General features: G+C 68.8%; 56 protein-coding genes (2 of these 56 running past the window's edge). 36 read left to right on the top strand and 20 right to left on the bottom strand.

What is annotated here, in order from left to right; translation table 11 throughout:
• The 4 genes from ppsA to HUG10_RS01990 form a co-directional block, all read left to right on the top strand.
• Positions 1 to 988: the 3' portion of a phosphoenolpyruvate synthase gene (gene ppsA, locus HUG10_RS02005; RefSeq protein WP_179167963.1), read on the top strand. The gene continues 1,343 nt to the left of window position 1, outside the view; 988 of the gene's 2,331 nt are visible here — the last part of the coding sequence; the start codon falls outside the window, past its left edge; the stop codon is at positions 986 to 988.
• Between the two features lie 84 nt (positions 989 to 1,072).
• Positions 1,073 to 1,825 carry a CPBP family intramembrane glutamic endopeptidase gene (locus HUG10_RS02000; RefSeq protein ID WP_179167962.1) on the top strand — a complete coding sequence of 251 codons (753 nt, stop codon included), beginning with the start codon at positions 1,073 to 1,075 and terminating at the stop codon, positions 1,823 to 1,825.
• Positions 1,826 to 1,884: 59 nt separating this feature from the next.
• Positions 1,885 to 2,967 (top strand): tyrosine decarboxylase MfnA, encoded by a 1,083-nt coding sequence (gene mfnA, locus HUG10_RS01995; RefSeq protein WP_179167961.1) that lies wholly within the window; start codon positions 1,885 to 1,887, stop codon positions 2,965 to 2,967.
• 75 nt (positions 2,968 to 3,042) lie between these two features.
• Positions 3,043 to 3,612, top strand: a complete 570-nt coding sequence (locus tag HUG10_RS01990; RefSeq protein ID WP_246310272.1) for a YqaA family protein — start codon at positions 3,043 to 3,045, stop codon at positions 3,610 to 3,612.
• A gap of 423 nt (positions 3,613 to 4,035) precedes the next feature.
• On the opposite strand, the gene HUG10_RS01985 is transcribed toward HUG10_RS01990, so the two are convergent.
• The 4 genes from HUG10_RS01985 to HUG10_RS01970 form a co-directional block, all read right to left on the bottom strand.
• Positions 4,036 to 5,094, bottom strand: coding sequence for a DNA-methyltransferase (locus HUG10_RS01985; protein ID WP_179167960.1), 1,059 nt, complete (start codon positions 5,092 to 5,094; stop codon positions 4,036 to 4,038).
• 64 nt (positions 5,095 to 5,158) lie between these two features.
• Entirely contained in the window at positions 5,159 to 5,503 is a 345-nt protein-coding gene (locus HUG10_RS01980; protein ID WP_179167959.1) for a winged helix-turn-helix transcriptional regulator, read from the bottom strand.
• 81 nt (positions 5,504 to 5,584) lie between these two features.
• Positions 5,585 to 5,863, bottom strand: coding sequence for a hypothetical protein (locus tag HUG10_RS01975; RefSeq protein WP_179167958.1), 279 nt, complete (start codon positions 5,861 to 5,863; stop codon positions 5,585 to 5,587).
• On the bottom strand, positions 5,864 to 6,340 hold the full coding sequence (locus HUG10_RS01970) for a YbaK/EbsC family protein (RefSeq protein ID WP_179167957.1): 477 nt from the start codon (positions 6,338 to 6,340) through the stop codon (positions 5,864 to 5,866).
• A gap of 300 nt (positions 6,341 to 6,640) precedes the next feature.
• On the opposite strand from HUG10_RS01970, the gene metG reads away from it, so the two are divergent.
• Positions 6,641 to 8,809, top strand: coding sequence for a methionine--tRNA ligase (metG, locus tag HUG10_RS01965; protein ID WP_179167956.1), 2,169 nt, complete (start codon positions 6,641 to 6,643; stop codon positions 8,807 to 8,809).
• Between the two features lie 25 nt (positions 8,810 to 8,834).
• Here metG and HUG10_RS01960 read toward each other — a convergent pair whose 3' ends face one another.
• On the bottom strand, positions 8,835 to 10,016 hold the full coding sequence (locus HUG10_RS01960) for an MFS transporter (protein ID WP_179167955.1): 1,182 nt from the start codon (positions 10,014 to 10,016) through the stop codon (positions 8,835 to 8,837).
• Positions 10,017 to 10,115: 99 nt separating this feature from the next.
• Here HUG10_RS01960 and HUG10_RS01955 point away from each other — a divergent pair, with 99 nt between their 5' ends.
• Positions 10,116 to 10,286, top strand: coding sequence for an HVO_0758 family zinc finger protein (locus HUG10_RS01955; protein WP_179167954.1), 171 nt, complete (start codon positions 10,116 to 10,118; stop codon positions 10,284 to 10,286).
• A gap of 7 nt (positions 10,287 to 10,293) precedes the next feature.
• On the opposite strand, the gene HUG10_RS01950 is transcribed toward HUG10_RS01955, so the two are convergent.
• From HUG10_RS01950 to HUG10_RS01930, 5 genes are all read right to left on the bottom strand, one after another.
• The gene (locus HUG10_RS01950) at positions 10,294 to 11,382 is read right to left on the bottom strand and encodes an aldo/keto reductase (RefSeq protein ID WP_179167953.1); all 1,089 of its coding nucleotides are present in this window, start codon (positions 11,380 to 11,382) and stop codon (positions 10,294 to 10,296) included.
• A gap of 35 nt (positions 11,383 to 11,417) precedes the next feature.
• Positions 11,418 to 12,587, bottom strand: coding sequence for a DHH family phosphoesterase (locus HUG10_RS01945; RefSeq protein ID WP_179167952.1), 1,170 nt, complete (start codon positions 12,585 to 12,587; stop codon positions 11,418 to 11,420).
• Positions 12,588 to 12,653: 66 nt separating this feature from the next.
• Positions 12,654 to 13,550 (bottom strand): SDR family oxidoreductase, encoded by an 897-nt coding sequence (locus HUG10_RS01940; RefSeq protein WP_179170966.1) that lies wholly within the window; start codon positions 13,548 to 13,550, stop codon positions 12,654 to 12,656.
• A gap of 2 nt (positions 13,551 to 13,552) precedes the next feature.
• Positions 13,553 to 13,978: a DUF5791 family protein gene (locus tag HUG10_RS01935; RefSeq protein ID WP_179167951.1), complete on the bottom strand. Its 426-nt coding sequence runs from the start codon at positions 13,976 to 13,978 to the stop codon at positions 13,553 to 13,555.
• Positions 13,979 to 14,049: 71 nt separating this feature from the next.
• The gene (locus tag HUG10_RS01930) at positions 14,050 to 16,662 is read right to left on the bottom strand and encodes a DUF7286 family protein (protein WP_449272354.1); all 2,613 of its coding nucleotides are present in this window, start codon (positions 16,660 to 16,662) and stop codon (positions 14,050 to 14,052) included.
• On the opposite strand from HUG10_RS01930, the gene HUG10_RS01925 reads away from it, so the two are divergent.
• The 9 genes from HUG10_RS01925 (at position 16,661) to HUG10_RS01890 (ending at position 24,236) form a co-directional block, all read left to right on the top strand.
• On the top strand, positions 16,661 to 17,749 hold the full coding sequence (locus tag HUG10_RS01925; RefSeq protein WP_179167949.1) for a tubulin/FtsZ family protein: 1,089 nt from the start codon (positions 16,661 to 16,663) through the stop codon (positions 17,747 to 17,749). The two genes, HUG10_RS01930 and HUG10_RS01925, sit on opposite strands and share 2 nt — an antisense overlap.
• A gap of 259 nt (positions 17,750 to 18,008) precedes the next feature.
• Positions 18,009 to 18,326 (top strand): hypothetical protein, encoded by a 318-nt coding sequence (locus HUG10_RS21610; RefSeq protein ID WP_218780634.1) that lies wholly within the window; start codon positions 18,009 to 18,011, stop codon positions 18,324 to 18,326.
• 78 nt (positions 18,327 to 18,404) lie between these two features.
• Positions 18,405 to 18,530 carry a hypothetical protein gene (locus HUG10_RS21955; RefSeq protein ID WP_281375680.1) on the top strand — a complete coding sequence of 42 codons (126 nt, stop codon included), beginning with the start codon at positions 18,405 to 18,407 and terminating at the stop codon, positions 18,528 to 18,530.
• Positions 18,531 to 18,582: 52 nt separating this feature from the next.
• Positions 18,583 to 19,446, top strand: coding sequence for a COX15/CtaA family protein (locus HUG10_RS01915; RefSeq protein WP_179167948.1), 864 nt, complete (start codon positions 18,583 to 18,585; stop codon positions 19,444 to 19,446).
• Positions 19,447 to 19,497: 51 nt separating this feature from the next.
• Positions 19,498 to 21,120: a Na+/H+ antiporter NhaC family protein gene (locus tag HUG10_RS01910; RefSeq protein WP_179167947.1), complete on the top strand. Its 1,623-nt coding sequence runs from the start codon at positions 19,498 to 19,500 to the stop codon at positions 21,118 to 21,120.
• Positions 21,121 to 21,240: 120 nt separating this feature from the next.
• Positions 21,241 to 22,059: a basic amino acid ABC transporter substrate-binding protein gene (locus HUG10_RS01905; protein WP_179167946.1), complete on the top strand. Its 819-nt coding sequence runs from the start codon at positions 21,241 to 21,243 to the stop codon at positions 22,057 to 22,059.
• A 6-nt stretch (positions 22,060 to 22,065) separates the two neighbouring features.
• Complete coding sequence (locus tag HUG10_RS01900; RefSeq protein ID WP_179167945.1) at positions 22,066 to 22,899, top strand: amino acid ABC transporter permease; 834 nt, start codon at positions 22,066 to 22,068, stop codon at positions 22,897 to 22,899.
• Positions 22,899 to 23,627, top strand: a complete 729-nt coding sequence (locus HUG10_RS01895; protein WP_179167944.1) for an amino acid ABC transporter ATP-binding protein — start codon at positions 22,899 to 22,901, stop codon at positions 23,625 to 23,627. The genes HUG10_RS01900 and HUG10_RS01895 overlap by 1 nt, the downstream gene beginning before the upstream one ends.
• A 165-nt stretch (positions 23,628 to 23,792) precedes the next feature.
• Entirely contained in the window at positions 23,793 to 24,236 is a 444-nt protein-coding gene (locus HUG10_RS01890; protein ID WP_179167943.1) for a hypothetical protein, read from the top strand.
• Positions 24,237 to 24,300: 64 nt separating this feature from the next.
• On the opposite strand, the gene HUG10_RS01885 is transcribed toward HUG10_RS01890, so the two are convergent.
• Positions 24,301 to 25,356 (bottom strand): zinc-dependent alcohol dehydrogenase family protein, encoded by a 1,056-nt coding sequence (locus HUG10_RS01885; RefSeq protein ID WP_179167942.1) that lies wholly within the window; start codon positions 25,354 to 25,356, stop codon positions 24,301 to 24,303.
• 62 nt (positions 25,357 to 25,418) lie between these two features.
• A complete protein-coding gene (locus tag HUG10_RS01880) occupies positions 25,419 to 26,939 on the bottom strand; it encodes a replication factor C large subunit (RefSeq protein ID WP_179167941.1) in 1,521 nt (506 codons plus the stop codon).
• 154 nt (positions 26,940 to 27,093) lie between these two features.
• On the opposite strand from HUG10_RS01880, the gene HUG10_RS01875 reads away from it, so the two are divergent.
• From HUG10_RS01875 to HUG10_RS01820, 12 genes are all read left to right on the top strand, one after another.
• Positions 27,094 to 28,212: a metal ABC transporter substrate-binding protein gene (locus HUG10_RS01875; RefSeq protein WP_179167940.1), complete on the top strand. Its 1,119-nt coding sequence runs from the start codon at positions 27,094 to 27,096 to the stop codon at positions 28,210 to 28,212.
• The gene (locus HUG10_RS01870; protein WP_179167939.1) at positions 28,209 to 28,949 is read left to right on the top strand and encodes a metal ABC transporter ATP-binding protein; all 741 of its coding nucleotides are present in this window, start codon (positions 28,209 to 28,211) and stop codon (positions 28,947 to 28,949) included. Before HUG10_RS01875 ends, HUG10_RS01870 begins: the two co-directional genes overlap by 4 nt.
• Positions 28,949 to 29,818: a metal ABC transporter permease gene (locus tag HUG10_RS01865; RefSeq protein WP_179167938.1), complete on the top strand. Its 870-nt coding sequence runs from the start codon at positions 28,949 to 28,951 to the stop codon at positions 29,816 to 29,818. Before HUG10_RS01870 ends, HUG10_RS01865 begins: the two co-directional genes overlap by 1 nt.
• A gap of 71 nt (positions 29,819 to 29,889) precedes the next feature.
• Positions 29,890 to 31,407: a hypothetical protein gene (locus tag HUG10_RS01860; RefSeq protein ID WP_179167937.1), complete on the top strand. Its 1,518-nt coding sequence runs from the start codon at positions 29,890 to 29,892 to the stop codon at positions 31,405 to 31,407.
• Positions 31,408 to 31,513: 106 nt separating this feature from the next.
• The gene (locus tag HUG10_RS01855) at positions 31,514 to 32,179 is read left to right on the top strand and encodes an NADPH-dependent F420 reductase (RefSeq protein ID WP_179167936.1); all 666 of its coding nucleotides are present in this window, start codon (positions 31,514 to 31,516) and stop codon (positions 32,177 to 32,179) included.
• A gap of 157 nt (positions 32,180 to 32,336) precedes the next feature.
• A complete protein-coding gene (locus HUG10_RS01850) occupies positions 32,337 to 33,341 on the top strand; it encodes a sensor histidine kinase (protein WP_179167935.1) in 1,005 nt (334 codons plus the stop codon).
• A 107-nt stretch (positions 33,342 to 33,448) separates the two neighbouring features.
• Entirely contained in the window at positions 33,449 to 34,297 is an 849-nt protein-coding gene (locus HUG10_RS01845) for a TatD family hydrolase (protein WP_179167934.1), read from the top strand.
• A 111-nt stretch (positions 34,298 to 34,408) separates the two neighbouring features.
• Positions 34,409 to 34,987, top strand: a complete 579-nt coding sequence (locus tag HUG10_RS01840; RefSeq protein ID WP_179167933.1) for a DUF2150 family protein — start codon at positions 34,409 to 34,411, stop codon at positions 34,985 to 34,987.
• A gap of 108 nt (positions 34,988 to 35,095) precedes the next feature.
• Complete coding sequence (locus HUG10_RS01835) at positions 35,096 to 37,615, top strand: Ig-like domain-containing protein (protein ID WP_179167932.1); 2,520 nt, start codon at positions 35,096 to 35,098, stop codon at positions 37,613 to 37,615.
• A 63-nt stretch (positions 37,616 to 37,678) separates the two neighbouring features.
• Positions 37,679 to 39,016 (top strand): hydroxymethylglutaryl-CoA synthase, encoded by a 1,338-nt coding sequence (gene hmgB / locus HUG10_RS01830; RefSeq protein ID WP_179167931.1) that lies wholly within the window; start codon positions 37,679 to 37,681, stop codon positions 39,014 to 39,016.
• A 240-nt stretch (positions 39,017 to 39,256) separates the two neighbouring features.
• Entirely contained in the window at positions 39,257 to 39,832 is a 576-nt protein-coding gene (locus tag HUG10_RS01825) for a hypothetical protein (protein WP_179167930.1), read from the top strand.
• Positions 39,833 to 40,293: 461 nt separating this feature from the next.
• Entirely contained in the window at positions 40,294 to 40,638 is a 345-nt protein-coding gene (locus HUG10_RS01820) for a thioredoxin family protein (protein WP_394354998.1), read from the top strand.
• Positions 40,639 to 40,681: 43 nt separating this feature from the next.
• On the opposite strand, the gene HUG10_RS01815 is transcribed toward HUG10_RS01820, so the two are convergent.
• Positions 40,682 to 41,404, bottom strand: coding sequence for a helix-turn-helix domain-containing protein (locus tag HUG10_RS01815; RefSeq protein ID WP_179167928.1), 723 nt, complete (start codon positions 41,402 to 41,404; stop codon positions 40,682 to 40,684).
• Positions 41,405 to 41,484: 80 nt separating this feature from the next.
• Here HUG10_RS01815 and HUG10_RS01810 point away from each other — a divergent pair, with 80 nt between their 5' ends.
• Positions 41,485 to 42,132 (top strand): metal-dependent hydrolase, encoded by a 648-nt coding sequence (locus HUG10_RS01810; protein ID WP_179167927.1) that lies wholly within the window; start codon positions 41,485 to 41,487, stop codon positions 42,130 to 42,132.
• Between the two features lie 100 nt (positions 42,133 to 42,232).
• Positions 42,233 to 42,730, top strand: coding sequence for a GNAT family N-acetyltransferase (locus HUG10_RS01805; protein WP_179167926.1), 498 nt, complete (start codon positions 42,233 to 42,235; stop codon positions 42,728 to 42,730).
• 2 nt (positions 42,731 to 42,732) lie between these two features.
• On the opposite strand, the gene HUG10_RS01800 is transcribed toward HUG10_RS01805, so the two are convergent.
• Positions 42,733 to 43,308 carry a transporter gene (locus HUG10_RS01800; protein WP_246310200.1) on the bottom strand — a complete coding sequence of 192 codons (576 nt, stop codon included), beginning with the start codon at positions 43,306 to 43,308 and terminating at the stop codon, positions 42,733 to 42,735.
• 99 nt (positions 43,309 to 43,407) lie between these two features.
• Here HUG10_RS01800 and HUG10_RS01795 point away from each other — a divergent pair, with 99 nt between their 5' ends.
• Positions 43,408 to 44,640 carry a metal-dependent hydrolase family protein gene (locus HUG10_RS01795; protein ID WP_179167925.1) on the top strand — a complete coding sequence of 411 codons (1,233 nt, stop codon included), beginning with the start codon at positions 43,408 to 43,410 and terminating at the stop codon, positions 44,638 to 44,640.
• A 56-nt stretch (positions 44,641 to 44,696) separates the two neighbouring features.
• Here HUG10_RS01795 and HUG10_RS01790 read toward each other — a convergent pair whose 3' ends face one another.
• On the bottom strand, positions 44,697 to 45,332 hold the full coding sequence (locus HUG10_RS01790; RefSeq protein WP_179167924.1) for a GNAT family N-acetyltransferase: 636 nt from the start codon (positions 45,330 to 45,332) through the stop codon (positions 44,697 to 44,699).
• Between the two features lie 173 nt (positions 45,333 to 45,505).
• Here HUG10_RS01790 and HUG10_RS01785 point away from each other — a divergent pair, with 173 nt between their 5' ends.
• A complete protein-coding gene (locus HUG10_RS01785) occupies positions 45,506 to 45,766 on the top strand; it encodes a glutathione S-transferase N-terminal domain-containing protein (RefSeq protein WP_179167923.1) in 261 nt (86 codons plus the stop codon).
• Positions 45,767 to 45,817: 51 nt separating this feature from the next.
• Here the strand turns inward: HUG10_RS01785 and HUG10_RS01780 are convergent, their stop codons facing one another.
• Both HUG10_RS01780 and HUG10_RS01775 read right to left on the bottom strand, forming a co-directional pair.
• Positions 45,818 to 46,378, bottom strand: a complete 561-nt coding sequence (locus HUG10_RS01780; protein ID WP_179167922.1) for a GrpB family protein — start codon at positions 46,376 to 46,378, stop codon at positions 45,818 to 45,820.
• 111 nt (positions 46,379 to 46,489) lie between these two features.
• On the bottom strand, positions 46,490 to 47,467 hold the full coding sequence (locus HUG10_RS01775) for a transcriptional regulator (RefSeq protein ID WP_179167921.1): 978 nt from the start codon (positions 47,465 to 47,467) through the stop codon (positions 46,490 to 46,492).
• A gap of 153 nt (positions 47,468 to 47,620) precedes the next feature.
• Between HUG10_RS01775 and HUG10_RS01770 the strand changes: the two genes are divergently transcribed.
• Positions 47,621 to 48,922, top strand: coding sequence for a tRNA(Ile)(2)-agmatinylcytidine synthase (locus HUG10_RS01770; protein ID WP_179167920.1), 1,302 nt, complete (start codon positions 47,621 to 47,623; stop codon positions 48,920 to 48,922).
• On the opposite strand, the gene HUG10_RS01765 is transcribed toward HUG10_RS01770, so the two are convergent.
• Positions 48,919 to 49,440 carry an NUDIX domain-containing protein gene (locus tag HUG10_RS01765; protein WP_179167919.1) on the bottom strand — a complete coding sequence of 174 codons (522 nt, stop codon included), beginning with the start codon at positions 49,438 to 49,440 and terminating at the stop codon, positions 48,919 to 48,921. The genes HUG10_RS01770 and HUG10_RS01765 overlap by 4 nt on opposite strands.
• A 3-nt stretch (positions 49,441 to 49,443) precedes the next feature.
• The gene (locus HUG10_RS01760; RefSeq protein ID WP_179167918.1) at positions 49,444 to 50,529 is read right to left on the bottom strand and encodes a pyridoxal-phosphate dependent enzyme; all 1,086 of its coding nucleotides are present in this window, start codon (positions 50,527 to 50,529) and stop codon (positions 49,444 to 49,446) included.
• A gap of 178 nt (positions 50,530 to 50,707) precedes the next feature.
• On the opposite strand from HUG10_RS01760, the gene HUG10_RS01755 reads away from it, so the two are divergent.
• On the top strand, positions 50,708 to 52,282 hold the full coding sequence (locus HUG10_RS01755; RefSeq protein WP_179170964.1) for a Na+/H+ antiporter NhaC family protein: 1,575 nt from the start codon (positions 50,708 to 50,710) through the stop codon (positions 52,280 to 52,282).
• Positions 52,279 to 52,545, top strand: coding sequence for a DUF7513 family protein (locus HUG10_RS01750; protein WP_179167917.1), 267 nt, complete (start codon positions 52,279 to 52,281; stop codon positions 52,543 to 52,545). The genes HUG10_RS01755 and HUG10_RS01750 overlap by 4 nt, the downstream gene beginning before the upstream one ends.
• A 67-nt stretch (positions 52,546 to 52,612) precedes the next feature.
• On the opposite strand, the gene HUG10_RS01745 is transcribed toward HUG10_RS01750, so the two are convergent.
• Positions 52,613 to 53,572: a succinylglutamate desuccinylase/aspartoacylase family protein gene (locus tag HUG10_RS01745; RefSeq protein WP_179167916.1), complete on the bottom strand. Its 960-nt coding sequence runs from the start codon at positions 53,570 to 53,572 to the stop codon at positions 52,613 to 52,615.
• 130 nt (positions 53,573 to 53,702) lie between these two features.
• On the opposite strand from HUG10_RS01745, the gene HUG10_RS01740 reads away from it, so the two are divergent.
• Both HUG10_RS01740 and HUG10_RS01735 read left to right on the top strand, forming a co-directional pair.
• The gene (locus HUG10_RS01740) at positions 53,703 to 54,797 is read left to right on the top strand and encodes a M24 family metallopeptidase (protein WP_179167915.1); all 1,095 of its coding nucleotides are present in this window, start codon (positions 53,703 to 53,705) and stop codon (positions 54,795 to 54,797) included.
• Between the two features lie 99 nt (positions 54,798 to 54,896).
• Positions 54,897 to 55,830: the 5' portion of a DUF7544 domain-containing protein gene (locus HUG10_RS01735; RefSeq protein WP_179167914.1), read on the top strand. It continues 359 nt past the right edge of the window; 934 of the gene's 1,293 nt are visible here — the first part of the coding sequence; its start codon is at positions 54,897 to 54,899; its stop codon lies off the right edge, out of view.

The following is a 55,830-nucleotide window of genomic DNA, read 5'->3' as shown; positions in this document are numbered from 1 at the left end:
CGACGGCGACAAGGGGACCATCCGCGAGGGTTCGGCGGCCGACCGCGGCGTCGAGGAGTACGAACCCGTCGAGTCGGTTCGCCCCGAGACTCCGGTGAAGCCGATGACCGCGACCGAGGTCAAGGTGAACGTCTCCATCCCCGAGGCCGCGGAGCGCGCCGCCGCGACCGGCGCGGACGGCGTCGGCCTGCTCCGTATCGAGCACATGGTGCTCTCGCTCGGCAAGACGCCGGCCAAGTACATCGCCGACAACGGCGAGGACGCGTACGTTCAGGAGCTCGTCGACGGGATCCGCGGCGTCGCCGAGGAGTTCTACCCGCGGCCGGTCCGGGCTCGGACGCTCGACGCCCCGACCGACGAGTTCCGCGAACTCGAGGGCGGCGAGGACGAGCCGAACGAGCACAACCCGATGCTCGGCTGGCGCGGCGTCCGTCGCTCGCTGGACAAGACGGACGTGTTCGAGAAGGAGCTCCGGGCGTTCCAGGAGCTGTGGGGGATGGGCTACGACAACCTCGAACTCATGCTCCCCCTGGTGAACGACGCCGAGGACGTCCGGCGGGCGAAGTCGATCATGCGCGACGTCGGCATCGACGTCGAGAAGCAGCGCTGGGGCGTGATGATCGAGACCCCGGCGTCCGCCCTCTCCATCGAGGAGATGGCGTCCGAGGGCATCGACTTCGCCTCCTTCGGCACGAACGACCTGACGCAGTACACCCTCGCGGTGGACCGGAACAACAGCAACGTCGCCGACCGGTTCGACGAACTCCACCCGACCGTGCTCGAACTCATCGCCGACGTCATCGGGACGTGCCGGGAGCTCGGGGTCGACACGAGCATCTGCGGTCAGGCGGCCTCGAAGCCCGACATGGTCGACTTCCTCGTCGAGGAGGGCATCACCTCCATCTCGGCGAACATCGACGCCGTCCGGGACGTCCAGCACGAGGTCAAGCGCACCGAACAGAAGCTCGTGCTCGACTCGGTTCGCTGATACCGGGCGAGAGAAGCCCTCTCACTGCTGATTTATCCCTCGACGTCGCGTAGGAACTGGTAACTCCCTCGAGGAGTCCACATCATGCCGATCACCGCCGACACCAGTTCACCCGTGCCACCATCCGAGACGACGACTCGTTCCGATCGTCCCCGTGCAGCAGGCGTCGCCGTCGGCATCACTCTCGCCGCCTTCATCGTCTCGGCCGCCGTCGGCGTCGGGCTCATCGTACCCGCGGTGCTACTCGGCCTGGACGTGGACGTTTCGGACCCCGCCGTCTTCCTCTCGCTGACGGTCGCCGGACAGGTCGGCTTCCTCGCCGTCGCCCTCGCGTACGCCCGCCGACGCGGCCTCCGGATCCGTACCGCCGTCCCGACGCGGCGCGAGGTAGGCTACGTCGTCGGCGCCACGGTCGTCGCGCTCGCGGCTGCCACCGGTCTGTCGGTCGTGCTCTCCGAGTTCGGTCTGATCCCGGGGTCGGTCATCGGCGACGCCGCGACCGCCGATGCGACGGTGTTGCTGGGACTGGTCGTCCTCTCCGCCGTCGTCATCGCGCCGATCGAGGAGTTCCTCTTCCGCGGCGTCGTCCAGGGCAGGCTCCGCGAGTCGTTCGGCCCCGTCGGCGCCGTCGCCGGATCCAGCCTCCTGTTCGGTTCGGTCCACCTCCTGAACTACACCGGCTCGCTCGCGGCCGTCGTGGCCGGCGCGCTGCTCATCGCCACGACCGGCGCGGTGCTCGGCGCGGCGTACGAGCGAACTAGGAACCTCGCGGTCCCGACCGTCGCCCACGCCGCCTACAACGCCGTCCTGCTCGGATCCGCCTACCTGCTCGTCTGAAGCAGGAGGGGAACACCGAAACGGAATCGCTATACGACGACCAATCGTCCGTATCCAGTATGCAGCCGTCGGTCGGCGAGCGTCGCCCCCAGTCGTTCGAACGCGTCCTCTCCTCGATGTGCACCGAACCACATCCGGCCGCCAGTCGCGCCGCCGAACGGTTCATCGCGTCGAACCCCGGCGACCCGGGAACCTACGACGCCGTCGCCGACCTGGAGACGGAAGCGGTCGCGGCGCTCGGCGAACTCGCCGGCCTGCCCGAGGCGCACGGGTACGTCACCAGCGGCGGGACGGAGGCGAACGTCCAGGCCGTCCACGCAGCCCGGAACCTCGGGAACGCGGGGAACTCGAACCTGGTCGCCCCCGAGTCCGCCCACTTCAGTTTCAGCAAGGCCGCCGAACTGCTCGGGATGGAACTGCGGACGGTCCCGACCGACGGGGACCACCGCGCCGACGTCGACGCCGTCGCGGCGGCCGTCGACGACGACACGGCGCTCGTCGTCGGCGTTGCCGGCAGTACGGAGTACGGCCGCGTAGACCCGATTCCCGAACTCGCGGCCGTCGCCGAGGATGCTGGCACGCGGTTCCACGTCGACGCCGCCTGGGGCGGGTTCTACCTCCCGTTCACCGACCACGAGTGGGACTTCGCCGACGCCGCGGTCGACACGCTCACCGTCGACCCGCACAAGGTCGGGCGGGCGGTCGTCCCCGCCGGCGGCCTGCTCGCCCGCGACGCGGCGACGCTGGACGCGCTCGCCGTAGAGACCCCCTACCTCGAGACGCCGTCGCAGGCGAGCCTCACCGGCACCCGGTCCGGCGCGGGCGTCGCGTCCGCCGCGGCCGCACTCGCGGAGTTGTGGCCCGCCGGGTACCGCGCGGAGTACGAGCGCGCCGCCGACCTCGCCGCGTGGTTCGCCGGGGAGCTCTCCGAGCGCGGCTACCGCGCCGTCGATCCCGAACTCCCGCTCGTGGCGGTCGACCTCCCCGACCCGCTGTTCGACGAACTGCGCGAGGTGGGGTGGCGAATCACGCGGACGGGGGCGGGGGAGGCCCGCGTGGTCGTGATGCCCCACGTGAGCCGGGAACGACTCGAGGTGTTCCTCGGGACGCTGGACCGGCTGGCCGGAACCGTCGGAGTTTAACCCTACCAAGCGCCATCCTCGGATTAACACGTGTCCCCGCTCCTCGCCACCGCGCTCGATCCACAACTGGTGACCCTGGGGGGCGCCCTCCCACCAGCGTCGATCCTGCCGGAGTTCGGCTGGCTCGAGTCGCTGGTCGAGAGCGCCACGGGGTGGGTCGGGCTCGGCATCATCTTCGTCTACTCGTTCCTCATCGCGTTCGCGCTGCCGGGCGTGAGCGAGATCGTTCTGCTCGCCCCGATCGAACTCGGGCTCGGTCGGTACGCCCACCTGTTCCTCATCATCCTCTTCTCCGGGGTCGGCAAGGCCGCGGGCTCCGTGTTCGCCTTCCACATCGGGCAGGAGGCGAAGGAGTCCGGCCCGATCGTCCGCTGGCTCCGCAACTCGCGGTTCGACATCATCGAGTGGTCCGAATCCCAGACGGCCGAGATCGCTCGAAAGTACGGCTACGCCGGCCTCGCGCTCGCGCTCTGCGTCCCGTTCTTCCCCGACACCGTCTCCATCTACGCGTTCGCCGTCCTCGAACGCGACTACCGGAAGTTCGCGCTGGCCACCTTCGTCGGGAGCGTCGGCCGGCTGCTCGTGACCCTCGGGCTGTGGAGCGCCGGGAACAACGCCATCGCGCTCCTGGAGTGGCTCCTTTAGTCGGCTTCGTTCAGGTTTCAGTCGGCCTGGGTCCGGTTCCGACCCCGTCACGAACGTCGCCTCTCCTCGATGGCCTCTCGGTTACACGCCCGGCTATGCGGACCACAGTTCGATCGGTCCGTCCCGAGTCGAGCCGCTCCGAATCGGTTCGCCTGGTTCCGGTTTTCACCTGTCCCCGACAACCGTGAAGAGTCCAATGGGGGAGCGGAATCCGGAGGTGAACAGTTCCGCGTCTGCGCGTCGTGCAACCCGAATCGTCGGAAACCAGTCACACCGGGAAGGGTAGGACGACCCTGACCCGGGTAGGTTCGCGTCCGACTTCGGGAGAGTCGGGGAGACGTCCCTACGAAGGGAATCTGTGAGCCGGGTCTCGACGTCCAGTTCGCGGTCCGAAATCGCTTGAGGGCGACCGGAATCGGAGCATCACTCGTCGTTGAGTGCCCGATGGTCGACTCGATAACCGCCAGCGATCGGGGCGACCTCAGTGATGCCGTAGAGTCGGATGGACCGTTCGGTCCGGGTCACCACGTCGAAGTCGTAGTGGTCGGCCCGATAATCCGGAGCCTCGTTCCGGTCTTCGAGGAACTCCCGATGCTCCGAAAGCCTCCGCTGTGTCCGCCTTTCGGTGCGGCTCGGTAGCCCGTCGAGGCGGTCCTCGAACTCGGCGGGGAAGCCAGCGTCGCGCTCGACGCCGATCGAGTCGCGCGCAGTAGCCATCGCGGCGAGCGTCGTCGTGCCGGTTCCCCAGAACGGGTCGAGGACGGTGTCGCCGTGCACGGAGAACATCGTCACCAGCCTGTACGGGAGTTCGAACGGGAACGCCGCGGCGCGCTCGCGCGGCGCGTCCAGGCCGAGTTCCTGGTCGACGCCCGTGAGGCCCTCCCAGACGTCGGAGAACCAGCGATTGCGCTCCTCCCAGAAGTAGGCCGCCCCGTACCGGTCCGAGTCGTGGGGTGGGAACGACCTCCGGTCGCCCTTCCGGAAGACCAGTACGTGCTCGTGTTCGAGCGTGACGTAGGCGTTCGGCGGCAGGGTTCCCGAGCCCATGAACTTCGTCGGGGAGTTCGTCGGCTTCCGCCAGAGGATCCCCGGGAGCTGGTCGAACCCGAGCGCGGAGAACGACTCGGTGATGCGCGCGTGGTTGGAGTAGAGCCGGAACCGGTCCGCCAGCGATCGTGTCGCGTCGCCGACGTTGACGCAGACGATCCCGCCCGGCGCCAGGACGCGGTCGAGTTCCGCCCACGCCTCGTCGAGCACTGCGTGCATCAGGTCGAAGGCGCGTTCGCCGTCGCCGGCGTCGAGCGCGTCCGCGACCGCCGGGTCGAGCGCTGCGAACGTCCCATCCCACTGCTCGATCATCGGATACGGCGGCGAGGTCACGACGAGCTCGACGCTGTCGGCCGGGAGGGGAAGCGCCCGGGCGTCGCCGACGCTTATCGCGTGGTGGCTCCGGCGGCGCTCGGGTGGCTCCGGGCCGGTCATCACCCGAAACGGTCTCCCCCCGAGGATAAATCCGGCTATCGGTGACGGACGGGACGGACGCCCGCTACTCGTTGCACGCCTCGAGCCACTCGTCCGCCCACGACTCGATCTCCCCGAGCACCGGCCGTAGCGACTCGCCCTTGTCGGTGAGCGAGTAGAACGTTGCGACGGGCGCGTCGGGCTCCATCCGGCGGGCGACGAAGCCCAGTTCCTGGAGGTCGTCGAGCACGCGGGAGAGCGTCCGGGCGCTGGCGTCGGTCGAGCGTTTCAGCTCGTTGAACCGCTTCTCGCCCTCCTGGAGGTCGTGCAGGACGACCAGCCGCCACTGCGAGCCGAGCTGTTCGAGCGCGTCGATGACCGCACACGGCCCGGTGTCGTCCCCGTCGACGAGGTCCCCGTCCACTGCCATGTGAACCGCTACGCCGCCTCGCTACAAAGGGGTTCGGTTCCGAACCGGGTATCGCCGCGACACTACCGTTCGTCCCGCTCGCTACTCGGTCGTCGCCTCCCACTCCTTCAGCGCTTCACGGACGGCCGACAGGTCCTCCGGGTCGCCGGCCTCGCGCTCGTCGACGACGGTCCAGCCGTCGGCCTCGTCGTAACCGAGACCGTACAGCGTCTCCCCCAGTTGGACGGCCAGGGCCCTGATATCGCTGTCCGCGACGCCGAGCGGTGCTGCCTCGACCACTGCGTCCGCCTCGCGAAGTGCGTCCAGTTCGGCAGCGCGAAGCGGGCGGTCCGGGAGTGATTTAATATCGCGAAATGGCATTTATGACCTTGCGAAGACATCAATTTCTTCTGGGCCGGCGAAACGCCGTAAGTCGCCGGGAGAGAGCTCGAAGACGGCGGATGGCGTCCCAGCGGCTGCCCAGATCCGGTCGTGCGTGGCCAGCGACTCGTCGAGGTACACGGGCACGTCGGTCTCGTGGAGGAACGGCGGGACGCCGCCGATGCTCCACCCGGTGGCGGACTTCACCTCGTCGGCGTCGGCCGTTCGGACCTCCTCGGCCCCGAGTTCGGACGCGAGGGCAGCCTCGTCCACCCGACTGTTGCCGGCGGTCAGGACAACGACCGGGTCGCCGTCGGCGGCGAACACGAGGCTCTTCACGATCTGGCCCACGTCACAGCCGATGGCCGCCGCCGCGTCCGCGGCGGTCTTCGTCCCCTCGGGGAACTCCTCGATGCGTGCGTCGAACCCGAGTTCCTCCCGGGCCCGCGTCGCGAACCGGTCTGCGGTCGGATGCATAGCCGGTTGAAGTGGTCTGTCGCCGAAATAGCCAGCGGCTCCGGCACGCGTGGTCGTCGCGAGGTTTACGTTGTTCCCCCACGGACGGACGTGTGATGACGCCCGACCCGGCCTCCCCCATGCGTATGCACGTCCTCTTCTGCACCGGGTGGACCCTCCCGCCCCGGTCGGCCCCGTAACGGGGGACGGTCGGGACGGGTCGCGAACGCCGGCGCACCGGGTCGCAGCGACGATCGACCGACGGGCGAGGGCTTCGCCCGATTCGGCGGGCTTTAGGCCCGCATCCACGACACGAGAACCATGAGCCACGAGGAGTTCCCGACGGAGACGCCGGCGGTGGTGACCTGCGGGTTACCGTACGCGAACGGCGACCTGCACATCGGCCACCTCCGGACGTACGTGGGCGGCGACGTGTATTCGCGCGCCCTCGAATCACTCGGCCAGCGGACGGCGTTCGTCAGCGGCTCGGACATGCACGGTACCCCGGTCGCGGTGAACGCCGAACGGGAGGGGATGGACCCGGAGGAGTTCGCGCTGGCGTGGCACGAGCAGTACGAGGAGACGTTCCCCCGCTTCGGGGTGGAGTTCGACAACTACGGCCACACCCACGACGCGACGAACACCGAACTCACCCAGGAGTTCGTCCGCACGCTGGAGTCGAACGGGCACGTGTACGAGAAGGAGATCATGGTGGCCTACGACCCCGAGGCGGACCAGTCGCTCCCAGACCGGTACGTCGAGGGCACCTGCCCCTACTGCGGGGCGAAGGCCCGCGGCGACGAGTGCGACGAGGGGTGTGGCCGACACCTCGAACCCGGCGAGATCGAGGACCCGCGCTCGACGGTCACGGGCAACCCGGCCGAGTACCGCGAGCAGACGCACAAGTTCTTCCGCGTCTCCGAGTTCAAGGAGTACCTCTCCGGGTTCCTCGACCGGCTGGAGGGCACCTCGAACGCGCGGAACCAGCCCCGCGAGTGGGTCGAGGGCGAACTTCGCGACTGGTGTATCACCCGGGACATGGACTGGGGTATCGACTATCCGGGGGAGAGCGTTGCTCCGGAGGAGCAACGAGACGGAGGCGGCGAAGCCGCCGGAGCCACCGAGGAGCACACGTCCGACGGCGAGGGGTCGGGAGAGGCGACCGACCTCGTCCTGTACGTCTGGGTCGACGCCCCCATCGAGTACGTCTCCTCGACGAAGCAGTACTCCGAGCGCGTCGGCAGCGACGAGTACGGCTGGGCGGGGGTCTGGCAGGACGACGGCGAGATCGTCCACGTCATCGGCCGGGACATCATCCAGCACCACACCGTCTTCTGGCCGGCGATGCTCCGCGGCGTCGACTACAACGAGCCCCGGGCGGTGATGGCCTCCGGTTTCATGACCCTCGACGGGAACGGGTTCTCCACCTCGCGGAACCGCGCTGTCTGGGCGAGGGAGTATCTCGACGAGGGGTTCCACCCCGACCTCCTCCGCTACTACCTCGCCACTAACGGCGGCTTCCAGCAGGACGTCGACTTCTCGTGGGAGAAGTTCCGCGACCGCGTGAACAACGAACTCGTCGGCACGGTCGGCAACTTCCTCTACCGGTCGCTGCTGTTCGCCCACCGGAACTTCGACGGAACCCCGGACGCGAGCGTCTCCGATGAGGTCGAATCGCGCATCGAGGAGGCCATCGACGACCTCGCGGCCGGCGTGAACGACTACTCCGTCCGCGCGGTCGGCAACGCTACCGTCGACCTCGCGCGCTTCGGCAACGAGTACATCCAGCGCGAGGAGCCCTGGAACCTCGTCGGCGAGGACGAGGAGGCGGCGGCCCAGGTCATCCGCGACTGCGTCCAGCTCGCGAAGGCCGTCGCGGTGCTCTTCGAGCCGGTCGCGCCCGGCAAGAGCGAGGCGCTCTGGGACCAACTCGGCGAGGACGGGAGCGTCCACGACGTTCCCGCCGAGGCGGCGCTCGAGGCGCCGCCGCGCGAGTTCGACCACCCCGAGGAGCTGTACGAGAAGGTCGAGGAGGAGCGCGTCGAAGAGCTGAACGAGAAACTGGAGGCCCGCGTCGCCGAGGCCGCCGAGGCCGCCGAGGCGGAAAGCGAAAGCGACGAGGCGGACGCCGACGAGGAGGGTGACGTGAGCGAACTCGAACCCGTCGTCGACGAGCGCATCAGCTTCGAGCAGTTCCAGGACCTCGACCTCCGGGTCGGGGAGATCACGAGCGCCGAGCCCATCGAGGACTCGGACAAGCTCGTGAAGCTGGAGGTGGACATCGGCGTCGAGACCCGCGGCATCGTCGCCGGCATCAAGCAGCTACACGACGTCGACGAGCTTCCCGGGACGAAGGTCGTGATCGTCGCGAACCTCGAGAAGGCGGAGCTGTTCGGCGAGGAGTCGAACGGCATGGTGCTCGCTGCCGGCGAGGAGGCCGACCTCCTCACGACCCACGGCGACAGCGAACCGGGGACGAGAGTTCGATAGGGACCGCTGACCCTATCGCGGACTCCTATTGAGGAAGTTTCTCGAGACGACTCAGTACGACGAGCGGGACGAGCAGAAGCGCCAGCCCGACCGCGCCGACCGAGAACACGGTGTCGAAGGCGTAGCCGGCGTCCCGGAGCCCGCCGACGGCCCAGGAGCCGCCGGCCTGCACGAACATCATCGTCCCGCTGTACACCGCGTACGCCGAGCCGCGGGTCTCGTCCGGCAGGGTATCCAGCATGTACGTGTCCATCGCGGGGAACAGCGAGTGGACGACGAGGCCGAGCACGGCGGAGGCGAGCACCACCTGGAGGACGCCCTGCGCCGCGACGAGCCCGAGCAGCGCGACGACGAACGCCCCGACGATGCTCAGCATGTACGGCACGTGGGGAAACCGGTCCGCGAGGCGCCCGGAGACGAGGAACGCCGGGACGCCGGCGGCGAAGATGACGGTCAGGAGGTTCCGTTCGAGCGTCGGGGGGATCGATTTCGTCCCCATGTACAGCTCGAAGAAGTTGAACACGCCCTGCCAGAGGAACCCGGCCGCACCGAGGATCACGACCCCCGTCAGGACGGTCCGCCACTCCCGCCGGGCGCCCCCCAGTAGGTCCCGGTCCGACGCGCCTGCCTCCGGAAGCTTGGCGTCGCGGGCGCTGAAGAACAGGAGGATCGTCACCGTCGCCGCGCCGAGCGCGATCCCGACGAAGACGACGCGCCACCGCTCCTCGACGGCGAGCGGCCACCGGATCGCCAGCGCGACGGTGACGACGGGGGCCGCCGCGACGGCCGCGAGCTGGCTCGCCGTCCCGTGGATACCCATGACGCGGCCGACGCGGTTCGGGAACAGCTCCGAGACCAGGGGGTTCGCCGCGACGAAGTACGCGCCCGATGCCAGTCCCATTCCGACGGTACCGACCATGAGGACCGGGAGCGAGTCGGCGACGGCGACGAACGAGGCGGCGGCCGTCAACAGCGCGCCGGTCGCCAGCACGACGTGGTGCCGGGGAACGCGGGTGAGCACCCAGCCGGTCGGGAGCCTCAACGCGGCGCTCCCCACCCACGCCAGCGTGGCGAGCAGCCCTGCGGTCCCCGCCGTGAGACCGAACACCGCGATGAACTCCGAGAGGAGCGGCGCGAACACCATCCGGCCAAGGTTGACGAGGAAGACCGCGCCACACAGCGTTCCGAACAGCCGACCCCGTGACACAACGCGGAGTTCGGCACCCGGTAGGTCAAAGCTTCCGACTCGATTCAGGTACTCGAACCGTGCGTCGTCTTTTTGACCCCGGCCTCGAAAGCCCCGCCTATGAAATCGACGCGCAAGGGGCTCCGGGACGGCGACCTCGAGAAGGACAACTACGAGCGCCTGCTGTGCAGCCAGTGCGGCGAGTCGCTGAAGACGGAGAACGACCCGGACGAGGTGTTCACGCTGCGGATCTGCCCCGAATGCGGCCGCGAGTGGAAGGAGCTCCGGTAACGTTCGATTACTCGAAGACGGCGTCGAACGCCGAGGAACCGAGCGGATCGAACGTACCTGCGGCGACGTTCTCCCGCACGTGCTCGACGGTGCTCGCACCGACCAGCGCAGCGGTCACCGCAGGTGCCGAGCGCACGAAGTTCAGCGCACGCTGTGCCGTCGTATCCCCCTCGAGTTCGGCCGCGATTTCGGGCGGGATCCCGGCGGCCAGTTCGCCCTGCCCGAGGGCCGCGCTCGCGAACACGCCGAGCCCCTCCCTGTGCGCGAACTCCAGCGCGCTCACCCGCTCGTCCCCGCCGGTGTGGGCCCGAACGGTGAACGCGTCCGCCATCCCGACGTTGAACGGGAGCTGGATCGCCCGGAGCCCGCACTCGTCCGCGCCCGCCACATCCGCCGCGTCCTCCGCCCGCGCGAGGACCTCCGCCAGGTCGAGGTACGCGTCGTGATCCGGCTGAACCCGGAACGCCTCCCACGTCGCGACGCCGTACCCGCCGATATCGCCCGCGGCGCGGCGTCGTTCGAGCGCGCGGAATGCGTCGGCTAACTGGTCGTACACCGCTTCGCGGTCCCGTGCCGCGAGCTGCGTCTCGGGGTTGTGGACGTAGTAGAGGTCGACGGCGTCGAGGTTGAGGTTCGCCAGCGACCGGTCGAGCATCGTCTCCAGGAAGTCGGGTTCGATGCTGTGGCTGCCCCGCGCCAGGTCCGCCGGATCGACGAGGCCCGGTTCGACGAACTGCTCGCGGACGTACGCGCCCGGGTCGTCCGGACGGCCGCCGTCGAACGGGAGGAACCCGCCCTTCGTCGCGACGACGACTTCCTCGCGCCCGGCCGACGACGCGCGGAGGGCGTCGCCGACGGCCCGCTCGCTCCGCTGGCAGCGGTAGTTGACCGCGGTGTCGACGAGGTTCACGCCCGAGTCGAGAGCGGTTCGGATCGCCTCCCGGTACCGCTCGTCGACCGCGTCCGTCGGCTCGCCGAGGTACGTACCGAGCCCGAAACTGGAGACGACGCCGGGACCGAACCGGCGAAAGTACGTCCGCCCGAACGCGTTGCCGAACCGGTCGCGGTAGCCCCACGTACCCGCTGCGGTCGCCATAGTTGACCCCCGGTCGCCGGGAGGAAAAGCGCTGGCTATACGTCGCCGCTCATCGCGTCGAACAGCCGATCGAGGAGCGCCTCCCCGCGCGGCGCGGACACCTCGCGCGTCCCGTCGGCCTGCACCGCCGGCGGGATCTGACCGCCGCCCATGCGGGCGTGCCCGCCCGCGCTGGCGTTCGCGAGGTCGCCGACCGCGGCGGCGAGACTGCGACCCATGTGGACCCGGTCGTCGCGCGACCGGCCCGAGAGGTGGACCGTCCCGTCGCGTTCGCCGAGGACGACGACGGCCGTCACGCCTTCCAGCCCGACGAGTTCGTCGGCGGCCTGCGGGATGGCGTCGACGTTCGAGACCGCGCCCACGTCGCTGACCGCGAAGGAGCCGCGGACGTCCCTGCCGGCGATGGCGCGCGCCTTCACCTCGAGCGTCTCCGTGCTGACCTCGGGGTCGGCGATCCGCGTGAGCAGGTCCTCGTCGACGCCGGGGTGGAGGAAACTCGCCGCCTCGAAGTCGGCCGGCGAGACGCCGCGCGTCAGGCGGTTCGTGTCCGAGAGGATGCCGTACAGCAGCCCCGTCGCGGTTCGGGTGGGGAGCGCCAGCCCCTCGACCTCGCTGTCGTGGCGGTCCGGGGGAACGGGGGTCGCCCCGATGTCGCGGAGGTACTCGGTGAGGATGCTCGAACAGGCGCCGTACTCCGTCCGGACGTCGGTGAACTCCTTCCCTGCGCCCCCGCCGGGATGGTGGTCGACGACGCACGTCGGGAGGACGCCGTCGGCGCCGGTGAAGCCCCGCGGTTCGTTGTGATCGACGAGCACGACCGCCTCGGCATCGATCTCCGAGACGTGCTCGAGTTTCACCATCTCCACGTCCAGGACCGTCCTGAACGCCCGGTTCTCCTGGCGGCGGATCTGTCCGGGGAACTGGAGGGTCGCCTCGGTGTCGACGGACTCGGCCATCCGCGCCACGCCGAGGGCGGACGCCATCGCATCCGCGTCGGGGTTCGGGTGGAGGAGGACCGCGATCGCGTCGTGTTCGGCCAGCACCGCCGCGAACCGCTTGCCGGCCGGGCGTTTCAGCCACCGATAGACGAAGATGCCGACCGCGAGGAGGAGGAGACCGCCCAGCGCCGCGGCGACCACCTGCTGGTCGACCTCGGGGAGACCGTCCACCTGTCGGACGAGTTGCCCCCTCACGTCACCTTGCATACGATGGGCCACGAACTGGGGTACCAAGAAAGTACCAGACGGTTTAATCGTGTATCGGCGGATCCGTCACCGTCGCTCGGCGGAGAACGAACGGATAGCCGCCCGATACCCCTCCCTGTAGGTCGGGTAGGCGAGCCCGTACCCGAGGTCCAGGAGTTTCGCGTTGCAGCAGCGCTTGCTCGTCCGGATCCGTCGCTCCGCGGCCGGCGTGAGGTCCCCCGTCGCGATCCGCTCTTCCGTCGTCCGCTTCTCCGGGCGCGGAACGTCGCACTCGTCCGCGAGCCAGTCGGCGAACGTCCACTTGTCGACGGGTTCGTCGTCGACTACGAGCACGACCTCACCGCGGGCGCTGTCGGTTTCGAGCAGGTGGGCGACGGCCCCGGCCGCGTCCGTGCGGTGGACCATGTTGAGGTAACCCGCCGTTACCGGCCCCTCGAGGTATCGATCGAGGCGATACCGCTCCGGCCCGTAGAGCCCGGCGAAGCGGGCGACCGTCCCGTCGATTCCCCGCTCCGCCGCCGACTCGATCGCCAACCGTTCGGCCTCGACGAGTACGGCCGTCTTCCCCGTCGTCGGCTCGAGCGGCGTCTCCTCGTCGACCCAGTCGCCGTCGTGGTCGCCGTAGACGCCGGTACTCGACGTGTAAATGAGCCGCTCCGGCGATTCCTCCCGCGACCCGTACTCGGCCAGGACGTTCGAGAGTCCATCGACGTACACCTCCCTGGCGGCGTCCGCGCCGCGACCGCCGGTGCTCGCGGCGAAGACGACCGCGTCCGCGTCCGGTAGGGATCCGAGCGAAGCGGTGTCGGTCGCATCACCCCGCACGGCGTCGAACCCCGCGGACCGAATCGCGTCGAGTCCCTCGTCCGACCGACGGACGCCGGTCACCGCGTGGCCCGCCTCCGTCAACCGTCGACCGAGTTCGAGGCCGACGTAGCCGCAGCCGACGATGACGACCCGCATCGTCACTGCTGTCGCTCGAGAACGAGCGCGTGGATCGCCGCGAGTTCCCCGAGCGTGAGCCGCGTCCGACCCTCCAGCGCCTGCTGGACCTCCTGTCCGGTGAGGTCGGGTTCGATGTTGGCCGCGATGGTGTCCACGTCGAGGATGGCCGTCACCATCTCCATCATCAGGTGGTCCCGCACCTCGTACGCGAGATCTTCCGGGGGCGCGTCCTCGGTGAGCGCGAGCACGGAAACGGCTTCGGCGAGGCGGACGTCCGCGACGTCGCCCGCGGCGATCGACTCCACCGTCCCGGGGTCGAGCCCCGTCTCCTCGACGGTGGAGTCGACGCCGTGATCGGCGACGACGGCGGAGAGTTCCTCGGCGTACGCCGCGAGGAGTTCGTCCGGCGTCGCCCCCTCGGGGTCGCCGTGGGCATCGTAGAGCATACTGGCCCCTCCCCTCCCCGCGGGCAAAACGGTTGTCACTACCGGAGAGGGACCGGATGCTGAGACAGCCGTCACGGCTCGTCCCCGCACTCCGGAACGGTGTGGTTCGGACACGGCCAGCCGGCCGACCGTTCGTCGGCGTTCCCGTCGACGTCCCCGACGCCGCTCTTCCCGGCCGGGACGGCGACCAGAACCACGGTTCGGGTCTGGAACGACACCCGCTCGTTCCGGCCCACGTGCTCGGCCACCCCGTCGCCGTCCGCGTCGAACCTGACCTCCCGACCGTCCCGGACGTACCGGAGCACCGTCCCCGCCCCGTCAGGAGCTCCGAGGCGAGCCTCTACGGCGAACCGGGGATAGTACCCCCGAACCTCGACCGACCAGACGTTGACGGTCGCGTACCAGTAGCCCGGGACGGGGGCGACGGGGAGTCCGGCGACCACCGGACCGAACTTCCCGCCCGCGTATCGCTCGCGGAGCCTCGCCGCTGCGCGATCCGTCCCCTCCGACACCGCGTCGTGGACGAGACTCCGGGTCACGCGACGCTCCGCCGTGACGGTGCCGACTGTGACTCCCTCCGGAACCGCGACGCGCTCGTCGCTCGCCGCGGAGCCCAGCGCGATTCTGAGGTGGACGCCCAGCCAGTCCCGTTCCATCGGCGAGAGATCCGCGCGCGCCGCCCCCTCTTGCGCGACGGCGCCCGCGTACGATCCGTTCGTCATCGCGACGGCCCGGACGCCGAGTCCCGCGAACCTGGCGTCCGCCGCGTCGAGGACCGCCCGTCGGTCACGCGCCGTAAGGCGGTCTCCCGCCCGATCCGCGAGGAGGAACGTGGCACGGCCACGGACGACCGCCGTGGAGGTATCAACCTCCGACGCCAAGCGATCGCGCTGGTCCCGGAGCGTTCGGTCATCCTCGGCCGCGAGCGTCCGGTTGGCCCGGACGAGCGACAAGCCGGCCGTTCGGAGCGTCGCAGTCCGGCGCTCCGGCAGGACGGTGTCCGTCACGGAATCGGCCACGTCGTCCCCCGGGACGGTGAACACGTTCGTGTTTCGTGCCGCGAGCGGGTGGACGCTGTCCGCGCTCCCTGCACCCCGTACCCGCTCGCTGGGGACGGCCGTGAGCGTGAGGTACCCCGGCTCGGCGTCCGGGGTCAACACTACTTCGCCGGCGAGTCCGTCGCCGATGGGACGGGGGTCGGGCGCGAGCGTCTCTGTGGCCGCGTCGCTCACCTCGTCGAGTCGGTCCGTTAAGGGGACGTCCGCCTCGGTCAGCGCATCGTGATACGCGTCGTTCCGGTCGGCGGCGGTTTCCGCTCGATCGTCGAGTCGGGCGATGACCAGATCGAGGTACTTCGCTCGTGCCGCGACGCGCGCGCGATCGGCGACCCCGTCGTAGGTTTCGGGCGCGTCGATGAGCGACGAACGCCACTCCCGCAACGTGGCCGCCAGCGCGGCAGGCGCGTTCGCCTCGCCGGCCGCGACGTCGTCTCGGGGGACCTGGACCGACACGTTCCGGACCCGTTCCCGGAGAGCGGCGACGTCAGCGTAGACCCACGGCTCCAGTTCTCCCGGCCGTTCGGCCGTGACGACCGTCGTCGTGGTACCACCGCCGTCCCTCGCCGCGTCGCGCGCCAGTTCGTCGACGCGATCCGCTCCGGCGAACCGGTCGAGCGCGATCAGGCGGACGTCCACGAGGTTCGGGCCGTCCAGCGCGCCACCTTCGACGAAGACGGGCGAAACCGGACGTTCCGGGCCGTCGTCCGGGTCGAGACGGTTCGCCTCGAGTCCGGCTCGAACCGTGGACTCCTCCGTCCACTCGACGCGCGTCCGCTCGATCACCGTCCCGTTCCGCCACGTCCGGACGGCTTCGTGGTTCACCTGGACCGTCAGCGTGGTATCGAGGAACGTCCGAGGATTCGTGGTCTCCCTCGTCGTACGGTCGAGCACGTGGGTGCTGACTGATCGGCGATCGTTCACGAGCGTCCAGTCCGGACCCGGCGGATCGCGGGGCGGTGTTCTCCCCTTGCTCGACGATACGACGCGGACGCTGCGTGTCACTTCCGCCCGATACGAGCGTCGACTCGCCTCGTCCAGATCGTCTCGAAGGAACTGCTCGAAGGCCAGGTCCGCGGCGTGGTCGACGCCGACCGTGACGTTCGATCCGATCGATCGTCCGGACGTTGCCGGTAGCTCACCGACGCGGTCACCGTCACCAGCGGACGTAGCCGAGAGGACCGTGTCGGTCCACGCTGGCCCCCGCTCGACGGCGGGTCCGAGGAGGTCGGTCGTCCCCACTCTGGCTGTCGCGCGGACGGTCCCCGCTCTGCCGTCGGCGTCGGCACGTCCGAACGCGGTGCGCTGTTCGCGGAGCGCCGCCGCGTTCGTCGACAGTTCGACGTGCCTGTTCGCGAGCACGTTCCGGACGGGCGCGCCGCCGTACTGGGCGAGGCCGCGCGCCTCGGCGACGGCGGTCAGTCGCCACGTGAGCTGTCTTCCGAGCCCGGGGCTGTCCAGCGGGCCCGCGTTCAACCGTCGTTCGTACCGCCGCGTCCGTCCTCGCTCCGGACCGGTCGCCTCGTCTCGCCGTCCAGTTCGATGGGTCTGACATGGGGGCGGTGGTCCCGGTATCCCCCTTGAACCTGTGGGAAGATTGAAGCGGGGGGGCCGATTGGGTTGGCTCATGAAGACGGTCCTCGTCGGGGTCGGACAGGCGGGCGGCAAGGTGACGTCCGCGCTCGTCGACTTCGATCACGAGATGGGGTTCGGCTCGATCATCGGCGCGCTCGGCGTCAACACCGCGAAAGCCGACCTCCAGTCCCTCCAGTTCGACACGGTCCTCGTCGGTCAGGACCGGGTGAAAGGTCACGGCGTCGGCGGCGACAACGAACTCGGCGCCGAGGTGATGCAGAGCGACGCGCGCGAGGTAATGGCTGCGCTCGACGGCCGCATCACGGCCGAGGCGGAGTCCATCGTGGTCGTCGCGGGGCTCGGCGGCGGCACCGGGTCGGGCGGCGCGCCGGTCCTCGCGAAGGAGCTGAAGCGCGTGTACGACGTGCCGGTGTACGCGCTCGGCATCCTCCCCGGCCGGGGCGAGGGGGCGATGTACCAGGTGAACGCGGGTCGCTCGCTGAAGACGCTGGCCCGCGAGGCGGACTCGGTCCTCCTCATCGACAACGACTCCTGGCACAGTTCGGGCGAGAGCCTCGAGGAGGGGTTCGACAGCATCAACGCCAACATCGCCCGCCGCGTCGGCCTCCTGCTCGCGTCGGGCGAGGCCGTCGAGGGCGTCGGCGAGAGCGTCGTCGACACGAGCGAGGTCATCAACACCCTCCGATCGGGCGGCATCTCGGCGCTCGGATACGCGAGCGCCGAGGCGAGCGAGGACCCGGACGAGAACATCAACGTCGTCACCAGCGTGACGCGCAACGCGCTGTTGACGGGCACGAGCCTCCCGAACGCCGTCGAGGCCGACTCGGCGCTCCTCGTCGTCGCCGGCGATCCCGAGACCATCTCGCGGAAGGGCGTCGAGCGCGCCCGGAGGTGGGTCGAGGAGGAGACCGGCAGCATGCAGGTTCGGGGCGGCGACTTCCCCCTGGATTCCGGACGGCTCGCCGCGCTCGTCCTGCTCGGCGGCGTCGAGCGCTCCGGCCGGGTGCAGGAGTTCATGCAGCGCGCTGCGGCCGCCGCCGAGGAGGCGGAGCAGCGCGACGAGGAGTCTGACGAGGAGGACAAGCTGTTCCAGAACGAGGACCTGGACAACCTCCTGTGAGTGGGGGCGAGCAGAGGACGATCCATTCTCTCGCCACGTTATAATCCGGTGAACGTCTGGCCAAACCGCGTCACAGTTTCGACACAGTCCGCGGCCATGCTGAGGCTGGGCCAACGACCACACCGCGGCCGAGACGAGGAATACGCCGGCGTTGCGTCACAGGCTCGAACTGTCGGGTACCAAACGATGATCGTCCGAAGAGCGCGGCCCGACCCTGTCAGATAGGGAACTACTTGGTCGCCGTTTCCACAGCTCCCTCATGAAGGTTCGCAGATACGAGGGCAGGAAGGATGCTCGTGGTGTCGCTCGTGTACAGGCCCTCGCGTGGCGTGCGGCGTATGCCGACCTGCTACCCGACGAACTCATCGAGACGCAGGACCCGAACCCGGAAGACGACGCCCTCGATGAGTGGCACAATCTCCTCGCAGCGAACCGCCGTGGCGTGCTAGTCGCGGTCGACGATGCCGGGACCGTCCGCGGGTTCGCGGACGTTCGTTGGGGCGACGCAGAGACGAAGGCGTTCGTCGGGCTGGGCGAGACCGACCTAAAGGCCATCTACGTCGATCCAGTCCGCTGAGGAGAAGGAATCGGCACCGCGCTCCTGGAGCACGCGCTCAATGGCCTCCCGAACTCGACGGAGACGCTTCGACTCGAGATGCTCGCGGGAAACGAGGTAGGCCGACAGTTCTACGAAGCCCGCCAGTTCGAGCGGACGGGGGAGACGAGCCACGAGATCGGCGGCGAGTCGTACCCGACCGTCGTGTACTCGCTACAGCTGTGAACACGGGCGACGTATCGCTCGTTCTAAGTGCGAGCGATACTGAACTCCATCGATGACTCGCGTCCCCGCCCTGCCAACGTTCCGCCGGTACGCGGCGTTCGTGACGGGTATGACGCTCGCGCTCGTGATGCTCGGCATCTACACGGCCGCGTCCGGGTCCGGCCTCGCATGTGCCCAGCAGTGGCCCCTCTGTGACGGCGGCGTCCTCCCGCAGTCGATCCCCTCGTTCATCGAGTGGTTCCACCGGCTCTGGGCGATGATCACCGGGTTCCTCATCGTCGGCGTCGCCGTCTGGGCCTGGCGCGGCGGGCTCTCGTCGCGGACGAAGTGGTCGGCGACGGTCGCGACCGTCCTGACGCCGCTCCAGGCGGTGCTCGGCGCGATCACGGTGACGCTCAACGGCGCGCTCCCGGGCGGCTACTCCGCGCCGGTCCACGCGGCCCACTTCGTCACCGGCTTCGCCATCTTCGCCGGTCTCGCGTACGCCACGCTGACAGCGTACGAGGGGACGTACCGACGCGACGCGGTCGACCGGACGCGGCTCGCACTGAGCCTCGGCCTCGTGGGAGTACTCGCCGGCGTCGTGTTCTCGCGGCTCCCGCCGCTGCTCGCGTACGACCCCTGGGCGCAGGCCGTCTACTACGGCGTCTCGCTCGCCGCTTTCTGCGCGCTCCTCGCGGCGACCCGGTGGCTGGGGGCGCTCGACCAGGGGAGACTCCGGACGGCCGTCGCCGTCGCGGCCGGGCTGCTGTTCGTCGCCATGCTGCTCGGACGCGATCTGGTCTTCTACACGGACGCCGTCCGGCTGGTGAACGCGCTGGTCGTCGCGGGTGCGGTCGCCCTCGTCGCGGCCGCTCGCTGGCGGCTCGACGCAGACGCGGGGGAACGTGGCACCACCGTAACCACCTCGGATTAGCTCGGAGAAGTCTGCCAGAACCGTTTTACAATCGGTGGACGAGCCGAGGGCATGGCCCTCGAACCCATCCAGGCGGGTGCCTGGTCGCTCGTGCCGGCGCTGGTCGCGATCACCCTCGCGTGGTACACGAGGGACGCCCTGATCGGGTTGTTCGTCGGCGTCTCCATCACGGGGGTCGTCTACGGCGCGCTACGGCCCGCCGCGGTCGGCGTCCCGGGCGACATCGCCGGGTCCACTGCGGGCGAGGTCCTCGGCGCGATCTTCGGGTTGAAGACGATCCCGACGCTCGTCGCCACCGCCCCGCTCTTCGCCGACGCCTGGTACATCGAGAACGTCCTGCTCGCCGTCTTCGCGATCGGCGGGCTGATCGGCCTGATGATCCGGTCCGGGGCCATCCGAGGGGTGTTGGAGGCGCTCACCGCCAGGGCGAACTCCGCCGCTGACGCCGAGAAGGCCGCGTTCATCGCGGGCATCGCCATCCACATAGACGACTACTTCAACTGCCTCGTGGTCGGCTCGATGATGCGCCCGCTGACCGACCGGTTCGACGTGTCGCGGGCGAAATTGGCCTACTACGTCGACTCGGCCGGGAGCCCCGCGGCCCGCCTCGCGTTCTACTCGACCTGGGGTGCCGCGATGGTCGGCTTCATCGGCGCGGGACTCGTCGCGGCCGCACAGCAGGGGACACTCCCGCCCGGGATGAGCAACTACGTCAGCGGTTCCGGGAACGAGGCGGAGGCGGTCACCCAGCAGGTGTGGCCGCTGTTCTTCAACACACTTTTCACGGCGTTCTACTCCTGGATCGCGCTGATCCTGGCGGCGTTAGTCGCCTGGCAGGTCGTCCCGAACATGTTCGGGATGCGCAAGGAGGAGGAGCGCGCCCGGCGCGGCGACGGCGTCGTCGGCGAGGACGACAGCCCGATGATCTCCGAGGAGATGAAGCAGTACGAGATGTACGAGGGCGCGACGCCCGACTGGCGGAACTTCGCGGTCCCCATCGCGACCATGATCGTCGTCGGCGTCGGCGCGATGCTGTGGCGGGACGGGCCGGTGGTCACCTCCGTCGGCGGGGCGTTCGCGCTCGACATCGGCGGCGTCAGGCTCGGACTGGCAGCGACGACGGCGATGGTCGTCGCGTTCGTCCTCTACCGGCTCAGGGGTGACATCCCCTCGAACAGCGACGGGACGGACGCCATGATCAAGGGGATGAAGGGGATCTTCCTCGCGGCGGTCATCCTCGCGCTCGCCACCTCCATCCAGAACGCCGTGACGACGCTGGGCATCTCCTCGTTCGTCACGGACTGGTTCGGGGGCGTGCCCGCGGCCATCATCCCCGTGACGGTGTTCCTCCTGACCGCGTTCATCAGCTTCTCGGACGGGAGTTCCTGGTCCACGTACGGGATCATGTTCCCGATCGCCATTCCGGTCGCGTTCGTGACCGGCGCGAACCTCCCGCTGGTGCTCGGCGCCGTCTTCTCGGGCGGCATCTTCGGCGATCACTGCTCGCCGATCAGCGACACGACCGTCCTCGCCTCCTCGACCAGCGGGAGCGACCACATGGTCCACGTCCGGACGCAGATCCCCTACGCGGTAACGACCGCCGCCATCGCGGCCGTCCTGTTCCTGCTCGCCGGCTTCCTCCTCCCCGAGGGGTTCCGGGTCATCCCGTACTGAACTGGGCGAGCGCTAGGCGCCCGAACCGACCCAGCCACCGCCGATCGCCCGGGAAATTCGAGCGACTGCGCCCACTGACCGAAGCTCCCTTATATAGCTAATCGCTAACAGAAGGACGTCATGCAACGACGTAGCTACCTCAAGTCCACTGGCGCCGCCGCAGCGGGCCTCACGACGGCCGGCTGTCTCGGCTTCGGTGGTGGCGGCGACGGCGGAGAGACCATCGAGATCGGCTCGGACATCCCGTACCGGCCGTTCGAGTACGAGAACGAGCAGGGCGAACTCGTCGGCTTCGACGTCGACATCGCGGAGGCCGTGTTCTCGGGCGAACTCGGCTACGAGTACGAGTTCGTCCCGAACTCGTTCGACACGATCATCCCGTCGCTGAAGAACGGGAACTTCCGGGTCATCATGTCGGCGATGACCATCAACGACGAGCGCGCTCAGCAGGTCGACTTCTCGGACCCGTACTTCACCGCCTACCAGACCATCGTGGTCAGGAACGACTCCGACATCACCTCGAAGGAGGACCTCCGCGGCAAGCGAGTCGGCGTCCAGAAGGGGACGACCGGGGCCGACGCCGCGGCCGAACTCCAGTCCGAGTTCGACGGCGAACTCCAGATCAACGAGTACGACCAGATCCCGGACGCGTTCAGCGCGCTGTTGAACAACCAGGTCGTGGCCGTCATCAACGACAACACCGTCAGCGCCGAGTTCGTCGACCAGAACGGGGACCAGGTCCGGTTCGTCGAGGGCGAGGGTGAGGCCGCCGCGCAGGGCGAGGACGCGCCGCCGTACCTCACGCTCACCGTGGAGAACTACGGTATCGCGTTCCGCCAGGACGACGACGACTTCCGCGAGGAGGTCAACGGAGCGCTCCAGTCGATCAGGGAGAGCGGCGAGTACGACGAGATCTACAACGAGTACTTCAGCGGGTAACGATCGATGGCCACCGACACCGAGCGGACGACGGGTGGGGAACGGGGCGTCATCGAGCGGATGAACGACGCGACGTTCCGCCGGATCGGCCTCGTCGGCACCTCGTTGTTCGCGCTCGTCGTCGGTGCGTTCCTCCTGTACGTGCTGTTCGTGCGGGTGGACTACGAGCTGCTCCTGGAGATCATCTACCCGCAGTTCACGTACGCGTTCCTCCGCGTGCTCGGAATCGTCGTCGTTAGCAGCGTCCTCTCGGTGGTCGCCGGAGTGATCGTCGGGCTCGCGCGGGTTTCCCGGACCGGCCCGACGAGGAACATCGCGAAGGGGTACATCGAGTTCTTCCGCGGGACGCCGCTGCTGTTCCAGCTGTTCGTCATCTACCTCGGCATCCCACAGCTCTGGGGCGGAACCTTCCCGGTCGACCAGTGGAACTACTACGCCGCGGTCATCGGGCTCACGCTCAATCACGCGGCCTACATCGGCGAGGCCATCCGCGGCGGCATCGAATCCATCCCGTCCGGGCAGATGGAGGCCGCCCGGTCGCTCGGGATGTCGTACATCCAGTCCATGCGGAACGTCGTCCTCCCGCAGGCGTGGCGCAACTCGCTCGCGGCCATCGGGAACGACCAGGTCATCCTCGTGAAGGACACCTCGCTGCTGACAGTCCTCGCGGTACCGGAACTGCTGAGCGCGTTCCGGAACATCAACTCCGCGACGTTCGACGCGTGGACGCCGATCATCCTCGTCGCCATCGCCTACCTCATGATAACCATCCCGCTCGGCAGGCTCGTCAGCTATCTCGAACGGCGCGCGGACCCAGCGACCGCTGGAGGTGACAACTGATGGCGCTACTCGAGTTCGAGAAGGTGAACAAGTACTTCGGCGAGACGCACGTCCTCAAGGACATCGACCTGGAGGTTGACGAGCAGGAGGTGTGCGTCGTCATCGGGCCGTCAGGCTCGGGGAAATCGACGCTGCTCCGGTGTACCAACCGGCTCGAGGAGATCCAGTCGGGCGAGATCCGCCTCGACGGGACGCCGCTCACGGACCCCGACGCGGACATCAACGTCCTCCGCCAGCGCATCGGCATGGTGTTCCAGTCGTTCAACCTCTTCCCGCACAAGACCGCCCTGGAGAACGTCGCCCTCGCACCGATCAAGGTGAAGGGGCTTCCGAGGGACGAGGCGCACGACCGAGCGAACCGTCTGCTGGACCGTGTCGGCCTGGCGGGACAGACCGGGTCGTACCCCTCACAGCTCTCCGGCGGCCAGCAGCAGCGGGTCGCTATCGCCCGGGCGCTGGCGATGGACCCCCAGGTGATGCTGTTCGACGAGGTGACGAGCGCGCTCGACCCCGAACTCGTGGGCGAGGTGCTCGAGGTCATGCGCGACCTGGCCGACGAGGGCATGACGATGATGGTCGTCACCCACGAGATGGGGTTCGCCCGCGAGGTCGGCGACACGATCACGCTGATGGCCGAGGGTGAGGTCGTCGAACGCACGCCACCGAAGCAGTTCTTCGAGGAGCCGACGACCCAGCGCGGCCGGCAGTTCCTCTCGAAACTGCTCTGATCGACTCCGTTTCGAGTCGTTCTCTCGCGCCAACTCCCATCGGTTCGCAGCGTGGCGGCCGTGATCCACCCACGTCGTACGGTCTGAGAGTTCGGCGTCGCTCGTCCGGACACCGAACCGTCGCGAACGCGCACCTTTTTACCTCGACCCGTTCCAGCCGAGGTCGTGCCAAGCAGACGACGCGTTCTCCGGGGTGCCGCGGCCGGCGTGACCGCGACGCTCGCCGGCTGCGGCCGGTCGCTCCGCGCCAACACGGCCCCGGGCGGGCTCGAACTCGTCAACGACCGCGCGACCCCCGCGTCGGTCGTGGTCAGGGCCGCGCTCGTCCCGGACGCGACCGGAACACCGGACCCAGCGAGCACCCCTGTCCCCGTAGAGGAGGCCGCAGTACAGGGGCGCTTCTCGGTCCCGGGGAACGCGACGCGATATGCGCCGCGGTTCTTCCCGGAACCGGGCCGATACGTCGTCGAGGCGTCGGCCGACGGCGCGCGTCACCGAACCTCGCTGGAACTGTATCGGTCGCTCGGCGGGGGCGGCGTCGGCGTCGATACGGCCGTGATTCGACTTGTCCCGGACGGAGTCAGGGTCGACGCGACCGGGGTAGATTAGCCGCTGGCGTGCGCGGAAACGATCGAGGCGAACGTCGAGGCGAGCCGGTAGTCGGAACCGCGAATTAGAACGTCAGGACCTCGACGCCGTCCGTCTCGTACTCGGCCATCGCCGCCAGACGGTCGGGCACCTCCGAAAGCGACACCTCACGACCCACGAGGCTCCCCGGGTCGAGGTCGCCGGCCTCGAGCAGTCCGAGGAGTTCGTCGTACCGTGTCGGGGGCATCCCGCGGGACCCGAGGAAGTCCACCTCCCAGCGCGTCATTGCGTCGGTCGGCAGCGACACCTCGCCCTCCTCTGCGTCCGTCGTCAGCCCGACCTGCACGTGTCGCCCACGCTGACGGAGGCAGCTCACCGAATTCCGGCACGTCTCGGCGCGACCGAGCGCGTCCAGGGAGACGTGCGCCCCGCCGTTCGTGATCGCCTCGATCTCCGCGACCGGATCCGCGTCACGAGCGTTCACGACAGCGTCTGCACCCGCGTCGCGAGCGCGAGTGAGCTTCCCGTCTGCGACGTCGACGGCGACGACCCGCGCACCGAGCGCGTCGGCGACGTGGACCGCCGAGAGCCCGACCCCGCCGCAGCCGTGGACCGCGACCCACTCGCCGGCCGCGACGTCCGCGCGGTGTGCGAGCGAGTGGAACGCGGTCATGAACCGACAGCCGAGCGCGGCGACGTCGCGGGCGGCGATGCCGTCGGGAAGCGGCATCGCGTTGTAGTCGGCGTGGGGGACGTGGACCCGTTCTGCGAACGCGCCGGGTGCGGCCCGTTCGAACCCGAGCGCCCGACCGTCGAGGCAGGTGTTCCCGTGGCCGTTGAGACACTCCCCGCAGGCGCCACAGCCCAGGTTGAACGGGACGGCGACCCGGTCGCCCGCCACGACGGACTCGACGCGTTCGCCGACCGCGACGACCTCGCCGGCCGGTTCGTGGCCCAGCACGAAGTCTGTCGGCACCTGATCGTCGGCCCACTCGCCGTGGCCCTGCCATGCGTGCCAGTCCGAGCGACAGATGCCGCACGCCTCGACGTCGACGACGACGCCGTGGGGTTCGAGGTCCGGTTCGGACACCTCTGTCACGTCGAGCGGCTCCCCGTACTCGCGGAGGACGGCTGCCTGCATACCTCCCGGTTCGCGCGGGGGGTGAAAAAGCGTCCTGCAGGCGGCAGCTTCGGTCGGCCTCGTCAGAAGAAGTCGGCGAGTCCCGACTGGTCGTCGTCCGCGTCGTCCGGATCGTCGGCGACGGCCGGGTCGTCGTCAGCGCCCCCATCGTCGTCGCCCTCGTCGGATCCGGCGAGCGTCGTCTGCGCGTCCCCGTCGCCCGACTCGTCGCTCGGGTTCGCTCCTTCGGCCGCTTCGGTGGACGATTCGTCATCCGGTTCGGCCTCCGCGTGGGGCATCCCGGCGAACGCGCCGCCCGAGTGCTCCTCCATCACCTCGTCGCGGAGCTCCTGGGCGTCCTCGACGATGGACTGCACCTTGTTCGTCGTCTCGCCGGAGCCGGTGACGAACGAGACGTGGTCCTCCTCGAGGTCGTACGCGGCCGCCATCCGGACGGTCAGGTCGCGCGGCTTGCAGTGGTGGGTCATCGCGGCGAGGAACGGCAGCACCTCGCGGCGGACCGTGCTCATCGAGAACCCGCCCTCCGCCGCGACCTGGCGGACGACGTGGTCGGCCGTCTTCGAGGACGAGCGGTAGAACTGCGGGCGACCCCAGCGGGTCCAGCCGCCCTTGGTACCCTCGCGCGCCGCAGCGACGCCAGCGGAGAGGTTATCGCCGGCGTAGCGCCAGTAGGAGTAGTTCTGACTCGCGCGAACGCGGCCGAGCCACACGTCGGCGTCCGCCAGGTGGTCGTACGCCCGGACGGCCTCCCCCGGCTCGTACACCTTCAGCATGTTGTCCTCGATCCACTTCGTGAGGTCGTCGGGCGTCTCGTCCACGTCGTACGAGGAGTGGAGCGCCTCCCGCGCGGACTCGGTCTCCTTCAGCACGAGGTCGAGGAACGGGAAGATGCCCATCGAGCGGTCGCGGTCGCCGGTCACCACGTCCTCGATGGAGAGTCTCTCCTTGCCCTCCGCCACCGCCTGGAGGTCGTTGACCGCGCCCCGGAGGTCCCCGGAGTTGCGCTCGGCGATCCGTTCGAGCGCGTCCGCGTCGAACTCGATCCCCTCCTTCCGGCAGATGTCGCGGAGTACCGGGATGATGGAGCGCTTCGAGACGTCGCGGAACTCGACCTCGCGGGTCGCGTTGCGGAGCCCGCGGGACATGTCGTAGTACTCGTTGGCGATGAGGACGATCGGCTGGCCCGACGACTTCACGAGCTTCGTGATGGCGCCCGCGCCGCCGCGGTCGTAGTTGCCGTGGATGTTGTCGGCCTCGTCGAGGACGACGAGCTGGCGGCCGCCGGTGGCATCGGCGCCGCTGGAGCCGCTCAGGGTCTCGTTGTTGGCGGCGCGGCCGGCGTACCGTTCGATGACGTCGGCCGTGCGCTTGTCCGAGGCGTTGAGTTCGACCGTCTCCCAGCCCATGTCCGACGCGAGCGCGTGTGCGGCGGAGGTCTTCCCGATGCCGGGGGAGCCGTGGAGGACGATGGCCTCCCGGTGGTCGTCCCACGACTCCGCCCACTCGCGGAACGCGTCGACGGCCTTGTCGTTGCCCCGGAGTTCCGAGAGCGAGCGCGGCCGGTACTTCTCCGTCCAGTCCATGTGGCTGCTACTCGGTGGGAGCCGCGTTTAGTGGTTGCGGAGATGGTTATCGGTCCTCTCTGGCCGGACGAAGATCCGAGATACTCCGCGCTGCTTGCCAAGATCACCACCCACTATAGCAAGAACTATTAAATCAGATGTTAGAGTTAGTAATATGGCGCAACATTCCCGACGTCAGTTCCTCCTCGGTGCGGCCGGGACCACGGCCGGGGCGCTCGCCGGGTGTCTCGGAACGGTGGCCACGGACGGGGCATCGAACGGCGGACGGCGGACCGCGCAGGCATCGTTCTTCGTCGTCTACGACTTCACGAGGCACGTGGCGACTCGGGAAGCCGACGTTCACAACCTCGTACCGTTCGGTCAGCACGGGCACGGGTGGGAACCCGGTCCCGACATCCAGAGGGACGTACTCGGGTCCGACGCCTTCGTCTACGTAGGCGAGGGGTTCCAACCCTGGGCCGACAAGACGGTGCAGAACATCCGGGAGGACGGGGCCAACGTCGCGGTCGTCGAAGCGTGGGAGGGGGTCGATCTGCTCGACACGTCCGACGGACACGACCACGGGTCCGAGGGGCACGAGTCCGGAGAGCACGACCACGACGACGGACACAGCGACGACGGCCACCACGAACACGACGGGGGCGAGTCCGGGGACGAGCAGGCCAGCCACACCGAGCACGGGGGACACGCGGATCACGACGATCAGACCGAACAGGCCGGGAGTTCCGAACAGGGTACGACCGACCCGCACTTCTGGCTCGATCCGTCGCGGGCGAAGCAGTCCGTCCGGACGATCGCCCGCGGACTGAGCGAGGTCGATCCGGAGAACGAGTCGGGCTACGTCGAGAACACAGACGCGTTCGTCGAACGCCTCGACGAACTCGACGGCAGGTACCGTGAGCGACTGGACGGCCGCACGCGGGACACCGTCCTCGTCGCGGGGCACAACTCGTTCCGGTATCTCGGACGTCGCTACGACTTCCACGTCGAAGCGCTGACGGGGCTCTCCCCCGATTCGCCACCGAGCCCGCAGGACGTCAAACGCGCACAGACGGTCATCGACGAGCACGACGTCGAACACGTCCTCGCACCGGTGTTCGAGTCCGACAGGGCGGCGAGACAACTCGTCGAGGAGACCGACGCGACTGCCGTCCTCCCCCTGACGCCGGTCCCGAGCCTCACCCAGGAGTGGACCGACGAGGGGTGGGGGTACGTCGAGGTCATGGAGAAGGTGAACCTCCCCTCGCTGGAGGAGGCGCTCGGCGTCGAATGAGCGTCGTGGAACTCGCCGACGTCACGTACGCGTACGACGGCCGGCCGGCCGTCGAGGACGTCTCGCTGACGGTCGAGTCCGGGGACTTCCTCGGACTGGTCGGACCGAACGGTTCGGGGAAGACGACGCTCCTCGAGCTCCTGACGGGACTGCTCCGTCCGGACGCCGGGACGGTCACGCTCTTCGGCGAACCGGCACACCGGTTCTCCGACGGGACGCGCGTCGGCTACGTCGCACAGGAGACCACGGGAACGGCCGGCGGGATGCCCCTCACCGTCCGCGAGGTCGTCACCATGGGACGGTATCCACACGCGGGGCTCGGCCGACTCGGTCGGGACGACCACGAGTCCATCGACGAGGCGCTCGAGACGGTCGGAATCGCCCACCTGGCGAGCCGTCGCATCTCCACCCTCTCGGGCGGCCAACGACAGCGCGTGTTCATCGCGCGAGCGCTCGCGGCGGACGCGGATCTGCTCGCGCTCGACGAGCCGACGGTCGGCGTCGACGCCGAGTCGCGGGAAGCGTTCTACGAACTGCTCCGGGAGTTGAACGAGTCGGGCCTCACGATCGTCCTCGTCGAACACGACATCGGCGTCGTCACGGCGTTCGCGTCGACCGTCGCCTGTCTCAACCGACGCCTGTACTTCCACGGCGATGCACTGGAGTTCACCGAGAGCGACGCGCTCCGGGCCGCGTACGGGGCGAACCAGCGGCTACTCGAGCACCGACACCACTGATGGGGTCGTTCACCATCCAGCTCGGCGGGTTCGTGGGGGAGATGCTCGGCTACACGTTCATGCGACGGGCGTTCGTCGCCGGCGTGTGCATCGCGTTCGTCGCCCCGCTCGTCGGGTCGTTCCTGGTCCACCGTCAGCTCGCGATGATCGGCGACACGCTCGCCCACGCGGCGTTCGCCGGGGTCGCGATCGGGCTCTTCCTGAGTTCCGTCCTCGGGACCGTCGTCTCCCCGTATCTCGCGGCACTCGTCGTCGCCGTGGTGGCCGCGTTGCTCATCCAGATCCTCTCGGAGCACACCGACGTCTACAACGACGTGTCGATGGCGATCGTGCTCGCCGGCGGGTTCGCCCTTGGGACGGTACTGATCAGCCTCACCAGCGGCGGCATCGCCGTCGGCATCAACGAGTACCTCTTCGGGAGCCTCTCGACGCTGAGGCGGGGCGACGTCGAGATACTGGTCGGACTCACCGTCCTCGTCGCCGCCGTCGTTCTGCTGTCCTACCGGAAGCTGTTGTACGTCACGTTCGACGAATCGGCCGCACACATCGCCGGCATCGACGTGGACAGAATGAACCGACTCCTCGTCGTTCTCACCGCGCTGGTCGTCGTGGGGGCGATGCAGATGATGGGCGTCATCCTCGTCGCGGCGATGCTGGTCGTCCCGGTGGCGGCCGCCACGCAACTCGCTCGAAGCTTCAAGCACTCCCTCCTGCTCGCCATCGCGGCAGCGCAGGTCGCGGTCCTCTCGGGTACGACGCTCTCGTACGCCCACGGAATCGCCGCGGGCGGGACGATCGTTCTCGTCGCCATCGGCGTGTACCTCGTCGCCGCGCTCGTTGGGAGGATCGGGATTCCGCGACTCGGCTGAACGTCGGTTCCTCGTCCCGAACCGAACGACCGACAGAACTCCTAAGCCCGTGGAATCGCTCCCTCCTCTTGATGACCGACCTCGTCGATCAAGTGAGGCGGTCGCTCCGCGAGGACACGCAGCGCGAGTTCGACCGTCGCGTCGAGGACCAGGCCGACCGCCTCAGGGAGGCACTCCGGGAGGGCCGACTCGACAGTCCCGGCTTCGGACTGGGGATCGAACTCGAGGCGTACGCGGTCGACGGCGACGGACGGCTCGCCAGGGTCCCCGAGTCCGTGTTCGACGCCGACTGCGAGCGGGAACTGGGGCGACACGGCGTCGAGTTCCACACCGCACCCGACCCGTTCGACGGCGAGGGAATCTCCGCGCAGGCCGAGACGCTCCGCCGCCACGTTCGGAACGTGCGACGGGTCGCGGCCCGGGAGGGCCTGGAAGTGGTCCTCGACGCCATGTGGACGGTTCCGCCGTCGGAGGGTACCCCGGCGTACCTCGGCGACGTCATCGAGCGCGACGGGGTGACGATCGCCGAGAACATGACCCGGTCACCCCGGTACTGCGCGATCGACAACGAGGTCCTCGCCCGGACCGGTGGAACGGTCGGCCTCTCGGTTCCGGGCGCCGAGTGCGACTTCCCGTCGATCCTCTTCGAGTCGCTGACCAACTCGATCCAGCCGCACGTCCAGGTCCCCACGGCCGAGGCGTTCCCCCGGTACTACGGCCTCGCGGTCCGGACGCTCGGGCCGGTCCTCGCGCTCGCGACGAACTCGCCGTTGCTGCCGACGGACCTCTACGACGTCGACGACCCGTACCGGCTCCTCGACGAGACGTACCACGAACTCCGGATTCCGGTGTTCGAACAGTCGGTCAACGCGGCCTGGGAGAAGGTCCGGTTCCCCGACGGGATCCGGACCGCGTCCGACGCGGTCGACGCCCTCGTCGCCGACCCGACGTGTGCGCCGTTCCTCCGGGAGTGGATCGACGACGACGAACGGGGCGACGCGTTCGCCGACCGATTCTGGGAGTTCGACCACAAGCGGGGGACCTACTGGCGGTGGCTCCGGACCGTCATCGGCGGCCAGCCGGTCGGTGGGGGCGACTCGTGGTCGATCCGTCTCGAGTACCGACCGCTCCCGACCCAGCCGACGGTCGTCGACAACGTCGGCTTCCAGTGTCTCGTGGCCGGCCTCGTCCGCGGCCTGGGCGCGGCCGACCACCCGCTCGCGAGCCTCGACCGGGACCTGGCCGAACGGAGTTTCTACAGCGCGGTCGAGAACGGGCTCGACGCGGACCTCGCGTGGGTCACGGCCGACAGCGAGCGGACGACGGACCGGGCCGTGATCTTCGACGAACTGTTCGCCCTGGCCCGCCGCGGCCTCCGGGAGCAGGGGGTTCCGCAGGCGACGGTCGAGGAGTACCTCGCGCCGATCGAGGAACGGTGGGCCGGACGGACCACCCCGAGTCGGTGGAAGCTAGAGCGCGTCCGGGACCACCTCGACGCGGGCCAGGACTTCGAGGAGGCCGTCCGCGAGATGCAGTCCGAATACGTCCGTCTGTCGGGGACCGGCGAGCCGTTCGTCCGGTGGTCCTGACGACCGGGGCTCGACGTCCGAGCGACGGACGGCCGTCTCCCGCCGTCCCGGACGGGTGACCGGGACCCGACCAGTCCTTATTGCCACGCGCGCCGACTAGACCGGCATGTCCACCGACAGAATCGGCGTGCTCGGGAGCGGTGACGTCGGACGAGCGCTCGGGAGCGGATTCGCCCGCCACGGCTGGGACGTCGCGGTCGGGTCGCGCGACCCCGGAAAACTGCACGACTGGCGTGACGACGTCGGTGGGAGCGTGGCGGACGACGGGAGCGTTTCGGTCGGCTCGTTCGCCGACGCGGCGGCCCACGGCGACGTCGCGGTCCTCGCCGTCCGGGGCGCGGCCGCCCTGGACGCCCTCGACCTGGCCGGCCACGACAACTTCGCGGGGACGCTCCTGCTCGACACGACGAACCCGCTGGACTTCTCCGGCGGGATGCCGCCACACCTCCTGTTCGGGGGGACGGACTCGCTCGGCGAACGTATCCAGTCGGCGCTCCCCGACGCTCACGTGGTGAAGTGCTTCAACACCGTCTCCAACGCCCAGATGGTCGACCCGGAGTTCGAGGAGGGGACACCGCCGATGTTCATCTGCGGGGACGACGCCGACGCGAAGGGACGCACGGAGGATATCCTCGTCGAACTCGGCTGGCCCGGCACGATGGACGTCGGCGACATCGAGTCGGCCCGGCACCTCGAGGCACTGGTTCCCCTGTGGGTGCGTGTCGGGTCGGTGATGGACACGTCGGAACACGCGTTCAAGGCTGTCCAGTAGTTCGCCAGCCTCGACCCCCCGAGAGTCGGTCCGACCCGAGTGGGACCGAAACCGGAACACGGCGAGCGCCTCAACCACTGGCCCAAAAGAGGGGGAACGGAGCGTGGGGCTCGTGAAGTCCAGATTTATACGCCTACCCCCGCACAGCCGAAGCAGTATGAACAGTTCCGAAAACGGGACCCACTCGTCGCCAAACGGTGGGTATCGGACCCTCGTCGACAACTTTCCGAACGGCGTTCTGGTCCTCTTCGACGAGGCGTTACGGTACCGGATCGTCGGGCCCGAATCGCTCCCGTTCTCCGGTCGAACGGCCTCGAACCTGGTCAACGAACCGGTCGACGAGCTCTTCCCCGAGGAGACGGTCTCGCGGATCGAACCCGAGCTCCGGGCCACGATCGAGGGGACCTCACGTTCGTTCGACGTCGAGTACGACGGACGGACTCACCACATCGAGACGCGCCCGACGAGCATCGAGGGGGAACCGTACGGAATCCTCGTCACGCAGGACGTCACCGAGGAACGCGAGACGGCGCGCGAACTCGAACAACAGAACGAGCGGCTCGACCAGTATGCGAGTATGATGTCCCACGACCTCCGGAACCCGCTCTCGATCGCGCTCGGTCGGCTCGAACTGTACCGGGAGACGGGCGAGGAATCGAACCTCGACGCGGTCGAGGACGCCCTCTCGCGGATCGACGAGCTCACGGTGGATCTGACGTCGCTCGTCCGCCACGGCACGCCGGGGAACGAGCACACGGAGGTATCGCTGACCGAGATCGCACGCGACGCGTGGGAGACGATCGACTCGCGGTCCGCGACGCTCGAGACCGAGGACTGCACGATCGAGGGCGACGACGGACAGCTCCAGGCGCTGTTCGAGAACCTGTTCCGGAACGCGGTCGGACACGGCGGTTCCGACGTGACCGTCCGGGTCGGTCCACTGGCGGACGGCTTCTACGTCGAGGACACGGGGGCTGGCATCCCCACAGAGGAACGGGAGCGAGCGTTCGAGCACGGGTACACGACGGGGTACAGCGGGAGCGGCGTCGGGCTCACTATCGTCGGTCGAATAGCCGACTCCCACGGCTTCGACGTCTCGCTGACCGAGAGCGCCGAGGGGGGCGCTCGTTTCGAGTTCCACGAGTCGTCCGACGGGGGATGATCGACGTATGGGTCCTGTGAACCTCTCGCTGAGGAGGTGGCCACGCGCTCCTCGAAGCAGCGGATTCCGCACCGTTATTGCCGGACCGGCCCTGCACCCGATAACGGATGAGCGAGGACCTCGGCACCCCGGTACTCGACGACCACATGCACCTCGACCCCGAGCACGGGCGCGGACTCGACGCCGTTCGGGACTTCGCCCGCCTCGGCGGCACCCACCTTATCGTCGTCAACAAGCCGTCGTGGCACCTCGGCGTCGAAGCCGACGCGCCCGCCGACTTCCGACCGGTGTTCGAGACCACCGTCGACGTGGTCGAGGACGCGACCGACCTGCTCGACGGGCGGGCCTGGGCCGTCCTCGGCGTCCACCCGGGGCTCGTCTCACGGCTGGTCGACGAGCGTGGGTACGGCCCGGAGGAGGCCCGCGACCTGATGCAGGGCGGGCTCGACGTCGCCGCCGAGTACGTCCGCGACGGACGCGCGCTCGGGCTGAAGTCGGGCCGGCCGCACTACGACGTGACCGACGCGGTGTGGACGGCCTCGAACGAGGTGATGCGCCACGCGTTCTCGCTCGGAGCCGACCGCGACTGTCCCGTCCAGTTGCACACCGAGGGGTCCGAGGACCTCACCGAGATCGCCGAGTGGGCCGAAGACACTGGGTTGGCCCGCGAACGCGTCGTCAAGCACTACGCGGGCGGCACCCTCGCCGGCCCGACGCCGAGCGTCATGAGCGAGAAGGACCGCCTCCGCGTCGCCGCCGAGGCCGGCGACCCGTTCCTGATGGAGACGGACTTCGTGGACGACCCCGACAGACCGGGCGCGGTCATGGGCCCGAAGACGGTCCCGCGGCGCGTCCGCTGGCTCCAGGAGGAGGGGTACGACGACGCGGTGCGGACCGCGCACGTCGAGACGCCGGCGCTGGCCTACGACGTTGATACTGTGGCCACGCTGGAGTGAAAGAGTGAAACGTCGTCAGGTTCCTTGCGGTTGCAGGGTCGGCTCCGCGTGACGACCGCTCCAACCGTAGGATAAGAAAGGCCTATCAACGCGGACCCGGACCGTGTGAGTATGACCGAACCCGAGGAGACGTTCTACACCGAGGAGCGGTGGCAGAACTGGCTCGACCGCGTCGAGGAAGAGACGCTCGATCCCGAGGACGAGGACTCCGCCCGCCTGCTGCTCAACCTCCAGGACGACGCCGCCATCGCGGTGGCGAAGGTCGTGTCGGCGTACGACGACGGCGAACTCGACCAGGAGACCGCGGTCGAGGAGATCGCCGGCATCCGCGACGTCGTGCTCGCGGAGGTCCACTTCGAGAACGAGGAGAAGGCGATGCTCATCGACGGCGTGCAGACGAGCCTCGTCTGCGTGTTCTACGCCGCGGAGGAGTTCATCGTCGGCGGGCCGGCCGAGGAGGCCAGCGTCGCGGAGTACGTCGCGGCCGCGGTCGACGCCGAGGAGAACGAGGACGTCGACGCCGCCCTCGGCTACCTCGTGCAGGCCGGCACGCGCATCATCGACGGCGACGAACTCCCGATGGAGGCCGTCGAGGACCTGGAGTACGGCCTGGTCTCCGAGTGGGTGAACGGACTCGACTCGCTGCAGAGCGCAATGTCCGACCCCGAAGTCGTCGAGGAAGAGGACTGAAGGGGGTCCCGAGGAACGCGGGACGCGACGGGCGCTGGAGTTATCGTTTGCGAGATTCAGACCCAATTAGTGCGGCATGCTTTTAAGACGTGGGTCGGTTGACACGGTATGCGACTCGGGGGCGAAGACCGTGCACAGTCCGTTCAGGTCGGCGTAATCGTCCTGTTCGGCTTTCTCATCGTCGCGCTGTCGATGTACCAGGCGACGATCGTCCCCCAGCAGAACGCGGAGGTCGAGTTCCGCCACAGCCAGACGGTGCAGGACGACCTGGTGGGGCTCGGGAACAGTATCGACGCGACGGGACGCGTCGGCGACGCGGCGCCTGCCGCCGTGAAGCTCGGCACCCGCTACCCGTCGCGGACGTTCTTCGTGAACCCGGCGCCCGCAGCCGGTACGCTCCGCACCGAACCGGCCGGGAACGTCACGATCAGTGGTGTGGAGGTGCTCTCGACGACAGGGAACGAGGCGAACGACTACTGGGGCGCGGACCGGAACTTCTCGACGAGGTCGGTCGTGTACGAGCCGCGATACAATCAGTACGACGAGGCGCCGGTGACCCGATACGAGGCGGGTGGCGTCGTCAACGACTTCGGCGGGCGGACGCTGGCGGTCGACGAGCTGACGGTCGTGGACGGAAACCGGATCACGCTCGTCGCGGTCGACGGAACGCTCTCGCACAACGGCGTCCAGCTGCTCTCGGTCGACCCGGCTGCCGTGAGCAGCGTCGACCGACGCGAGACCGTCACCGGCGACATCAGGCTCGTCGTCCCCTCCACGGTGAGCGCCGACGTCTGGGCGGACGACCTGCTCTCCGAGGAGATCGCCGCGGGCTGGGTGAACGGCACGACGCAGGTCGGCTCGGACCGCGTGCGGATCGACCTCAACGCGAGTCGAAACTACTCGCTCGGGGTTGCCGGGGTGGGCGTCGGGCGGAACGTGACCGCGACCTCGGCCCCCGCCTACATCGACGTGGAGCGGGCCCCTGCCGCCGCCGATGCTGGCTCCGTGCGGGAGGTCGTCGTCGAGGTCCGGGACCGGTACGGCAACCCCGTCGGGAACCAGCAGGTGACGGGCGCTGTGACGGGTGGGTCGGGGTCGCTCGTCTCCGGGACCGTCACGACCGACGACCGCGGGCGCGCCGTCTTCGAGTACGAGGCAGCGGGAAGCGGCACGGCGACGATCCGGTTCAGTTACGACGACCTCGGATCGTTCGACTCGAGCGCGCCGGAGGACGCCGAACACTCGCTGACCGTCAGTAACGGCGACGGGACCGGCAGTGGAAGTGCCACGTACGAACTCGTCTGGGACACCGACCGCATCGACGACACGAACGGGGTGACGTACGTCGCGGCGAACGACACGATCGTCGTCGACCCGTCGGTCGCGAGTTCCCCCATCCCGGTGACGTCCCGAGCGACGAACGACGACGGGGATCCGATCGACGGTGCCACGGTGGATTACTCGACGGCTGACTCCTCAGTTGCCGGGTTCAGCGGATCGAACTCGACAGGTGAAACCGGGAGCGACGGTCGGTCGACCGTCGACATGGAGTTCGGTAACGGGGAGACGACCGTGTACGCCGCGACGCCCGGCGGTGGATCCGACGCCCTGACGGTAATCGTGACCACCGACTCGGGTGACGAGACTGGCGACCTCACTTGGTCGGTCACCGACGACACGGACACGAACACCGGCCAGGCGATCTACCGTGTCTCCTACCAAGTCGAGCACGCCAGCTCGTTCAGCTACGTCGAGGCGACTTTCCGGAACCTGAACGACAGCATGCTCGACCGGACGGTCACCAGCAACACGACGGGCGGCACGCTCACGTACGATCCCGGGAGCAACCAGGGTGGCGGGGACACCTACAACATCACGCTCCGGGCGTACGACACAGGCGGAAACGTGGTCGACGTGCGAACGACGACGGACGTGGCGGACAACACTGACCCCAGCGGAAGCGGTCCGATCGGCGGAGCGGACGACCCGCAACTCGCCAGGCTCCGCATCGACGATACGGGGTTGAGCGGTCACCCCGGCTACTACGTGAGCTACAACGTCACGAACAGCGGCGACCTCGGGGAGGTCGAGGTCGAGTTCCGAAACCTGGATCAGTCGTGGGCAACGCGCACGACCACAAGCACCCAACCCCGGGGCGCGCTCTCGTACGACGAGGGGTACGTCTCTGGGTCCACCTACCAAGTCATCGTTCGCGTGTTCGATTCGAACGACGTCCTGGTCGACAGGGAACGCGTCAACGACACAGTGGACGGCGTCGATCCGAGTGGTAACGACGACATGTCGAAGGGGTCGAGCCCGACGTTCTCAACGCTCGACATCGCGGACGACACGAACGTCGGGGCCGACCAGGGCGCGTACGCGGTCTCGTACGGAGTCGTGGATTCCACCGGCACCTTCGACCGGGTCGTCGCCCAGTTCAAGGACCTGACATCCGGTTGGTGGGCGACAAGGACAACTACCGGGACGGGGACGGGCGGGACGCTCACCTACGAGGTGGGTGGGACGGCGAACGACCAGTTCCGGATCGAGATCAGGCTCGTCGACGACGACGGCGTCGTCGTCTCCGAGACGTTCGTCGAGGACACCGCCGACGGCACCGACCCGTGATTCGACGAACGACGTAAACCCTATCGACAGACCAATATGCGAGTTCCACGAATGCACGGCCATATGAGTGCCGTCGGCATCGACGCCATCGAGATCTGGACGGGGAAGCTCGAGCTGGACCTGCCGAACACCTTCGCGCCGGCGAAGAACGAGGATCCCGAGAAGTACACGAAGGGGCTCGGCCTCCAGACCTCCTCGTTCCCGGATACGTACGAGGACATCGTGACGATGGGGGCGAACGCGGCCAAGCGCCTGATGGACCGGAAGGACCTGATGCCGGACGACATCGGGCGCATCGACGTCGCCACCGAGTCCGCCTTCGACAACTCCAAGCCCGTCTCGACGTACATCGCGGGCTGTCTCGAGCGGGTCCACGACGGCGACTTCCACCACGCCAACAAGGGCGAGCGGAAGTTCGCGTGCGTCTCCGGCACCCAGTCCATCGACGACGCCTACAACTGGATCCGTGCGGGGCGACACCGCGGCCGGTCGGCGCTCGTCATCGCGACCGACACGGCGCTGTACGCCCGCGGCGACCCCGGCGAGGCGACCCAGGGGGCCGGCGCGGTGGCGATGCTCATCTCCGAGGACCCGAGCCTCGTCGAACTCTCGAACGAGCAGGGGTACGGCTCGGCCGACGAGACCGACTTCCTCAAGCCGAACCAGCAGTTCCCCAGCGTCGACGGGAAGCGGTCGATGCAGGTGTACCTCGCACGCATGCGCGAGGCCGTGGAGGACTTCGAGTCCGTCGCCTGGGACATGCAGCCTGAGGACTTCGCGTACATCCCGTTCCACACGCCGTTCCCGGGGATGGTCCGGAAGGCCGGCCTGCTCGGCTACCGCCACACCATCCGCGACACGGAGGTCGAGGACGAACTCGCCGAGCAGATCGGCCGCCAGCCCCGCGAGGCGGAGTACGACGACTGGGAGGCCTACGAGGAGGCGATCCGGGCCTATATGGACCAGTTGAAGGACACCGACGAGTACCTCGACTGGTACGACCGCGTCATCGAGCCGACCCTCGACATCTCGCGACGGGTGGGCAACTGGTACACCGGCTCGGTTCACGTCGCTCGCGCGTCCGCGCTCAAGCACGCGCTGGAGACCGACCGCTCGCTCGCCGGCGAGAAGCTCCTCATCGGTTCCTACGGCTCGGGCGCGCAGGCCGAGATCCACGCGGAGACGGTGCAGGACGGCTGGCGGGAGGAGATCGAGGCGCTCTCCATCGACGAGCAGCTCGAGCGCCGCTACGACATCAGCTACGAGGAGTACGAGAAGGTCCACGACGCGCACAACCACGACATGGACCGCGAGGTCGAGGAGTTCACCCAGCCAGAGGGCGAGTTCGTCCACGCCGGCTGGGGCCGGATGAACGAGCGGAAGTACGAGTACGTCGAGTAGTCGTCGGCTGAAGTCGGACTAAGTTTCGGTCTGTGCTTTGGGGGTCTAATGATAGGTATGCTAGTCGGGTCTGTTCTCTTTCTGGAAGCAGGGTCAGGTTCGGGGGAGGCAGATTCAGTAATTAGACCTGCGTAAACAGCAACGAGAGTCGGTCGAGTAGAACTCTACGGCTTGGAGATCTATCGCATTTATCCTCAAATTCTAATCAACTTAATCTGTAAGGAGGAGTGTTAATGTTGTATGCCGGAGTTGACCGAACCGGAACTCAATCGAAGGGAGCGATGGACGCGAGAACTTCTCATGCTTCTCCCTAGTGAATATGGAGATCCTGCTGACCGAAGCGAAGAGAAGGTAACGATTGTCAGATCGATTCTCGCCAAGCAATACGTGGAACACACAAATTTAGGCGTGGTATGGAAAACAGCGTTAATGTTACTTGTGTATGACTGGCTATTTACCCTCTCTTCACAGGTATATGGACTTACTCTTGGGGCTCTCGGCAGTTTAGCATTAGCGTTGCCGAATTTGTACACCCCTGAAATTCTGGCTGAGGACACCTTCGACAAGACGGATACAGTAATGGCAGAAATTGAGTCTAAGGCAGAACTTTCAGTTAGGACTAATATAGGTGTAGCCGGACTCGCTGTTGGATTCGTCTGGCAGATATTAGCAATTTCAGGACCAATACCGGGAGAGTTGATCACTCAAAATCATCTAAAGGGGGTTATCCCGACTTGGCTTGGATTCATTATCATCCTAACTCTCGGATTCCTTATCTTGGGCAGTGGAGTTTCTAACATCCGTGGACGAACATAATCTCGACGACCATCTGTATACAGTCCCTGAGCTCTCCTTGGGTTTCACAAAACCAGACGTATGCGGCCCTCACTGCTGGAAGTAGATCAAAAACGGTACAAACGGCCGTGGCCGAGGCGCGAAAAGCCCCCGGCCGTTCGACCGCTCCGGGGCTCGCTGTGCTCCTCGTCTCGCTCCCTTCAGTCGCTCGCCTGCGGTGCTTGCTTCGTCATCGGAAATCTCGGATTTCCGATTGGCTCACGAGAGCCGCGCTCTCGTGAACGCCCGGGAGGGTTCGAGCGCCCGGCCACTTTCATTCCCGCCCAAACCACACCACGCCCTCCCCAACCGATTCGCTCCCTCGCTCCGCTCGGTCACTCATCCCTCGCGCGCGTCCGGCTGGCACAGAGGCCAGCCGGCACGCGCCAACCGCGGAGTTCCACGACGACCTCGTGTGGAACCCATAAACGTCCTCAGCACGAATCTCGCGTATGACCGAAGCCACCTCCACCCCGAAGCCGAGGCGGGTCGACGCTCGCGAGTTCCCCGACGCGCTCGCCGAGCACGACGTCGTCCTCGTCGACTTCTACACGAAGGGCTGTACGCTCTGTCAGAGCGTCGAGCCTGTGTTGGGTAACGTCGCCCGCGCGACCGGCGTCCCCGTCCTGCTCGTCAATCCGAAGGACGACCCCTCGCTCGTCGAGGAGCACGCCATCCGATCCGTCCCGACGCTCGCGCTGTTCCGCGACGACGAGGAGGTCGGGCGGATCGCCGACGGCTTCGTCGGCGCCGAACGGCTGGTCGAGTTCGTCGAGGAACACAGGTAACGAGCGTCGGTTCGGTCCGCCGACCGACGAGCGCCGGAACCGACTACAGCCGACGGAGTTCGTCCAGCGACTCCTCGAGGGGGGCCGTCGACACCGCCAGCGAGAAGCCGTCCACCTTCGCGAGGTCGGCTGCGTGGTCCCACAGCGCCTCCTCGTCCAGCCCGTGCAGGATGACAGCGTTCGGCGTCGGCGTGACGACGCGCAGGGCGACCAGTGGCGACTCGCCCCGGGTGACGCCTGTGAACACCAGCGCGCGGTCGGTCGACTGGCCGTACAGCCGGTAGAACTCCTCGCTGGAGAGGGAGGTGATCGCCTGGATACTGTTGATGACTGTGTGCCCGTTCACCGTGTCGCGGTCGCCGGCGACGATCTCCGTCGCGTCGAGCGCCTCGTACACGCGGCTCGTCGGCAGCGCGGTCGGGTACTCGCGGATGTCGCGCACGATGTCGGACTCGAAGCCCGCCGAGACCACCCGTGCGTACTGCCTGATCCGCCCCCCGCCGCGCCCCTCGTCGATGTCGAGCAGCGCGTTCACGACCCGCGAGACGAGACCGATGCCGGGTGACTCCCGGCGCCCGCTCTCGTAGTCGGAGACGACCGAGGAGGAGACCCCCATCGAGTCGGCCAGCGCCGTCTGGGAGACGCCGAAGTCGGTCCGCCACTTCCGGAGCGTCGCGCCCGGGTCCTCCGAGAGGGCGATCTCCCCGGCGATCCGCCGTGCGAGCTGCGCCCGCGGGGCGTCGCTCTCGCCCCCTCCCGCGTTCATGCCCGCCGGTCCGGGGACCGATCGGATAAGGGTATCGGAGCCGGGGAAAACGCCTTGCACCTGGACGCCCACGGGCGGGTGTGCCGTCCACCCTCGTCCACGTCGCGCTCGGCGGCCTGCTCGCCGCCGCGCTCCTCCCCGACCGGTACGCGACGCGCGGGGCGATCGCGGTCGTCCTCCTCACCGCGGCGCTCCCGGACGCCGACTCGTTCGTCTCGCCGTTCCTCGGCGGCGCCCACCGCTCGCTCGGCCACAACCTCCTCCTGCCGACGCTCGCGGGGCTGGCGCTCGCGTACGACCTCCGCGTCCGCGACAGGTCGCTGCTCCGCGCCCGCTTTGGACCGGGAAGCGGGTCAGTCGCATGGACCGCGCTCGGGGCCTTCGTCGTCGCCGGCGTCGGCCTCGACCTCGTCACCAACGGCGCGAACCTCCTCTGGCCGGTCCACGACCAGTTCTACACGGTCGACGGCGACGTGCTCGTGTCGAGCGAACGCGGGGTCGTCCATACGTTCGTCGACCTCTCTCCCGCCGAACCACAACCGGCCAGGACGACGCGGAACCTCCACTACAGCACGGGCGTCGACCCGTCGCTGTCCCCCGGCGCCGAGTCCCGTCACGTCGAGCGCGTGTTCCCGGTGGTGAACGGCGGCTGGCAGCTACTCCTCGTCGCGGCCGGTGGACTGGCCTCGGCACTCAAGCTCCGGAGGGGTCCCGGCGCCATCGAGTGAACGACAGGGATCCATGACGGGAACCGCGCCAACGACGGTTGGAGCCGGCAGCGGGGACTGACACCGGGGGATTGAATCCCGTCGACGCGTTCGGACGGCCATGGACGTTCGACCCTTCGAGGACGACGACGCGGCGGCGCTGTGGGAGCTGAAGCGCGGGTTCGAGACTGGGCTCGGGGAGGGAACCGGCGGCGACGGGAAGGCCGCTACATACGAGGCGAAGCTCACCGACGAGTACCGGGCGCGCTGGCTCTCGTGGGTGAAGCGGTGCGTCGCGGAGGACGCGGACGCCGTGTCGGTCGCAGTGGAAGCGGCCGACGACGGCGAGGACCTCGTCGGCTACGCGTTCGTCCTCCCGGAGTCGCTCGCGTTCGTCTGGGACGCGGCCGTGCTGAACGAGATCTTCGTCCGTCCCGACCGCCGCGGGACGGGCGTCGCGGACGACCTGATGGCCGCCGCGCTCGACGCCGCGCGAGCGCAGGACCTCCCGCTGGACAGGATGGTGCTGGACGTGGACCGGGAGAACGAGCGGGCGGGGGCCTTCTACGAACGGTTCGGGTTCACCCACTGGGGCGAGATGCTCGCCCGGGAGCTCTGAGGTCAGTCGATCAGCGAACCGACGGCCCCGCCGACGGCGCCGAAGACGGCCGGGTAGACGACCCCAGCGAGCAGCGTGGCGGTCACGTAGTCGGGGTGGACGCTCCCGCCGTCCCCCGTGCCGTACGCGAAGACGAACGCGCCGACGACCGCGAGCAGGAGGTACGCCGGGACGACCGCGAGGCCGGCGAGCGCGCCGTCGCTCGCGTCGCGGGCGGACGAGACTACCGAGACCGCTAGACCGGCGAGCAGGAGGAGGAGCGGCGGGACGACGTACAGCAGCGCGAGGTTACCGCCGTCGGCACTCGCGACGAAGTTCTCCGTGCGGGTACCGCCGAACCCCGGGACGAGCACGTCGACGTAGTGCGCGTTGTAGAAGTACCAGCCGACGCCGGTCCAGGCGGGGATGGGGTCACCCCCGAGCAGTTCCACCAGGAAGTTGATGCTGCTCAGTCGCTCGCGGACCGCGTCGGACTGCCACACGTAGGTGACGAGGTACCCCAGGACGTACGCGGCCACGCCGGCGACGACGCCGGCGCCGAACGGGATCCGATCGGTGACTCCCCCTGTAGCGCTCATGGCCCGAGGTTCCGCGCCGGAATCATATCCTTTCAGACTTCTCGGGGGCGATGACAACGAGCCGCAACCGTCTTGCCGGGTCCGTCCGCAGGCCCGGGTATGCTTCTGCGGGAACTGACGCTGGTGGACCGGGACGGGGTTCGACGTGGGGATCTCCGCGTCGCCGACGGTGAACTGGTCGCCGTCGGCGACCTCGACCCGCGTGACGACGAGGTGGTCGCCGATCTCGCCGGGAAGTTCGCACTGCCCGGTCTCGTCGACGCGCACGTCCACTTCTCGCTGTCGGGCGAGCGGACCGTCGACGACGTGGTCGACATGACCGACGCGGAACTCGCGCTGGTCGAGGCGCGGAACGCGCGGAAGACGCTCGAGGCGGGCGTCACCGGCGTCCGCGCGATGGGCGCGCGCGACATCGACGTACAGTTGCGCGACCGGGTGGCCGCCGGCGACGTTCCCGGGCCGCGGGCGGTCGCGAACTGTCGATCCATCACGGCGACCGGCGGCCACGGTCACCACCTGGGCAGGGAGATCACCGGGCCGAACGACGCCCGTCGCGCGGTCCGCGAGCAGGCGAAACTGGGTGCGGAGTTCATCAAGTTCATGGTCACCGGCGGGGTGACGACCCCCGGGACGGACCCGGACGAGGTCGCGCTCACCGACGACGAACTCGACGCGCTGGTCGACGAGGCACACCGCCGCGGGATGCACACTTCGACGCACGCCCACGGCGCAGCCGGCGTGACGGCCGCGGTCCAGGCCGGCGTGGACACGGTCGAACACGGGACGTTCCTCGACGAGGAGGCGATCGAGGTCATGCTCGCCGAGGACGTGACGCTCGTGCCCACGCTCTCGGCGCCGTACCACATCGTCCGCAACGTGGACGCCGCGACCGCCGACGTCCGGCGGAAGACCGAACACGTGTACGAACGCCACATCGAGTCGTTCCGCCGCGCGGTCGAGGCTGGCGTCCGCGTCGCCGGCGGGACGGACGCCGGGACGCCGTTCAACATGCACGGCGCGAACGCCGCCGAGATCGAGTTCATGAGCGAGTACGGGATGTCGCCGCTCGAGGCCATCGAGGCCATGACGGCGACCGCGGCGGAGGTCGTCGGTCTCGAGGGGCAGGGGACACTGGAGGCGGGAACCCACGCAGACCTCCTGCTCTGCGACGCCGATCCGACGTCGGACCCGACCGCGCTGAACGACCCCGCGCTCGTGCTGAAGGGCGGCGAGGTCGTCGGAGGGTCCGATCGCGAGTCGCGGACGGCGTTCGAGCGTGCGGGTGCCTCCGGGTCCGCGACCGCGAGGGCCGTTCGGTCGGGACTCGACTGACCGGGAACCGGCTACCCCCGGACGCGACCGGCGAATCGATGACCGACGGACCGTGGTTACCCGTCTAGTTCCTCGACGAACTCCGCGACCCCCTCGTCGCCGACGACGCCACGCCACTCCTCCTCGGTCACCGAGAACCGGACGACGTCCCGCGGGTCGTCTCCGTCGGGGGCGATGTGGTTCCGAAAGCAGCCCTCGCGGCGGCCGCCCATGCGGTCGACGTACTTCTCGACGGCACGGACCGACTTCTCGTTATTCGGGAACACCTCGGCGGCGAGGAGGTCGAGGTCGAGCCTGCGGAAGACGAGGTCCGCGAACGCGAGCGCCCGCTCGCCGGAGTAACCCCGGCCCCAGAACGGCTTCCGGAGCCAGATCCCGAGCGTCCCCGTTAGCGTGTCCCAGTCGATCCCCACGCCGGTGTTGCCGGCGAACTCGCCAGCGCCCTCCTCTCCCTCCCGCGGAAAGACCGCGTAGGTAGCGCTCTCGTGCGCCTCCCACTGATCCCGGAACCCCTGGAGGACGTCGTGGGACTCCTTCGGGTGTCGGTGGGGGTTCCACGACAGGTACTCACACTCCTCGTCGACGGTGTCGCTCCTGCCGCCGCCGGTCCGTTCGTAGAGTTCGAGCGCGTCGACGGCGGCATCGTGTCGGTCGAACCGGAGGCGGTCGGTCAGGATCCGCTCGGGGAACATACCACGAGGGTGACGGTAGGGTACAAAAGCCCTTCCTCGGGTGTGCTACTGCGGTCCGCGGTCCCCCAACCGCTTTTACCACGAACGGCACCCGCCACCGGACCGCCTCGGCGGAAGGGGTACACGACCGCTCCGGAATTTAAGTAGGCATACCCCATAGCGCGAGGTGAACTATGTCCAACCTCGTTCTCTACGAACTGGAGGGGTGTCCGTACTGCGCGAAGGTGAAGAACAAGCTCGCCGAACTCGACCTGGACTACGAGTCCGAGATGGTCCCCCGGTCGCACGCAGAACGGACGGAGGTCGAGGCGGTCAGCGGCCAGACGGGCGTGCCGGTGCTCGTCGACGAGGAGAACGGCGTCGAGGGGATGGCCGAGAGCGACGATATCGTCGCGTACCTGGAGAAGCAGTACGGCTCCGGGAACGCGGCGTAGAACCACAGCCGGGACGCCGTTCGAGCACACCCTACGCGGGAACGTCGAGTGCTACGGCGCCGGAACCCTGACGTCTAGCCCGAGGTCACGCTCCCGGGCCGTTTCGAGCAGGCCGTCGACGAACGCGGTCTTCTCCCGCGAGTACTCGTCCATGTCGTCGTAGTCCGCCGCCAATCGACGTTTCAACGACTCGTACTCGGCGCGGACTGCCGGGTCGGCGCGGAGCACCTCGCGAGTGACGACGCTGCGGCGCCACCCGTCCGCGGACCGGGCGAAAACGTGGTCGTTGAACCGCTGGCCCTCCACCGCGCGGAACACCGGATGCCACGCGTCGCTGTTCTCGTGCCTGTCGCCGCCGAGTTCCGAAACCATGGCACTCGAGACGTCCGGGACCGCCTCCTCCGCGACGACCACGTCCAGATCGATGATGTCCTTCGCCGCGAGGCCGGGGACGGCGGTCGAACCGACATGCTCGATACGGACGACCGCTCCGTCGAGGCCTCGCTCGGCCAGCGCGTCCTCGACGCGCTCGCTCTCCTCTCGAAACCGGTCGCGCCACTCGTCGTGAATCGACGAGACCAGTTCGATGTCGTCCGCGTACGGATCGACCATGAGCGGGGCTGGCGGTGGTGGCACTTCAACGTCGGGTCGCCGTGCGACCGATTGACGAGGAACGGTGACGGAAGGAACGTCGTGAGCGGTCAGACCCCGCGGCCGTAGTCGTCAGGCTTCCTGTGGTTCGTCCGAGCGTTCGCGGATGAGCTCGCGGACCCGCGCGGGGTCGTCGGTCTCCGCGAGTTCGTCGACCGAGACGATAGCGGTGCCGTCGAGCGATTCCCGCTTCGAGCGCTCCTCGGTGAAGTAGACGGCGCGAGTTCGGGTGACCCTGCCGAGCGAGGCCATCAGCTTCGCGCGCTTGGCCGCCGTCTTGGTGAACGACGAGTGGCCGGTGAGGAGCGTGAACGCCACGTCCGTGTCGTCGGTGTCCTCGCTCACGGCCTTGAACGGCGCCCGCTGGGTCGGGTGGACGAGGAACCCCGCCCGGGAGAGCACCGCGTGGACGTGCTCGTCGTCGGGGTCCGCCTGCGGCGGCTCCGGCGTCGGCTCAGCCTCCCTGACCTCCTCTGCGCCCTCGAGCACCCGAACCGGGTCCGAGAACGGGCGGTCGAACAGGTCCTCGAGCTGGACGGCCACCTCGACGGAGGCGTTCATCCCGTCCTCGTACTTCGCGACCGTGCGGCGGGAGACGCCGAGTTCGTCCGCCAGCTGGCCGAGGCTCCAGCCGCGCTCCTGCCGCTCGTCGGCCACGAGGTCGCCGTCGATGTTGACGTACAGCCCGCCCGGCGCCGCGTAGATGAGCGGCGGCGCCTCCTCGACGAGCAGGTCGTACAGCGTGTCGGGGTGGATTGCGGGGACGCCGTGACGGAAGTACACCACGCCGGGCTTGATGTCTTCGTCGCGGGTCCGCAGGCCGACCACCAGCGGCGTGCCCGACAGGTAGTGGCCGAGCCGGCGCATCTCCGCGCCGGTCGGCCCGTCGAAGGCGTCGACGTTGCCGAGCACCTTCAACAGCAGCAGATCCTCGCCGCGCCGCGCGGCGAGGTCGAAGCTCTTCGGTCGAACGGCACAGCGGTCGCTGACGAGGAAGCCCGCGTCGTCGAGCATCGCGGTCACGTTCCCGACCAGCGCCGTCCGGGACATGATAGAAGGTAAGCGAACGCATGCATATATGGGTTGCGCCGGGTGGCAGACTCCCCCCGACGCCCTCTGGTGTTCCCGATTCGGGATACGACACGCCTATATACGAGCGGTCGACGCGAAAGCCACATTTCCGACCGCCACGTCCCCTCGCCCGTGACGGTCATCGGCCTCGACGATACTGACTCCCGCACGGCGGGGATGTGCAGCACGTACCTCGCCGCGCTCGTCGCCGAAGCCGTCGCGGACGCCGGCGGGACGGTAGACCGCCACGTACTGGTCCGACTGAACCCCGCCGTCGAACACAAGACACGCGGCAACGCCGCGCTCGCGGTTCACACCGACCTCGACGCCGACCGGTCCTTCGACGTCGCCGCCGACCTCGTCGCGGAGTACGCCGTCGGCGACGACGCCCGGACCAGCCCCGGGCTCGTCGTCGCCGACGCGGACCCGAACGCAGTTCCGGACGCCGTCGCCGACTTCGCAGCCGAGGCGGTCCGCGAGTTCCACTCGCTCGACGACGCGCTCCGTCTCGCAGACGACGCCGGCTTCCGGCATGCCGGCTGGGGTGCCGAGACCGAGGACGGGGCGCCGGGACGCGGGCGGATCGGGGCGCTCGCGGCGGTCGGCGCGTGGTGCGCCTGGACGCGCGACGACGCCGACCCGACCTACGAGCTGATCAGCTACCGCGAGTTCGACCGGTGCGGCACGCCGCGCGACATCGACGAGGCGTCGGTGTTCGCCGCCGCCGACGCCGAGTACCCCGGCGCCTGGGACACCGTGGATCGAGGGACGGGCCAGGCGGTCTGCGTGCCGAACGCGCCCGGACCCATCCTCCACGGCGTCCGGGGCGACGACAGGGACGCGGTCCGACGCGTCGCGGAGCACATCGACTCGGAACCCGTCGATCGGACCGCGCTCTTCCACACCAACCAGGGCACCGACGCCCACCTCGCGGACGCCGTGCTGGCCGAATTGCGCGACGGTGCCGGCTACCGCGTGACCGGCCAGGTCGTCACGGAGCCCGAGACCAGACAGGGCGGCCACGTCTTCCTCGCGCTCGGCGACGGCGACCGCGAACTGGACTGCGTCGCCTTCGCGCCCACCGGCCGGTTCCGGGACCGCGTTCGGGCCCTCCGGACCGGTGACCGGATCACGGCCTGCGGGGAGGTCGACCGGGGGACGATGAAGCTCGAGAAGTTCGCCGTTCGATCGCTCGTCGAGACCGAACTCGTCGTGCCGGCCTGCCCTGGGTGCGGTCGTTCGATGGAGTCGGCCGGTGCGGACCAGGGGTACCGCTGCCGCCGCTGCGACACGGCCGAACCCGGGAAGGTGGAGCGGGAGCTGGACAGGAGCCTCGAACGCGGGTGGTACGAGGTGCCCCCGACCGCGCGCCGCCACGTCGCGAAGCCGCTCGTCCGGGGCGGGTTCGACGCGCCGACCCACCCCGAGCGCTAGTCGAACCGGCCGCTCGCGTCCCGGACCGCGTTCCGGTCGATCGGGGCGACTCCGGCCTCGGTTCCGGCGAACCACTCGGGCGCGGCGAACCGGGCGTCGCTCACCTCCTGGCGGGCGGCTGGTTCGCCGGTCGTGTCCGCGCGGGCGACGACGTACCGCACCGCGACGAGTCCCCTCCCACCGCGAGCGACGTGGTCAGTGCGGAACAGTTCGAGGTCGTCGGGGTCGACCCCGACGCCGGTCTCCTCCTCCAGTTCGCGGGCCGCGCCGACGTCGGGCGGTTCGTCGTACTCGATGTTCCCGCCGGGGATCCCCCACGTTCCGAAATCGGGCTCCGTCGCGCGCTCGACCAGTAGCACTCGGTCGGCGTCGACGACGGCGATCCCCGCGACGGGCCGGCTGTTCTGCCAGACGATGCGGTCGCAGTCCGGGCAGTACCGGCGGTCGCGACCCTCGACCTCGGCGCGACCGAGTTCGGCGCCACACAGCGGACAGTGGGTTCCGGGTACCGTGATCATCAATCAGTTCTTCAGCCCGCTCCCGGTCAGCGGCACGACCACGTCGTCGTCCGGGGCGAGAACCCCCCGCTCCCGGTACTCGAGTAGCGCCGCTGGCGCGACCGCGGACGTGGGTTCGGTGTAGAAGCCGGCGGCGTGCAGGCGGTCGAGTTCCCGCTCGACCGGGGCGGACTCCAGCGCGATCGCGTCGCCGTCGGTGTCGGCGATCGCGTCGAGGATCTCGGCCCGCCGGACCGGCTCGTCGATCTGGATCCCGTCGGCCGCGTCGTTGTCCCCGTCGACCGCGTCGTCGCCGTGGAGTTCGGCAGCGATGGGCGCGTAGCCGGCCGCCTGCGCGCCGAGGAGCCGCGGCACCGAGTCGGTCCAGCCCGCCTCCTCCAGCGCGCGAAACCCCCGGTAGGCGCCGAGGAACAGCGTGCCGTGTCCGAGTGGCAGAACGACGGCGTCCGGGACCGTCCAGTCGCGCTGGAGCGCGGTCTCGTAGGCGAACGTCGCCGTGCCCGCGAAGAACGCAGGATTCCACGCATGGCTCGCGTACCAGCCGTCACCGTCCCGGACGGCCTCGATACAGACGTCCGTCGTCGCCCGTCGCGGCCCCTCGACGGTCACCGGGGTCGCCCCGGCCCGGCGGATGGCGCGGAGTTTCGCGTCCTTCACGGAGGCTGGAACGTAGATGTCGGCGTCGATACCGGCCCGCGCGGCATACGTCGCGACGGCGGCGCCGGCGTTCCCCGACGAGTCCTCGACCACCTTCCCGACGCCGAGGTCGGCCGCGCGCGAGACGGTGACCGTGGCGCCGCGGTCCTTGAACGACCCCGTCGGGAAGACGTACTCGAGTTTGAACTCCGCGTCCCACTCGGACGCCTCGACGAGCGGCGTCATCCCCTCGCCGAGCGTCGCCTTCGGCGACTCGGGGACGAACTCCGCGAACGACCACAGGCCGTCCCGCGCGTCGAATTCGGCCGGGTCGGGCGCGGGAGAGTCCGGGAGCGGTCGCTCGGCGTACTCCAGCGGGTGGCCACACTCGCAACGCCAGCGGTCCGCGTACTCGGTTCCACAGTCGGGACAGCGGAGCGGCGGAGTGGTCATACTAGTGATGAGACCGGATGCGTTCATCGACTCACTCCTCGGCCTAAACGGTGCGGATTCCCACCGGGAGACGGGACCCCTTCCCGTGACGACGACACGCTTCGCCTCGGAATAGTTTCTCCAATACAGACATAATTGTTATAGCATCGGTGGAATACATCGAATGCAACGCCGAATCATGGGAGTAGGACGCGACGACCGTGACGAGGACGAGAGTATCGACGAGGAACTGACGCGGGCCGAGGAGGACCGGCAGAAACCGCGAATCGAGTTCTACGGCGGGAAGCGAATGAGCGCACTGCCGCTCGCGCTCTTCGTGGTGTGGGCAGTCGTCCAGAGCGGGGTCCTCAAGATCGGCGATACGACCGGTCTCGTCTCCGGGATGCTCTTCGCGCTCATCGTCGGGATGTTCTTCGTGAAGGGCGACTGGAAGCGGTACGCGAACACGATCTTCGAGGGGATGACCCGGCGGGTCGCCGCGACGGCGATCGTCGCCTGGCTGTGGGCCGGGATGTTCGCCGACACCCTCCGGGCCGGCGGGTTCGTGAGCGGCCTCGTCTGGGCCGCGGACGCCCTCAGCATCGGCGCGGACCTGTTTCCGGCGGCCACGTTCCTCCTCGCCGCCCTGCTCGCGACCGGTATCGGGACCGGCTACGGGACGACCATCGCCTTCACGACCCTCTTCTTCCCCACGGGGGTTCTCATCGGGGCGAACCCGGTCCTCCTGTTCGGGGCGATCCTCTCGGGGGCGGTCTTCGGCGACAACCTCGCGCCGGTGAGCGACACGACCATCGTCAGCGCCGTCACCCAGGACTCCGACATTGGGGGCGTCGTAGCCTCCCGGTTCAAGTACGCGAGCGTCGCGGCCGTGTTCGCCCTCGCGGCCTACGTCGTGGCCGGTCACATGATGGGGAGCCCGTTCGACGTCAGTCAGGGCCAGGACATCCTGGTCCAGAACAGCAACCCGCTCGGACTCGTCCACCTGCTGGGGATCGGCGTCGTCATCGTCACCGCGATCAGTGGCCGCCACATCGTCGAGGCGATCTCCTGGGGGATCATCACGACGTTCGTCCTCAACGTCGTCTTCGGGCTGGCAGCGGTGAGCGACATGATCGTCTTCCGGGCGCCGGAGAACTCGGAGCTCGCGCAGTCGCTGGCGTTCCTGCCGTTCGTCCAGCTGGTGGTCCCCGACGAGGCGGCCGTCAGCGGTAGCCTCTACGAGGGGGCGTTGAGCTTCTTCCCGCTGATCGTCCTCACCCTGCTTATCGTCGCGGGCGCACAGATCATGATCCGCGGCGGCGGGTTCGATGCGATTCAGGAGTGGCTGCTCGCCAGGGTGGCGACCAACGTCCGCCGGGCCGAGACGACGATGGTGCTCGGCACGGCGTCAGTGAACGCCATGATCACGATCAACACCGCCGCCGAGATCGCGATCGCGCCCTACGTCGCCAGGATCGGCCAGCGGTTCAACATCAACGGCTATCGACGGGCGAACATCCTCGACGCCAACACCGCCGCGCTCGGGTACATCTTCCCGTGGGGCGGTGGCGTCCTCGCCGGCTACGCCGCGATGACGGGGCTCCCGGACCAGTACGACTGGTTCACCCAGGCGATGCTCGTCAACCCGGCGGAGGTGTGGCCCTTCGTCTTCCACGGGTGGCTGCTCTTCGCGGTCTTCCTGCTCTCGGCGCTGACCGGGTTCGGCCTCGAGTACATCACCGACCGCGAGTCCGGGGAGGTGGCCCGCGTATGAGCCGCCTGAGTGCCTTCCTCGAGGGGTGGTCGTTCCGGACGAACAAGCCGACGTACAGTGCGGGCGAGGAGATCACGGCGTTCGTCACCGGCTACGAGAACGGCGCCGGCATCGTCCGGATCGGCGACACGATCATCCGCCTGGACGCCGTGACGCCCGATCTCGTCGACACGAAGATCCGTCTCCGGATCGAGGAGTTCGACGAGAACGACCACGTCGGGACCGCGACCCTCCTCGAGGAACTCGGCGGCGGCGCGTTCTGAGTCACGGGGATCACGAGGAATTTTCCGAACACGACGACCGGGCGGGGAGGGCCCGAGAACGGCGCCCCTAGAACTCGTCGACGTCGGTGCCGACCGAGCAGACGTACTCGCCGGTCGCGACCTGCGGGAGGCGGCGCGTCCGCCAGAAGATCCCGTCCGCGTCGGCGGTCACGCGACCCTTCAGGGTCCCGAACGGGTCGGTCACCTCGAACAGGGTGTCGCCGACCGCGACGCGGTCGCCGAGGTCCTTCCGAAATCGCACCAGCCCGCCCGACGGGGAGCCGTACTGGTCGAAGCCGCTGGCGCGCGTCTGCTTCGAGAGGCCGACGTCGCCGTCGAGGAAACCGTAGAAGCGCAGGACGCGGAACAGCCCCTCCACGCCGAGTTCGATGCTTCCCTCGTCCCAGCCGACCGCACCGCCGAGCTCCGGATCGATCGTCGGGATGCCCTCGTCGGGGCCGACGCGGGCGAGCTGGCCGTCGGGGCCCTTCTGGTCGAGAACGTACCCGACGCCGAACGCCTTCGCGAGTTCGAGACAGTCGCGGTGGACCCCGTGACGCGGGCCGCAGCGTACCCGGACCTCGTCGATCATCCGGCTGGTCGACCCCTGGTGGAGGTCGACGATGAGGTCCGCCCGCTTGGCCGCGTTGAACGTCGCGGCGGCGATGCGCTCGGAGGAGGTGCCGTTCGCGTCGCCGGGGTACGCCCGGTTCATCTTCGTGTCGTCGATGGGGTTCCGGTGCTCGGCGACCTGGAACGCGTGGTAGTTCACGATGCCGACGACGAGGATCTCGCCCGTCAGTTCGGCCGGGTCGACCTGCGGGACGAACCGGTTGATAACGCCGAGTCCGTTCAGTTCGTCCCCGTCGCTGACAGCCTGCACGTAGAGCGTCTTCCCCTCCCCGGCGCCGTTGAGCACCGCGACCGGGAGTCCGACCGTCGTCCCGTCCCGGGTCTCGCCGACCTCGAGCCGCCCCGTGTCGAACTCGCCGGGGGCCGCGCTCGCGGTCCCGAGCGTGGTAGCCATTACTGCGCTCGTCACGCCCGCCCGCCTTTAGGGGTTCGGTCCGCGTGCGGTTTGCCGCCCGCTGGCCGCCCCGAGCGGCGTCCGCCGCGACCGCCGGGATTCAAGCCGACGCCGACACCAGGTGTGCGCGATGGTAGACATCGACGACCGCGAGGAACGACTGGAACGGTTCCTCGCGGCGGAGGGATACGAGGCAGTGTGGTTCGCGCGCCCGAACGCGTTCGCGTGGGCGACCGGGGGGAAGAACTGGGTGAACGCCGCCGCCGACGTGGGCGACGCGGCGATCGGCTACCTCGGCGACGGCGAGTGGGCCGTCGTGACGAACAACATCGAGGCGGCGCGGCTCGCCGCGGAGGAACTCCCGGCGGAGCTCTCGATGAGCGTCGCGGCCGACGACTGGTACGAGGCGGAGCTGTCCGAGTCCGTCGCCGCGCGCTCGCCGACGCCCGCCGCCGCCGACTTCGACGTGCCCGGACTGGACCCCGTGGACCCGACGCGCCTGCGGCTTCGACTCGCCGAGGACGACGTTCGCCGGTACCGCGCCCTCGGGCAGGAGGCCGCGCTGGCGCTCGAGACGGTCTGCCGGGAACTGGAACCGGGCGACACCGAACACGAGGTGGCGGCGGGGCTCCGCATCTCGCTCGCGTCGCGGAACATCGACGCACCCGTCGTCCTCGTCGGCGGCGGGGAGCGGGCGCAGGAGTACCGCCACCCGACGCCGACCGACGCGGCGCTCGGGGAGTACGCGGTCGTCATCGTCACCGCCCGCCGCGGGGGTCTCCACGCCTCGCTGACGAGGACCGTCGCCTTCGACCCGCCGGAGTGGCTGACCGAGCGTCACGCGGCCGCACAGCGCGTCGAGACTCGTGCGCTCGCCGCGACGCGGGAGGCCGCCCGGGAGGACGGTACCGCCGGCGATGTGTTCGCGGAGATCCGGGACGCCTACGCGGCCGAGGGGTACGAGGGCGAGTGGCGCCACCACCACCAGGGTGGCGCGACCGGCTACGCGGGCCGGGAGTGGTTCGGCACCCCCGGGAGCGACGCGCCGGTGGTCCCGAACGCGGCGTACGCCTGGAACCCGACGGTCCAGGGGGCGAAGAGCGAGGACACGGCGCTGGTGACCGACGACGGCGTCGAGGTGCTGACCGCGACGGGACAGTGGCCGACCGACACCGTCGAGGTCGGCGGGCTCTCGATCGAGCGACCGGCGATCATGAACCCCTGACGGCCGAAGTCACGAACCCGGTCGCTGCCCAGGGATCGCCCGCGAATCGCCGAGACGTCGGTGACAAGCTTCATGGTCTGTTGGCGAGGGTTCACGACCATGTCGTGGTACGCAGTTGACGCCATCGACGACGCGTTGGACGCCACGAAGGCGTTCCTGTTCCCGTTCTCGCTCGGGCGCTGGGCCCGGCTCGCCCTCATCACGCTGTTCATCGGCGGCGGCGGGGGCGCGGGAGTGCAGAACACCTTCCAGTTCGCGAACTCGGCCGGCCAGTACACCGGCTCAGGCGGCGGGCCTGGCCGATCGAGCGGAGGGTCGTTCGCCCTGGCCCCGCTGTTCGGCGATGGGGGATCGCCGGCGTTGGGAACGCTCGCACAGGTCGGTCCGCCCGGTCCCGGTGGACTCCCGTTCGCGCTCGGCTTCGTCGGACTCCTCGCCGTCGCGGCGCTCTTGCTGCTCGTGCTGCTGTTCACCATCGCGACACCCGTCCTCCAGTTCGTCTTCGTCGAGGCCATCGCGACCGACGACGTCCGGGTCCGCGGACCGTTCAAGCGCAACTTCTGGAAGGGGATTCGGCTGCTCGTCTTCCAGATCGCCGTGTCCGTCGTGTTCGCGATACCCATCGTCGCCGTCGGTGCAGCCGCGTTCTTCTACGCCGAGGCCGGTCCGTCGTCGAACCTCAACGTCCCCCTGATCGTCGGAGCAGTGGTGCTGTTCATCCTCTGGGTGTTGCTGTTCGCGGTCGTGATGGGCCTCACGACGCAGTTCGTCGTCCCCGTGATGTGGGTCGACGATTCGGGCGTCCTGGCCGGCTGGTCGCGGGTCTGGTCGCTGGTCGCGAGCGAGAAGACCCAGACTGTGGTGTACCTCCTCATGCACCTGCTGGTCGGCATCGGCGTCTCCCTCGTCACCGGCCTCCTCACGCTGGTCGGACTGATTCCGGTGGGGATCGTCGCTGTCGCGGTCGGCCTCGCCGCTGGCGCCATCGTGGGCGGGACCGTGGCGACGAACCTCGGCGTCGGCGTGGGCGTGG

Origin of the sequence: Halorarum halophilum, assembly GCF_013401515.1 — an archaeon.
GTDB classification, from domain to species: Archaea; Halobacteriota; Halobacteria; order Halobacteriales; family Haloferacaceae; genus Halorarum; species Halorarum halophilum.
The sequence above is the reverse complement of the archived record's forward strand: the minus strand, read 5'-3'. Positions and strand labels throughout refer to the sequence as shown.

Coding starts and splice junctions, on each gene's coding strand:
- HUG10_RS02000 (WP_179167962.1), top strand. CDS start 1,073: ATGCCGATCACCGCCGACACCAGTTCACCCGTGCCACCATCCGAGACG.
- mfnA (WP_179167961.1), top strand. CDS start 1,885: ATGCAGCCGTCGGTCGGCGAGCGTCGCCCCCAGTCGTTCGAACGCGTC.
- HUG10_RS01985 (WP_179167960.1), bottom strand. CDS start 5,094: ATGACCGGCCCGGAGCCACCCGAGCGCCGCCGGAGCCACCACGCGATA.
- HUG10_RS01980 (WP_179167959.1), bottom strand. CDS start 5,503: ATGGCAGTGGACGGGGACCTCGTCGACGGGGACGACACCGGGCCGTGT.
- HUG10_RS01975 (WP_179167958.1), bottom strand. CDS start 5,863: ATGCCATTTCGCGATATTAAATCACTCCCGGACCGCCCGCTTCGCGCT.
- HUG10_RS01970 (WP_179167957.1), bottom strand. CDS start 6,340: ATGCATCCGACCGCAGACCGGTTCGCGACGCGGGCCCGGGAGGAACTC.
- metG (WP_179167956.1), top strand. CDS start 6,641: ATGAGCCACGAGGAGTTCCCGACGGAGACGCCGGCGGTGGTGACCTGC.
- HUG10_RS01955 (WP_179167954.1), top strand. CDS start 10,116: ATGAAATCGACGCGCAAGGGGCTCCGGGACGGCGACCTCGAGAAGGAC.
- HUG10_RS01950 (WP_179167953.1), bottom strand. CDS start 11,382: ATGGCGACCGCAGCGGGTACGTGGGGCTACCGCGACCGGTTCGGCAAC.
- HUG10_RS01945 (WP_179167952.1), bottom strand. CDS start 12,587: ATGCAAGGTGACGTGAGGGGGCAACTCGTCCGACAGGTGGACGGTCTC.
- HUG10_RS01940 (WP_179170966.1), bottom strand. CDS start 13,550: ATGCGGGTCGTCATCGTCGGCTGCGGCTACGTCGGCCTCGAACTCGGT.
- HUG10_RS01935 (WP_179167951.1), bottom strand. CDS start 13,978: ATGCTCTACGATGCCCACGGCGACCCCGAGGGGGCGACGCCGGACGAA.
- HUG10_RS01925 (WP_179167949.1), top strand. CDS start 16,661: ATGAAGACGGTCCTCGTCGGGGTCGGACAGGCGGGCGGCAAGGTGACG.
- HUG10_RS01930 (WP_449272354.1), bottom strand. CDS start 16,662: ATGAGCCAACCCAATCGGCCCCCCCGCTTCAATCTTCCCACAGGTTCA.
- HUG10_RS21610 (WP_218780634.1), top strand. CDS start 18,009: ATGAAGGTTCGCAGATACGAGGGCAGGAAGGATGCTCGTGGTGTCGCT.
- HUG10_RS21955 (WP_281375680.1), top strand. CDS start 18,405: ATGCTCGCGGGAAACGAGGTAGGCCGACAGTTCTACGAAGCCCGCCAG.
- HUG10_RS01915 (WP_179167948.1), top strand. CDS start 18,583: ATGACTCGCGTCCCCGCCCTGCCAACGTTCCGCCGGTACGCGGCGTTC.
- HUG10_RS01910 (WP_179167947.1), top strand. CDS start 19,498: ATGGCCCTCGAACCCATCCAGGCGGGTGCCTGGTCGCTCGTGCCGGCG.
- HUG10_RS01905 (WP_179167946.1), top strand. CDS start 21,241: ATGCAACGACGTAGCTACCTCAAGTCCACTGGCGCCGCCGCAGCGGGC.
- HUG10_RS01900 (WP_179167945.1), top strand. CDS start 22,066: ATGGCCACCGACACCGAGCGGACGACGGGTGGGGAACGGGGCGTCATC.
- HUG10_RS01895 (WP_179167944.1), top strand. CDS start 22,899: ATGGCGCTACTCGAGTTCGAGAAGGTGAACAAGTACTTCGGCGAGACG.
- HUG10_RS01885 (WP_179167942.1), bottom strand. CDS start 25,356: ATGCAGGCAGCCGTCCTCCGCGAGTACGGGGAGCCGCTCGACGTGACA.
- HUG10_RS01880 (WP_179167941.1), bottom strand. CDS start 26,939: ATGGACTGGACGGAGAAGTACCGGCCGCGCTCGCTCTCGGAACTCCGG.
- HUG10_RS01875 (WP_179167940.1), top strand. CDS start 27,094: ATGGCGCAACATTCCCGACGTCAGTTCCTCCTCGGTGCGGCCGGGACC.
- HUG10_RS01870 (WP_179167939.1), top strand. CDS start 28,209: ATGAGCGTCGTGGAACTCGCCGACGTCACGTACGCGTACGACGGCCGG.
- HUG10_RS01865 (WP_179167938.1), top strand. CDS start 28,949: ATGGGGTCGTTCACCATCCAGCTCGGCGGGTTCGTGGGGGAGATGCTC.
- HUG10_RS01860 (WP_179167937.1), top strand. CDS start 29,890: ATGACCGACCTCGTCGATCAAGTGAGGCGGTCGCTCCGCGAGGACACG.
- HUG10_RS01855 (WP_179167936.1), top strand. CDS start 31,514: ATGTCCACCGACAGAATCGGCGTGCTCGGGAGCGGTGACGTCGGACGA.
- HUG10_RS01850 (WP_179167935.1), top strand. CDS start 32,337: ATGAACAGTTCCGAAAACGGGACCCACTCGTCGCCAAACGGTGGGTAT.
- HUG10_RS01845 (WP_179167934.1), top strand. CDS start 33,449: ATGAGCGAGGACCTCGGCACCCCGGTACTCGACGACCACATGCACCTC.
- HUG10_RS01840 (WP_179167933.1), top strand. CDS start 34,409: ATGACCGAACCCGAGGAGACGTTCTACACCGAGGAGCGGTGGCAGAAC.
- HUG10_RS01835 (WP_179167932.1), top strand. CDS start 35,096: ATGCGACTCGGGGGCGAAGACCGTGCACAGTCCGTTCAGGTCGGCGTA.
- hmgB (WP_179167931.1), top strand. CDS start 37,679: ATGAGTGCCGTCGGCATCGACGCCATCGAGATCTGGACGGGGAAGCTC.
- HUG10_RS01825 (WP_179167930.1), top strand. CDS start 39,257: ATGCCGGAGTTGACCGAACCGGAACTCAATCGAAGGGAGCGATGGACG.
- HUG10_RS01815 (WP_179167928.1), bottom strand. CDS start 41,404: ATGAACGCGGGAGGGGGCGAGAGCGACGCCCCGCGGGCGCAGCTCGCA.
- HUG10_RS01805 (WP_179167926.1), top strand. CDS start 42,233: ATGGACGTTCGACCCTTCGAGGACGACGACGCGGCGGCGCTGTGGGAG.
- HUG10_RS01800 (WP_246310200.1), bottom strand. CDS start 43,308: ATGAGCGCTACAGGGGGAGTCACCGATCGGATCCCGTTCGGCGCCGGC.
- HUG10_RS01795 (WP_179167925.1), top strand. CDS start 43,408: ATGCTTCTGCGGGAACTGACGCTGGTGGACCGGGACGGGGTTCGACGT.
- HUG10_RS01790 (WP_179167924.1), bottom strand. CDS start 45,332: ATGTTCCCCGAGCGGATCCTGACCGACCGCCTCCGGTTCGACCGACAC.
- HUG10_RS01785 (WP_179167923.1), top strand. CDS start 45,506: ATGTCCAACCTCGTTCTCTACGAACTGGAGGGGTGTCCGTACTGCGCG.
- HUG10_RS01780 (WP_179167922.1), bottom strand. CDS start 46,378: ATGGTCGATCCGTACGCGGACGACATCGAACTGGTCTCGTCGATTCAC.
- HUG10_RS01775 (WP_179167921.1), bottom strand. CDS start 47,467: ATGTCCCGGACGGCGCTGGTCGGGAACGTGACCGCGATGCTCGACGAC.
- HUG10_RS01765 (WP_179167919.1), bottom strand. CDS start 49,440: ATGATCACGGTACCCGGAACCCACTGTCCGCTGTGTGGCGCCGAACTC.
- HUG10_RS01760 (WP_179167918.1), bottom strand. CDS start 50,529: ATGACCACTCCGCCGCTCCGCTGTCCCGACTGTGGAACCGAGTACGCG.
- HUG10_RS01755 (WP_179170964.1), top strand. CDS start 50,708: ATGGGAGTAGGACGCGACGACCGTGACGAGGACGAGAGTATCGACGAG.
- HUG10_RS01750 (WP_179167917.1), top strand. CDS start 52,279: ATGAGCCGCCTGAGTGCCTTCCTCGAGGGGTGGTCGTTCCGGACGAAC.
- HUG10_RS01745 (WP_179167916.1), bottom strand. CDS start 53,572: ATGGCTACCACGCTCGGGACCGCGAGCGCGGCCCCCGGCGAGTTCGAC.
- HUG10_RS01740 (WP_179167915.1), top strand. CDS start 53,703: ATGGTAGACATCGACGACCGCGAGGAACGACTGGAACGGTTCCTCGCG.